The organism is Bacillus sp. JFL15 (genome assembly GCF_001184225.1).
Lineage (GTDB): Bacteria > Bacillota > Bacilli > Bacillales > Bacillaceae > Bacillus > Bacillus siamensis.
On record NZ_KQ236689.1, the window covers coordinates 1,681,577 to 1,736,992 of the forward strand.

General features: G+C 44.9%; 69 protein-coding genes, 1 rRNA gene, 1 pseudogene and 4 other annotated features (1 of these 75 running past the window's edge). All 71 genes and pseudogenes read left to right on the forward strand.

Going from position 1 to position 55,416, the window contains the following annotated elements; all coding sequences use genetic code 11:
- Positions 1-132 precede the first annotated feature (132 nt).
- Positions 133-480, forward strand: a sequence feature (23S ribosomal RNA rRNA prediction is too short).
- Between the two features lie 9 nt (positions 481-489).
- Positions 490-1,358: a sequence feature (23S ribosomal RNA rRNA prediction is too short), on the forward strand.
- Between the two features lie 63 nt (positions 1,359-1,421).
- A 5S ribosomal RNA gene (rrf, locus tag AD710_RS08455) occupies positions 1,422-1,537 on the forward strand.
- Between the two features lie 226 nt (positions 1,538-1,763).
- A complete protein-coding gene (gene ctsR, locus AD710_RS08460; protein WP_016935919.1) occupies positions 1,764-2,228 on the forward strand; it encodes a transcriptional regulator CtsR in 465 nt (154 codons plus the stop codon).
- Positions 2,229-2,241: 13 nt separating this feature from the next.
- A complete protein-coding gene (locus AD710_RS08465; protein WP_016935918.1) occupies positions 2,242-2,799 on the forward strand; it encodes a protein-arginine kinase activator protein McsA in 558 nt (185 codons plus the stop codon).
- Positions 2,799-3,890, forward strand: a complete 1,092-nt coding sequence (locus AD710_RS08470; protein WP_016935917.1) for a protein-arginine kinase McsB — start codon at positions 2,799-2,801, stop codon at positions 3,888-3,890. Before AD710_RS08465 ends, AD710_RS08470 begins: the two co-directional genes overlap by 1 nt.
- Complete coding sequence (clpC, locus tag AD710_RS08475; RefSeq protein WP_016935916.1) at positions 3,887-6,322, forward strand: ATP-dependent protease ATP-binding subunit ClpC; 2,436 nt, start codon at positions 3,887-3,889, stop codon at positions 6,320-6,322. Before AD710_RS08470 ends, clpC begins: the two co-directional genes overlap by 4 nt.
- Before the next feature lie 93 nt (positions 6,323-6,415).
- Complete coding sequence (radA, locus tag AD710_RS08480) at positions 6,416-7,795, forward strand: DNA repair protein RadA (protein ID WP_016935915.1); 1,380 nt, start codon at positions 6,416-6,418, stop codon at positions 7,793-7,795.
- A gap of 3 nt (positions 7,796-7,798) precedes the next feature.
- A complete protein-coding gene (disA, locus tag AD710_RS08485) occupies positions 7,799-8,881 on the forward strand; it encodes a DNA integrity scanning diadenylate cyclase DisA (RefSeq protein WP_003156401.1) in 1,083 nt (360 codons plus the stop codon).
- A 113-nt stretch (positions 8,882-8,994) separates the two neighbouring features.
- Complete coding sequence (locus AD710_RS08490; RefSeq protein ID WP_045927008.1) at positions 8,995-10,095, forward strand: PIN/TRAM domain-containing protein; 1,101 nt, start codon at positions 8,995-8,997, stop codon at positions 10,093-10,095.
- Positions 10,096-10,108: 13 nt separating this feature from the next.
- Positions 10,109-10,807: a 2-C-methyl-D-erythritol 4-phosphate cytidylyltransferase gene (gene ispD / locus AD710_RS08495; RefSeq protein ID WP_049628790.1), complete on the forward strand. Its 699-nt coding sequence runs from the start codon at positions 10,109-10,111 to the stop codon at positions 10,805-10,807.
- Positions 10,800-11,276 (forward strand): 2-C-methyl-D-erythritol 2,4-cyclodiphosphate synthase, encoded by a 477-nt coding sequence (gene ispF, locus AD710_RS08500; RefSeq protein WP_016935912.1) that lies wholly within the window; start codon positions 10,800-10,802, stop codon positions 11,274-11,276. The genes ispD and ispF overlap by 8 nt, the downstream gene beginning before the upstream one ends.
- 91 nt (positions 11,277-11,367) lie before the next feature.
- A complete protein-coding gene (gltX, locus tag AD710_RS08505; RefSeq protein WP_049627779.1) occupies positions 11,368-12,819 on the forward strand; it encodes a glutamate--tRNA ligase in 1,452 nt (483 codons plus the stop codon).
- Between the two features lie 2 nt (positions 12,820-12,821).
- Positions 12,822-13,054, forward strand: a binding site (T-box leader).
- A gap of 74 nt (positions 13,055-13,128) precedes the next feature.
- Positions 13,129-13,782 carry a serine O-acetyltransferase gene (gene cysE, locus AD710_RS08510; protein WP_007410393.1) on the forward strand — a complete coding sequence of 218 codons (654 nt, stop codon included), beginning with the start codon at positions 13,129-13,131 and terminating at the stop codon, positions 13,780-13,782.
- Positions 13,779-15,179: a cysteine--tRNA ligase gene (cysS, locus tag AD710_RS08515; protein WP_049627780.1), complete on the forward strand. Its 1,401-nt coding sequence runs from the start codon at positions 13,779-13,781 to the stop codon at positions 15,177-15,179. Before cysE ends, cysS begins: the two co-directional genes overlap by 4 nt.
- A gap of 4 nt (positions 15,180-15,183) precedes the next feature.
- Complete coding sequence (locus AD710_RS08520) at positions 15,184-15,615, forward strand: Mini-ribonuclease 3 (RefSeq protein WP_016935909.1); 432 nt, start codon at positions 15,184-15,186, stop codon at positions 15,613-15,615.
- Positions 15,599-16,348 (forward strand): 23S rRNA (guanosine(2251)-2'-O)-methyltransferase RlmB, encoded by a 750-nt coding sequence (rlmB, locus tag AD710_RS08525; protein ID WP_016935908.1) that lies wholly within the window; start codon positions 15,599-15,601, stop codon positions 16,346-16,348. Before AD710_RS08520 ends, rlmB begins: the two co-directional genes overlap by 17 nt.
- Positions 16,349-16,354: 6 nt before the next feature.
- Positions 16,355-16,867, forward strand: a complete 513-nt coding sequence (gene rae1 / locus AD710_RS08530) for a ribosome-dependent mRNA decay endonuclease Rae1/YacP (RefSeq protein WP_013350802.1) — start codon at positions 16,355-16,357, stop codon at positions 16,865-16,867.
- Between the two features lie 62 nt (positions 16,868-16,929).
- Positions 16,930-17,586, forward strand: coding sequence for an RNA polymerase sporulation sigma factor SigH (gene sigH / locus AD710_RS08535; protein WP_003156415.1), 657 nt, complete (start codon positions 16,930-16,932; stop codon positions 17,584-17,586).
- An 88-nt stretch (positions 17,587-17,674) separates the two neighbouring features.
- The gene (gene rpmG / locus AD710_RS08540; RefSeq protein WP_003156421.1) at positions 17,675-17,824 is read left to right on the forward strand and encodes a 50S ribosomal protein L33; all 150 of its coding nucleotides are present in this window, start codon (positions 17,675-17,677) and stop codon (positions 17,822-17,824) included.
- A gap of 32 nt (positions 17,825-17,856) precedes the next feature.
- The gene (secE, locus tag AD710_RS08545; RefSeq protein WP_003156422.1) at positions 17,857-18,036 is read left to right on the forward strand and encodes a preprotein translocase subunit SecE; all 180 of its coding nucleotides are present in this window, start codon (positions 17,857-17,859) and stop codon (positions 18,034-18,036) included.
- Between the two features lie 164 nt (positions 18,037-18,200).
- Positions 18,201-18,734 carry a transcription termination/antitermination protein NusG gene (gene nusG / locus AD710_RS08550; protein ID WP_003156423.1) on the forward strand — a complete coding sequence of 178 codons (534 nt, stop codon included), beginning with the start codon at positions 18,201-18,203 and terminating at the stop codon, positions 18,732-18,734.
- A 167-nt stretch (positions 18,735-18,901) separates the two neighbouring features.
- Complete coding sequence (rplK, locus tag AD710_RS08555) at positions 18,902-19,327, forward strand: 50S ribosomal protein L11 (protein ID WP_003156430.1); 426 nt, start codon at positions 18,902-18,904, stop codon at positions 19,325-19,327.
- 94 nt (positions 19,328-19,421) lie between these two features.
- Complete coding sequence (gene rplA, locus AD710_RS08560) at positions 19,422-20,120, forward strand: 50S ribosomal protein L1 (RefSeq protein ID WP_016935907.1); 699 nt, start codon at positions 19,422-19,424, stop codon at positions 20,118-20,120.
- A 48-nt stretch (positions 20,121-20,168) separates the two neighbouring features.
- Positions 20,169-20,311 (forward strand) — a sequence feature (ribosomal protein L10 leader region).
- 63 nt (positions 20,312-20,374) lie between these two features.
- Complete coding sequence (gene rplJ / locus AD710_RS08565; RefSeq protein ID WP_003156433.1) at positions 20,375-20,875, forward strand: 50S ribosomal protein L10; 501 nt, start codon at positions 20,375-20,377, stop codon at positions 20,873-20,875.
- A gap of 41 nt (positions 20,876-20,916) precedes the next feature.
- Positions 20,917-21,288: a 50S ribosomal protein L7/L12 gene (gene rplL, locus AD710_RS08570; RefSeq protein WP_003156436.1), complete on the forward strand. Its 372-nt coding sequence runs from the start codon at positions 20,917-20,919 to the stop codon at positions 21,286-21,288.
- 91 nt (positions 21,289-21,379) lie between these two features.
- Positions 21,380-21,985 (forward strand): class I SAM-dependent methyltransferase, encoded by a 606-nt coding sequence (locus AD710_RS08575; RefSeq protein ID WP_049627781.1) that lies wholly within the window; start codon positions 21,380-21,382, stop codon positions 21,983-21,985.
- Between the two features lie 243 nt (positions 21,986-22,228).
- Positions 22,229-25,810: a DNA-directed RNA polymerase subunit beta gene (rpoB, locus tag AD710_RS08580; RefSeq protein ID WP_003156440.1), complete on the forward strand. Its 3,582-nt coding sequence runs from the start codon at positions 22,229-22,231 to the stop codon at positions 25,808-25,810.
- A gap of 62 nt (positions 25,811-25,872) precedes the next feature.
- Entirely contained in the window at positions 25,873-29,472 is a 3,600-nt protein-coding gene (rpoC, locus tag AD710_RS08585) for a DNA-directed RNA polymerase subunit beta' (protein ID WP_016935905.1), read from the forward strand.
- Positions 29,473-29,640: 168 nt separating this feature from the next.
- Positions 29,641-29,889, forward strand: a complete 249-nt coding sequence (locus AD710_RS08590; RefSeq protein ID WP_016935904.1) for a 50S ribosomal protein L7ae-like protein — start codon at positions 29,641-29,643, stop codon at positions 29,887-29,889.
- A 115-nt stretch (positions 29,890-30,004) separates the two neighbouring features.
- Positions 30,005-30,421, forward strand: a complete 417-nt coding sequence (gene rpsL / locus AD710_RS08595) for a 30S ribosomal protein S12 (RefSeq protein WP_003156445.1) — start codon at positions 30,005-30,007, stop codon at positions 30,419-30,421.
- 39 nt (positions 30,422-30,460) lie between these two features.
- Positions 30,461-30,931, forward strand: coding sequence for a 30S ribosomal protein S7 (gene rpsG / locus AD710_RS08600; protein WP_003156447.1), 471 nt, complete (start codon positions 30,461-30,463; stop codon positions 30,929-30,931).
- Between the two features lie 52 nt (positions 30,932-30,983).
- On the forward strand, positions 30,984-33,062 hold the full coding sequence (fusA, locus tag AD710_RS08605; RefSeq protein ID WP_016935903.1) for an elongation factor G: 2,079 nt from the start codon (positions 30,984-30,986) through the stop codon (positions 33,060-33,062).
- Between the two features lie 119 nt (positions 33,063-33,181).
- Positions 33,182-34,372: an elongation factor Tu gene (gene tuf, locus AD710_RS08610; protein ID WP_003156451.1), complete on the forward strand. Its 1,191-nt coding sequence runs from the start codon at positions 33,182-33,184 to the stop codon at positions 34,370-34,372.
- Between the two features lie 103 nt (positions 34,373-34,475).
- Positions 34,476-35,441, forward strand: a complete 966-nt coding sequence (locus AD710_RS08615; protein WP_049627782.1) for an alpha/beta fold hydrolase — start codon at positions 34,476-34,478, stop codon at positions 35,439-35,441.
- A gap of 248 nt (positions 35,442-35,689) precedes the next feature.
- The gene (gene rpsJ, locus AD710_RS08620; protein ID WP_003156464.1) at positions 35,690-35,998 is read left to right on the forward strand and encodes a 30S ribosomal protein S10; all 309 of its coding nucleotides are present in this window, start codon (positions 35,690-35,692) and stop codon (positions 35,996-35,998) included.
- Positions 35,999-36,037: 39 nt separating this feature from the next.
- Positions 36,038-36,667, forward strand: coding sequence for a 50S ribosomal protein L3 (gene rplC, locus AD710_RS08625; RefSeq protein ID WP_007410402.1), 630 nt, complete (start codon positions 36,038-36,040; stop codon positions 36,665-36,667).
- A 27-nt stretch (positions 36,668-36,694) separates the two neighbouring features.
- Entirely contained in the window at positions 36,695-37,318 is a 624-nt protein-coding gene (gene rplD, locus AD710_RS08630) for a 50S ribosomal protein L4 (RefSeq protein ID WP_007615239.1), read from the forward strand.
- Entirely contained in the window at positions 37,318-37,605 is a 288-nt protein-coding gene (rplW, locus tag AD710_RS08635; RefSeq protein ID WP_003156467.1) for a 50S ribosomal protein L23, read from the forward strand. Before rplD ends, rplW begins: the two co-directional genes overlap by 1 nt.
- Positions 37,606-37,636: 31 nt before the next feature.
- Complete coding sequence (rplB, locus tag AD710_RS08640) at positions 37,637-38,470, forward strand: 50S ribosomal protein L2 (protein WP_003156470.1); 834 nt, start codon at positions 37,637-37,639, stop codon at positions 38,468-38,470.
- Positions 38,471-38,527: 57 nt separating this feature from the next.
- Positions 38,528-38,806 (forward strand): 30S ribosomal protein S19, encoded by a 279-nt coding sequence (rpsS, locus tag AD710_RS08645; protein ID WP_003156472.1) that lies wholly within the window; start codon positions 38,528-38,530, stop codon positions 38,804-38,806.
- Positions 38,807-38,822: 16 nt separating this feature from the next.
- Positions 38,823-39,164, forward strand: a complete 342-nt coding sequence (rplV, locus tag AD710_RS08650; protein WP_003156475.1) for a 50S ribosomal protein L22 — start codon at positions 38,823-38,825, stop codon at positions 39,162-39,164.
- A 3-nt stretch (positions 39,165-39,167) separates the two neighbouring features.
- Complete coding sequence (rpsC, locus tag AD710_RS08655) at positions 39,168-39,824, forward strand: 30S ribosomal protein S3 (RefSeq protein WP_003156476.1); 657 nt, start codon at positions 39,168-39,170, stop codon at positions 39,822-39,824.
- A 1-nt stretch (position 39,825) separates the two neighbouring features.
- The gene (gene rplP, locus AD710_RS08660; protein ID WP_003156478.1) at positions 39,826-40,260 is read left to right on the forward strand and encodes a 50S ribosomal protein L16; all 435 of its coding nucleotides are present in this window, start codon (positions 39,826-39,828) and stop codon (positions 40,258-40,260) included.
- Positions 40,250-40,450, forward strand: coding sequence for a 50S ribosomal protein L29 (gene rpmC, locus AD710_RS08665; RefSeq protein WP_003156482.1), 201 nt, complete (start codon positions 40,250-40,252; stop codon positions 40,448-40,450). Before rplP ends, rpmC begins: the two co-directional genes overlap by 11 nt.
- A 22-nt stretch (positions 40,451-40,472) precedes the next feature.
- Positions 40,473-40,736: a 30S ribosomal protein S17 gene (gene rpsQ, locus AD710_RS08670; RefSeq protein ID WP_016935900.1), complete on the forward strand. Its 264-nt coding sequence runs from the start codon at positions 40,473-40,475 to the stop codon at positions 40,734-40,736.
- Between the two features lie 40 nt (positions 40,737-40,776).
- A complete protein-coding gene (gene rplN / locus AD710_RS08675; protein ID WP_007410404.1) occupies positions 40,777-41,145 on the forward strand; it encodes a 50S ribosomal protein L14 in 369 nt (122 codons plus the stop codon).
- 36 nt (positions 41,146-41,181) lie between these two features.
- The gene (rplX, locus tag AD710_RS08680) at positions 41,182-41,493 is read left to right on the forward strand and encodes a 50S ribosomal protein L24 (protein WP_014469620.1); all 312 of its coding nucleotides are present in this window, start codon (positions 41,182-41,184) and stop codon (positions 41,491-41,493) included.
- 26 nt (positions 41,494-41,519) lie between these two features.
- Positions 41,520-42,059 (forward strand): 50S ribosomal protein L5, encoded by a 540-nt coding sequence (rplE, locus tag AD710_RS08685; protein ID WP_003156487.1) that lies wholly within the window; start codon positions 41,520-41,522, stop codon positions 42,057-42,059.
- A 22-nt stretch (positions 42,060-42,081) separates the two neighbouring features.
- Positions 42,082-42,267 carry a 30S ribosomal protein S14 gene (gene rpsN / locus AD710_RS19065; protein ID WP_003156488.1) on the forward strand — a complete coding sequence of 62 codons (186 nt, stop codon included), beginning with the start codon at positions 42,082-42,084 and terminating at the stop codon, positions 42,265-42,267.
- 31 nt (positions 42,268-42,298) lie between these two features.
- Entirely contained in the window at positions 42,299-42,697 is a 399-nt protein-coding gene (gene rpsH, locus AD710_RS08690) for a 30S ribosomal protein S8 (protein WP_003156489.1), read from the forward strand.
- Positions 42,698-42,727: 30 nt separating this feature from the next.
- Entirely contained in the window at positions 42,728-43,267 is a 540-nt protein-coding gene (gene rplF / locus AD710_RS08695; protein WP_016935899.1) for a 50S ribosomal protein L6, read from the forward strand.
- Positions 43,268-43,300: 33 nt separating this feature from the next.
- Positions 43,301-43,663, forward strand: coding sequence for a 50S ribosomal protein L18 (gene rplR / locus AD710_RS08700; protein ID WP_013350816.1), 363 nt, complete (start codon positions 43,301-43,303; stop codon positions 43,661-43,663).
- Positions 43,664-43,687: 24 nt separating this feature from the next.
- Complete coding sequence (gene rpsE / locus AD710_RS08705) at positions 43,688-44,188, forward strand: 30S ribosomal protein S5 (RefSeq protein ID WP_003328273.1); 501 nt, start codon at positions 43,688-43,690, stop codon at positions 44,186-44,188.
- A 13-nt stretch (positions 44,189-44,201) separates the two neighbouring features.
- The gene (gene rpmD, locus AD710_RS08710; protein WP_003156497.1) at positions 44,202-44,381 is read left to right on the forward strand and encodes a 50S ribosomal protein L30; all 180 of its coding nucleotides are present in this window, start codon (positions 44,202-44,204) and stop codon (positions 44,379-44,381) included.
- A gap of 30 nt (positions 44,382-44,411) precedes the next feature.
- The gene (rplO, locus tag AD710_RS08715) at positions 44,412-44,852 is read left to right on the forward strand and encodes a 50S ribosomal protein L15 (protein WP_049627783.1); all 441 of its coding nucleotides are present in this window, start codon (positions 44,412-44,414) and stop codon (positions 44,850-44,852) included.
- A gap of 1 nt (position 44,853) precedes the next feature.
- The gene (gene secY / locus AD710_RS08720) at positions 44,854-46,149 is read left to right on the forward strand and encodes a preprotein translocase subunit SecY (RefSeq protein ID WP_016935898.1); all 1,296 of its coding nucleotides are present in this window, start codon (positions 44,854-44,856) and stop codon (positions 46,147-46,149) included.
- A gap of 51 nt (positions 46,150-46,200) precedes the next feature.
- The gene (locus AD710_RS08725; protein WP_045927001.1) at positions 46,201-46,854 is read left to right on the forward strand and encodes an adenylate kinase; all 654 of its coding nucleotides are present in this window, start codon (positions 46,201-46,203) and stop codon (positions 46,852-46,854) included.
- A complete protein-coding gene (gene map / locus AD710_RS08730) occupies positions 46,851-47,597 on the forward strand; it encodes a type I methionyl aminopeptidase (protein WP_003156505.1) in 747 nt (248 codons plus the stop codon). The genes AD710_RS08725 and map overlap by 4 nt, the downstream gene beginning before the upstream one ends.
- 64 nt (positions 47,598-47,661) lie before the next feature.
- Positions 47,662-47,944, forward strand: a pseudogene (locus tag AD710_RS19990) (KOW domain-containing RNA-binding protein).
- On the forward strand, positions 47,922-48,140 hold the full coding sequence (infA, locus tag AD710_RS08735) for a translation initiation factor IF-1 (RefSeq protein ID WP_003156508.1): 219 nt from the start codon (positions 47,922-47,924) through the stop codon (positions 48,138-48,140). Before AD710_RS19990 ends, infA begins: the two are co-directional and overlap by 23 nt.
- A gap of 33 nt (positions 48,141-48,173) precedes the next feature.
- Entirely contained in the window at positions 48,174-48,287 is a 114-nt protein-coding gene (gene rpmJ, locus AD710_RS08740; protein WP_003156543.1) for a 50S ribosomal protein L36, read from the forward strand.
- A 22-nt stretch (positions 48,288-48,309) separates the two neighbouring features.
- Positions 48,310-48,675 (forward strand): 30S ribosomal protein S13, encoded by a 366-nt coding sequence (rpsM, locus tag AD710_RS08745; RefSeq protein ID WP_003156545.1) that lies wholly within the window; start codon positions 48,310-48,312, stop codon positions 48,673-48,675.
- Between the two features lie 20 nt (positions 48,676-48,695).
- Positions 48,696-49,091 (forward strand): 30S ribosomal protein S11, encoded by a 396-nt coding sequence (gene rpsK / locus AD710_RS08750; RefSeq protein WP_007410409.1) that lies wholly within the window; start codon positions 48,696-48,698, stop codon positions 49,089-49,091.
- A gap of 176 nt (positions 49,092-49,267) precedes the next feature.
- A complete protein-coding gene (locus AD710_RS08755) occupies positions 49,268-50,212 on the forward strand; it encodes a DNA-directed RNA polymerase subunit alpha (protein WP_003156549.1) in 945 nt (314 codons plus the stop codon).
- A 77-nt stretch (positions 50,213-50,289) separates the two neighbouring features.
- On the forward strand, positions 50,290-50,652 hold the full coding sequence (rplQ, locus tag AD710_RS08760) for a 50S ribosomal protein L17 (protein WP_003156550.1): 363 nt from the start codon (positions 50,290-50,292) through the stop codon (positions 50,650-50,652).
- Between the two features lie 131 nt (positions 50,653-50,783).
- Positions 50,784-51,629 (forward strand): energy-coupling factor ABC transporter ATP-binding protein, encoded by an 846-nt coding sequence (locus AD710_RS08765; protein WP_049627784.1) that lies wholly within the window; start codon positions 50,784-50,786, stop codon positions 51,627-51,629.
- Positions 51,605-52,474, forward strand: coding sequence for an energy-coupling factor ABC transporter ATP-binding protein (locus tag AD710_RS08770; RefSeq protein WP_049627785.1), 870 nt, complete (start codon positions 51,605-51,607; stop codon positions 52,472-52,474). The genes AD710_RS08765 and AD710_RS08770 overlap by 25 nt, the downstream gene beginning before the upstream one ends.
- Positions 52,471-53,268 (forward strand): energy-coupling factor transporter transmembrane component T family protein, encoded by a 798-nt coding sequence (locus tag AD710_RS08775; protein WP_016935894.1) that lies wholly within the window; start codon positions 52,471-52,473, stop codon positions 53,266-53,268. Before AD710_RS08770 ends, AD710_RS08775 begins: the two co-directional genes overlap by 4 nt.
- 12 nt (positions 53,269-53,280) lie before the next feature.
- Positions 53,281-54,024 carry a tRNA pseudouridine(38-40) synthase TruA gene (gene truA / locus AD710_RS08780; protein WP_049627786.1) on the forward strand — a complete coding sequence of 248 codons (744 nt, stop codon included), beginning with the start codon at positions 53,281-53,283 and terminating at the stop codon, positions 54,022-54,024.
- A 159-nt stretch (positions 54,025-54,183) separates the two neighbouring features.
- A complete protein-coding gene (rplM, locus tag AD710_RS08785; protein WP_003156556.1) occupies positions 54,184-54,621 on the forward strand; it encodes a 50S ribosomal protein L13 in 438 nt (145 codons plus the stop codon).
- Positions 54,622-54,641: 20 nt separating this feature from the next.
- On the forward strand, positions 54,642-55,034 hold the full coding sequence (rpsI, locus tag AD710_RS08790) for a 30S ribosomal protein S9 (RefSeq protein WP_003225846.1): 393 nt from the start codon (positions 54,642-54,644) through the stop codon (positions 55,032-55,034).
- A gap of 138 nt (positions 55,035-55,172) precedes the next feature.
- Positions 55,173-55,416: the beginning of a class I SAM-dependent methyltransferase gene (locus AD710_RS08795; protein ID WP_047477890.1), read on the forward strand. Its footprint extends 524 nt past the window's final position; only the first 244 of its 768 coding nucleotides appear in the window; its start codon is at positions 55,173-55,175; its stop codon lies beyond the right edge, outside the window.

Below are 55,416 nucleotides of genomic sequence, written 5' to 3' on the forward strand. Positions count from 1 at the left end.
CTGAGCTGTGATGGCGAGCGAATTATAGTAGCGAAGTTCCTGATTCCACACTGCCAAGAAAAGCCTCTAGCGAGGTGAGAGGTGCCCGTACCGCAAACCGACACAGGTAGGCGAGGAGAGAATCCTAAGGTGATCGAGAGAACTCTCGTTAAGGAACTCGGCAAAATGACCCCGTAACTTCGGGAGAAGGGGTGCTCTGTTAGGGTGCAAGCCCGAGAGAGCCGCAGTGAATAGGCCCAGGCGACTGTTTAGCAAAAACACAGGTCTCTGCGAAGCCGTAAGGCGAAGTATAGGGGCTGACGCCTGCCCGGTGCTGGAAGGTTAAGAGGAGCGCTTAGCGTAAGCGAAGGTGCGAATTGAAGCCCCAGTAAACGGCGGCCGTAACTATAACGGTCCTAAGGTAGCGAAATTCCTTGTCGGGTAAGTTCCGACCCGCACGAAAGGCGCAACGATCTGGGCACTGTCTCAACGAGAGACTCGGTGAAATTATAGTACCTGTGAAGATGCAGGTTACCCGCGACAGGACGGAAAGACCCCGTGGAGCTTTACTGCAGCCTGATATTGAATGTTGGTACAGCTTGTACAGGATAGGTAGGAGCCTTGGAAACCGGAGCGCCAGCTTCGGTGGAGGCATCGGTGGGATACTACCCTGGCTGTATTGACCTTCTAACCCGCCGCCCTTATCGGGCGGGGAGACAGTGTCAGGTGGGCAGTTTGACTGGGGCGGTCGCCTCCTAAAAGGTAACGGAGGCGCCCAAAGGTTCCCTCAGAATGGTTGGAAATCATTCGCAGAGTGTAAAGGCACAAGGGAGCTTGACTGCGAGACCTACAAGTCGAGCAGGGACGAAAGTCGGGCTTAGTGATCCGGTGGTTCCGCATGGAAGGGCCATCGCTCAACGGATAAAAGCTACCCCGGGGATAACAGGCTTATCTCCCCCAAGAGTCCACATCGACGGGGAGGTTTGGCACCTCGATGTCGGCTCATCGCATCCTGGGGCTGTAGTCGGTCCCAAGGGTTGGGCTGTTCGCCCATTAAAGCGGTACGCGAGCTGGGTTCAGAACGTCGTGAGACAGTTCGGTCCCTATCCGTCGCGGGCGCAGGAAATTTGAGAGGAGCTGTCCTTAGTACGAGAGGACCGGGATGGACGCACCGCTGGTGTACCAGTTGTTCTGCCAAGGGCATCGCTGGGTAGCTATGTGCGGACGGGATAAGTGCTGAAAGCATCTAAGCATGAAGCCCCCCTCAAGATGAGATTTCCCATTCCGCAAGGAAGTAAGATCCCTGAAAGATGATCAGGTTGATAGGTCTGAGGTGGAAGTGTGGCGACACATGGAGCTGACAGATACTAATCGATCGAGGACTTAACCATTTTTGAATGTATGCTTACTGTTATCTAGTTTTGAGAGAACACTCTCAATGGTTTGGTGGCGATAGCGAAGAGGTCACACCCGTTCCCATGCCGAACACGGAAGTTAAGCTCTTCAGCGCCGATGGTAGTCGGGGGTTTCCCCCTGTGAGAGTAGGACGCCGCCAAGCAATCATACGGTAAAGACAGCTCATCATGAGCTGTCTTTTTTGTGTTTTTCTGCATACGTTATATAATATGAGAAAAGTAACGATATACCTTTTTGTAAAAGCAGGTTTTATGCTTGTGTAAAGTGGAAATAATAGAGATAGAGCGATACAGTTGAAAAATTTTGTGAAACACCTTATAGTAAGATTAAAGTCAAATATAGTCAAAGTCAATAAAGGAGGGGGTTGAGTGGGACATAATATTTCTGACATCATTGAACAGTACTTAAAACAAGTATTAGATCAAAATGGCAAAGAAATTTTAGAGATCAAACGCAGTGAAATTGCTGATAAATTTCAGTGTGTTCCTTCCCAAATAAATTATGTCATCAACACCAGATTCACAAGCGAAAGAGGATATATTGTTGAAAGTAAACGGGGAGGCGGCGGTTATATTCGTATTATCAAAGTTAAAATGAATAACGAAGTCGTCCTCATCAATAATATTATTTCGCAGATTCATACCCACTTGTCCCAGGCAGCCTCTGATGACATTATTCTCAGACTGTTAGAGGACGGGGTTATTTCGGAAAGAGAAGCCAAAATGATGGTGAGTGTAATGGATCGTTCAGTTCTATATATTGATTTGCCTGAACGGGATGAACTAAGAGCCAGAATGATGAAGGCGATGCTCACATCTTTAAAACTAAAGTAAGCGGGTGAAAAGATTGATTTGTCAAGAGTGCAATGAGAGACCGGCCACTTTTCACTTTACGAAAGTTGTTAATGGAGAAAAGCAAGAAGTTCATATTTGTGAACAATGTGCAAAAGAAAATAGTGATTCATACGGTATAAGTGGAAACCAAGGGTTCTCGATTCATAATTTATTATCAGGACTGCTGAATATGGAGTCTTCATTTCAAAACACGGGTTCTCAAATGTTCGGCTATTCAGAGCAAGGCACGGCCTGTAAGAAATGCGGCATGACGTTTCAGCAACTGAGAAAAACAGGGCGGTTCGGCTGTGCGGAGTGTTACGATACATTTCACAGCCAAATTACGCCGATCTTGCGAAAAGTCCACAGCGGGAATACGGTGCATGCCGGAAAAATTCCGAAACGTATAGGCGGAAACCTGCATGTAAGACGGCAAATGGAAATGTTAAAAAAGGAACTTGAATCTTTAATACACCAGGAAGAGTTTGAAAAGGCGGCGCAGGTCAGGGATCAGATCCGGTCATTAGAGCAGAAATTAAAAGGCACAGACAGTGAGGAGGAACAAGGGTAATGTCGCTCAAGCATTTTATTCAGGACGCATTAAGCAATTGGATGAAGCAAAAGGGACCTGAAAGTGACATTGTACTCAGCAGCCGTATACGATTGGCCAGAAACTTTGAAAATATAAAGTTTCCTGCCCGGTATACGAATGAAGAAGCCTCATCCATTATTCAGCAATTCGAAGATCATTTTTCAGGGAAAGAACTGCCTGATATCGGTCAATTTCATTTAATCAGAATGAGTGAAGCTCAGCCTTTGGAAAAACGGGTGCTGATGGAAAAGCATCTGATCAGCCCGAATTTAACGGAATCACCGTTTGGCGGCTGTCTGCTTTCTGAAAATGAAGAAGTCAGCATTATGTTAAATGAAGAAGATCATATCAGAATTCAATGTCTCTTCCCCGGCTTCCAGCTTCTCAACGCCATAAAAGCGGCAAACCAGGTTGATGACTGGATTGAGGAGAAAGTGGATTACGCTTTTGGGGAGAAGAGAGGATACTTAACAAGCTGTCCTACAAATGTAGGGACGGGACTAAGGGCTTCGGTCATGATGCATTTGCCGGGTCTTGTACTAACTAGGCAATTGAATCGAATTATACCGGCAATTAACCAATTAGGTTTAGTTGTTAGAGGAATTTACGGGGAAGGCAGCGAAGCATTAGGAAATATCTTTCAAATTTCAAATCAAATCACACTTGGAAAATCAGAACAGGATATCGTCGATGATTTGAACAGTGTGGCTGCCCAGCTGATTGAGCAGGAACGCTCAGCCCGAGAAGCGCTTTATCAAACCTCGAAAATTGAATTAGAGGACCGGGTATTCAGATCTTACGGAGTTTTATCCAACTGCCGAATGATTGAATCGAAGGAAACGGCGAAATGCCTTTCTGACGTTCGGCTGGGGATAGACCTGGGGATCATTAAAGGGCTATCAAGCAATATACTTAATGAACTGATGATTTTGACACAGCCCGGTTTTCTCCAGCAATATTCGGGCGGCGCATTACGGCCGAACGAAAGAGACGTGAGAAGAGCGGCTCTTATCAGGGAAAGGCTGCATTTAGAAATGAGTGCAAATAGACAGGAGGATGATTCGATATGATGTTTGGAAGATTTACAGAGCGGGCTCAAAAGGTATTGGCACTGGCACAGGAAGAAGCACTGCGCTTAGGCCATACAAATATCGGAACTGAACATATATTATTGGGGTTAGTCCGTGAAGGTGAAGGGATAGCATTTAAAGCTTTAGAAGCGCTTGGCCTCAATTCAGATAAAATGCAGAAAGAAGTGGAAAGTTTGATTGGCCGAGGGCAGGAAAGCACCACCTCTGTCCCTCATTACACGCCTAGAGCCAAAAAGGTAATAGAACTATCAATGGATGAAGCCAGAAAGCTCGGTCATTCTTATGTAGGAACAGAGCATATACTTCTTGGGCTGATTCGTGAAGGTGAGGGAGTCGCCGCGAGAGTACTGAATAATCTGGGTGTCAGTCTCAATAAGGCGAGACAGCAGGTTCTGCAGCTTCTCGGAAGCAATGAGACAGGGGCATCCGGAGCGGGAACAAATAGCAGCGCAAACACGCCGACGCTTGACAGTCTAGCGCGTGATTTAACCGCGATTGCGAGGGAAGACAGCCTTGATCCGGTTATCGGCCGAAGCAAAGAAATTCAGCGTGTTATTGAGGTATTAAGCCGCAGAACAAAGAATAATCCCGTTCTTATTGGAGAACCGGGTGTAGGTAAAACTGCGATTGCTGAAGGTCTCGCACAGCAGATCATCAATAATGAAGTGCCGGAAATTTTACGTGATAAACGCGTAATGACATTAGACATGGGAACGGTTGTAGCAGGCACGAAATACCGCGGAGAATTTGAAGACCGTTTGAAAAAAGTAATGGATGAAATACGTCAGGCCGGCAATATCATTTTATTCATTGACGAATTGCACACACTGATCGGAGCTGGAGGAGCAGAAGGCGCGATTGACGCGTCGAATATTTTAAAACCTTCACTCGCTCGCGGTGAGCTTCAGTGTATCGGTGCGACAACGCTTGATGAATACCGCAAATATATCGAAAAAGACGCAGCTTTGGAGCGCCGCTTCCAGCCGATTCAGGTGGATGAGCCGTCAGTCGATGAAAGCATTCAGATCTTAAAAGGTCTCCGTGACCGCTATGAAGCGCATCACCGCGTATCTATTACCGATGAAGCAATCGAAGCGGCGGTTAAATTGTCTGACCGTTATATTTCTGACCGCTTCCTTCCGGATAAAGCGATCGATTTAATTGACGAAGCCGGTTCAAAAGTGCGTCTCCGTTCCTTCACAACGCCTCCGAACTTAAAAGAGCTTGAGCAGAAACTCGATGAAGTTCGCAAGGAAAAAGACGCTGCCGTTCAAAGCCAGGAGTTTGAAAAAGCGGCTTCTCTTCGTGATACGGAGCAGCGCTTGAGAGAACAGGTGGAAGATACGAAAAAAACGTGGAAAGAAAAACAAGGCCAGGAGAACTCCGAAGTTTCTGTAGAGGATATCGCAATGGTGGTATCCAGCTGGACCGGGGTGCCTGTATCTAAAATTGCGCAAACGGAAACAGATAAGCTTCTCAATATGGAAAGCATTCTGCACTCCCGCGTCATTGGCCAGGATGAAGCCGTTGTAGCCGTTGCGAAGGCTGTCAGACGTGCAAGAGCCGGTTTGAAGGATCCGAAACGTCCGATCGGTTCATTCATCTTCTTAGGCCCAACAGGCGTAGGGAAGACAGAGCTGGCAAGAGCGCTGGCGGAATCTATTTTCGGTGATGAAGAAGCGATGATCAGAGTGGATATGTCCGAATATATGGAGAAACATTCGACTTCGCGTCTTGTCGGTTCTCCTCCGGGATATGTCGGTTATGATGAAGGCGGCCAGCTGACGGAAAAAGTGAGAAGAAAACCTTACTCTGTCGTACTGCTTGATGAAATTGAAAAAGCGCATCCTGATGTGTTTAACATTCTCCTGCAAGTGCTTGAAGACGGACGCTTGACTGATTCAAAAGGACGCACTGTTGATTTCCGCAACACGATTCTGATTATGACGTCAAACGTCGGAGCGAGCGAGCTGAAACGCAACAAATATGTGGGCTTCAATGTGCAGGATGAATCACAAAACCATAAAGACATGAAAGACAAAGTCATGGGAGAGCTGAAGCGTGCCTTCAGACCTGAATTTATCAACCGGATTGACGAAATTATTGTCTTCCACTCTCTTGAGAAAAAACATCTTACAGACATCGTGTCGCTTATGTCTGACCAGTTAACAAAACGTCTGAAAGAACAAGATCTCTCTATAGAGCTGACGGATGCTGCAAAAGCAAAAGTAGCAGACGAGGGCGTCGATTTGGAATACGGCGCACGTCCGTTAAGAAGAGCGATTCAAAAGCATGTGGAGGACCGGTTATCAGAAGAGCTTCTCAGAGGCAATATTGATAAAGGCCAGCACATCGTTCTTGATGTTGAAGACGGCGAATTTGTCGTAAAAACAACTGCTAAAACGAACTAATATAGTGACAAACATGAGGCATACGTAAGCAAGTGTATGCCTCACTTTGTTATATAGAGAAATATTTGATAAGGAAGAGGTCTTACAGCATATATGGCTAAATCAAAAACAAAATTCATCTGCCACTCATGCGGTTATGAATCCGCAAAATGGATGGGGAAATGCCCAGGTTGCGGGGCTTGGAATACAATGGTGGAAGAAACCATCAAAAAAGCGCCGGCGAATCGGCGGGCGGCTTTCTCCCACTCCGTTCAAACCGTCCAGAAACCATCACCCATTACATCAATTGAAACATCAGAAGAACCCCGTGTTCAAACCAAGCTCGAAGAATTTAACAGAGTGCTTGGCGGCGGCGTTGTGAAGGGCTCGTTAGTATTAATCGGCGGCGACCCCGGCATCGGGAAGTCAACGCTCCTTCTTCAAGTATCCGCACAATTAGCAGACACGGCCGGCAGCGTGCTTTACATTTCCGGGGAAGAATCCGTGAAGCAAACGAAGCTGCGCGCTGACAGGCTTGGAATCAACAGCCAATTGTTACATGTTTTATCTGAAACCGATATGGAGTATATTTCGTCTGCTATACAAGAGATGAAACCCGCATTTGTTGTCGTAGACTCCATTCAGACCGTTTACCAAAGTGACATTACCTCAGCTCCCGGCAGTGTATCACAAGTAAGAGAGTGTACGGCTGAATTGATGAAAATCGCGAAAACAAACGGCATTCCGATTTTTATCGTCGGCCACGTCACAAAAGAAGGATCGATTGCTGGGCCAAGATTGCTTGAGCATATGGTCGATACCGTTCTATACTTTGAAGGAGAGCGGCACCATACATTCCGTATTTTGCGGGCTGTAAAAAACCGTTTCGGCTCAACAAATGAAATGGGCATCTTTGAAATGCGGGAAGAGGGGCTTACAGAAGTGCTGAACCCTTCGGAAATTTTCTTGGAAGAGCGTTCTGCCGGGGCTTCGGGTTCGAGTATCGTTGCGTCAATGGAAGGAACGAGACCGATCCTGGTTGAAATTCAGGCGCTCATATCACCGACCAGCTTTGGAAACCCGCGCCGCATGGCTACAGGGATTGACCACAATAGGGTGTCGTTAATCATGGCTGTGCTTGAGAAGCGGGTGGGGCTATTGCTTCAAAATCAAGATGCGTACTTAAAAGTCGCCGGCGGGGTCAAACTGGATGAACCGGCGATTGATTTGGCAGTAGCCGTCAGCATTGCTTCAAGCTTCAGAGATACACCGCCGAATCCTGCAGATTGCTTTATCGGTGAAGTGGGTCTGACAGGAGAAGTCCGCAGGGTGTCAAGAATCGAACAGCGCGTAAAAGAAGCGGCGAAACTCGGCTTCAAGCGTATGGTCATACCTGAGGCGAATGCAGGCGGATGGACAATACCAAAAGGGATTGAGGTTGTCGGAGTAGCAAATGTTGCAGAAGCGCTTCGTACTTCATTAGGAGGATCATAATAGATGGAAAAAGAGAAAAAAGGGGCGAAACAAGAGCTTGACCTGTCTGCAATTCTGCAGTTCGTTGCACCGGGCACGCCGCTCAGAGCCGGGATAGAGAATGTACTTCGGGCAAATACAGGCGGCCTGATTGTTGTCGGATACAATGATAAGGTAAAGCAAGTCGTGGATGGCGGTTTTCATATTAATACATCATTTGCGCCCGCTCACCTATACGAGCTGGCCAAAATGGACGGTGCCATTATTTTAAGCGATTCCGGCCAGAAAATTCTTTATGCGAATACACAGCTTATGCCGGAAGCGACCATTTCTTCTTCAGAAACGGGAATGAGGCACCGTACGGCGGAACGGGTGGCGAAGCAGACCGGCTGTCTCGTCATCGCCATTTCTGAACGCAGAAATGTCATTACGTTATACCAGGACAGCATGAAATACACACTGAAGGACATAGGATTTATTTTAACAAAAGCAAACCAGGCGATTCAAACGCTTGAGAAGTATAAAACCATTTTAGACAAAACGATTACGGCTTTAAACGCTTTAGAGTTTGAGGAGCTCGTGACATTCAGTGACGTGCTGTCCGTCATGCACCGCTATGAAATGGTGCTCCGTATAAAAAATGAAATCAACATGTATATTAAAGAACTCGGAACGGAAGGCCACTTAATCCGTCTGCAGGTGATTGAGCTGATTACGGATATGGAAGAAGAAGCGGCTCTTTTCATCAAAGACTATGTGAAAGAAAAAATCAAAGATCCGTTCGTGCTGTTAAAAGAGCTTCAGGATATGTCCAGCTATGATCTGCTTGATGATTCCATTCTGTTTAAGCTGCTTGGATATCCCGCTTCTACCAACCTTGATGATTATGTGCTGCCGAGAGGGTACAGACTGCTGAATAAAATTCCGCGTCTGCCGATGCCGATTGTTGAAAATGTGGTTGAGGCGTTCGGATTTTTGCCAAGCATAACGGAAGCCACTGTTGAAGAGCTGGATGATGTTGAAGGCATCGGCGAGGTGCGCGCCCAAAAAATCAAAAAAGGTTTAAAACGTCTTCAAGAAAAACACTATATAGATAGACAGCTTTAAGTATCGCTTAAACCTGTCAGAATCCGGGTATATTATTGTTAGTTTTTGTTTATTCTGATATTTGTAGGCTTTGACAGCCTGCTGAAAAATGTTACTTAAAAGGAGGTGGAGGTATGTTAAAACGAATAGTTCAGGCGTTCTTCATTATTGTGGGCGGCGTTGTCGGTATCTTTTTAATACCTGAATTGTTTGTACTGTCAAATATACAGGACATACCTTTAATAACAAACGCATATACGTCTGCTGCAATTGGTGCTATTATCTTTTTTCTCATCAGTATATGGACGACAGAATATGTGATTAATTGGGTGAAATGGATTGAAGATTCTTTGCTGAGAGCTCCGGTGCCGGATCTGTTATTCGGAAGTCTCGGATTGGTTTTTGGACTTATCATCGCATATCTCATTGTAAACGTGATTCCGCTGGACAATATTCCGTACCGTATATTCAGCACCATCATCCCGGTCTTTTTGGCTTTCTTTCTCGGTTATCTGGGCTTCCAGGTCGGATTTAAGAAAAAGGATGAACTGATCAGTCTGTTCTCCATTTCTGCAAGAATGCAGAAGAAAAAAGGAAGTGCCGATGAGGAGCAGGAGGAACAGGAGAAAAGGCTGAAAATCTTGGATACAAGTGTTATTATTGATGGGAGAATTGCAGATATTTGTCAGACGGGCTTTTTAGAAGGCGTCATTGTCATTCCTCAATTTGTGCTTGAGGAATTACAGCATATCGCTGATTCTTCAGATGTTTTAAAACGCAACAGAGGACGCCGCGGACTGGATATTTTGAATCGCATTCAAAAGGAACTGGATATTACGGTTGAAATTTATGAAGGCGACTTCGAAGACATTCAAGAGGTTGACAGCAAGCTTGTCAAACTTGCGAAGCTGACATCCGGTGTCGTTGTGACGAATGATTTTAATTTAAATAAAGTATGTGAGCTTCAGAAGGTTGCGGTACTGAATATTAATGACCTTGCAAACGCGGTGAAGCCGGTTGTGCTCCCGGGTGAAGAAATGAATGTGCAGGTGATTAAGGACGGGAAAGAGCATAATCAAGGTGTGGCTTACTTGGATGACGGAACAATGATCGTTGTGGAAGAAGGCCGCAATTATATAGGGAAACATATTGATGTGCTCGTAACCAGCGTGCTGCAGACAGCGGCGGGGCGAATGATTTTTGCCAAGCCTAAGCTGCTTGAGAAGGCTCTTTAAGAGGGAGTTAATGATGGAGTATGTCGTAGTCATTCCGGCTGCCGGACAAGGGAAACGGATGAAAGCCGGGAAAAATAAGCTGTTCATCGGCTTAAAGGGTGCGCCTGTTATTATACACACACTGCGGGTTTTTGAAAGCCACGCGCCTTGTCAGAAAATAATCCTGGTGATAAACGAGAGTGAACGGGAAGATTTTCACCAGCTGCTTGCCCAGTTTCCGGTTAAAGCGGAAATTGAGCTTGTCACCGGCGGAGCGGAGCGTCAGCATAGTGTATACGAAGGATTGAAAGTGATTGATGAGGAGTCTGTCGTCCTTGTTCATGACGGGGCGCGCCCGTTTGTCACGCATCAGCATATCGATAAACTCGTTGAAACAGCAGAAGAGACGGGAGCGGCTGTCCTGGCTGTTCCTGTGAAAGATACGATAAAGCGGGCGGAAGGCTCCCGGGTTGCGGAGACCTTTGACCGTTCAAGCTTGTGGGCCGTTCAAACGCCGCAGGCTTTTCGTCTTTCTTTATTGAAAAAGGCGCATAGGGAAGCGGAAAACAAAGGCTTCTTAGGTACGGATGACGCCAGTCTCGTCGAGCGTCTTGATGGATATCAGGTGAGTATCGTTGAAGGCAGCTATACCAATATTAAGCTGACAACGCCGGATGATCTGATATCAGCGGAAGCAATCATGAAAGCGGAAAGTGGGAATCATAATGTTTAGAATCGGACAAGGATTTGACGTGCATCAACTAACGGAAGGCCGTCCTCTTATCATCGGCGGAATTGAAATTCCTTATGAAAAAGGGCTGCTCGGGCATTCCGATGCGGATGTATTGCTGCACACGGTTGCAGATGCGTGCCTCGGAGCGGTGGGTGAAGGAGATATCGGCAAGCATTTCCCGGATACTGATCCGGAATTCAAGGATGCGGATTCTTTTAAGCTGCTTCAGCATGTCTGGAACATTGTCAAAGAAAAAGGATACGTACTCGGAAATATAGACTGCACGATTATTGCGCAAAAGCCGAAAATGGCGCCGCATATTGATGCGATGAGAAAACGAATAGCGGAAGGCCTTGAGGCAGACGTCTCTCAAGTAAATGTAAAAGCAACAACGACAGAAAAGCTCGGGTTTACCGGAAGAGCCGAAGGAATTGCCGCTCAGGCTACCGTTCTGATCCAAAAAGCCTGATCATTATTTTGATGCCCGGTCTATTTGGTGGTAGAATAGATACATATATTCGGCTAGAGGCTACAGACGAGATGAAAGGAAGTATTTGAACATGGGAAATGAAGTACGCGTCCGCTATGCACCGAGTCCGACCGGACATTTGCATATCGGTAACGCCAGAACGGCGCTTTTTAACTATTTATTTGCCCGCAGCCAAGGCGGAAAGTTTATTATCCGGATTGAGGATACGGACAAAAAGCGAAATATTGAAGGCGGAGAGCAAAGCCAGCTTAACTATCTGAAATGGCTCGGCATAGACTGGGATGAAAGTGTGGATGTCGGCGGAGAATACGGCCCGTACCGCCAGTCTGAACGGAATGACATTTACAAAGAGTACTATGAAGCGCTGCTTGAAAAAGGGCTTGCTTATAAATGTTTCTGTACGGAAGAAGAACTTGAGAAAGAACGTGAAGAGCAGATCGCCCGCGGGGAAATGCCGCGCTATTCAGGCAAACACAGAAACCTGACTCAGGAAGAGCAGGAGCAGTTTTTAGCCGAAGGAAGACAGCCGAGCATCCGTTTCCGCGTGCCGGAAGGGAAAATCATCACCTTTAACGATATCGTAAAGGGCGAGATTTCTTTTGAATCAGACGGTATCGGCGACTTCGTCATCGTTAAAAAAGACGGTACACCGACGTATAACTTTGCCGTCGCAATTGACGATTACCTAATGAAAATGACGCACGTGCTCCGCGGTGAGGACCATATTTCAAATACACCGAAACAAATCATGATTTTCCAGGCGTTCGGCTGGGATATTCCTGAATTCGGACATATGACGCTTATCGTGAACGAAAGCCGCAAAAAATTAAGTAAACGTGATGAATCAATTATCCAGTTTATTGAGCAGTATGATGAGCTGGGTTACCTGCCTGAAGCGCTGTTTAACTTTATCGGACTTCTCGGCTGGTCTCCTGTCGGTGAAGAAGAGCTCTTCACAAGAGAACAATTTATTGAAATTTTTGATGTGAATCGTTTATCTAAGTCACCGGCTCTGTTTGATATGCATAAACTGAAATGGGTCAACAACCAATATGTCAAAGCGCTGGATCTTGATCAAGTTGTTGAACTGACTCTGCCTCACCTGCAAAAAGCAGGAAAAGTCGGCACTGAGCTTTCTGCCGAAGAGCGGGAATGGGTGCGTAAGTTAATCTCTCTTTACCATGAGCAATTGAGCTACGGTGCTGAAATTGTCGAGCTGACTGATTTGTTCTTTAAGGATGAGATCGAGTATAATCAAGAGGCAAAAGCCGTTCTGGCGGAAGAACAGGTGCCTGAAGTGCTCAGCGCATTTGCTGCGAAGCTTGAAGAGCTTGAAGAATTCACGCCAGAGCAGATCAAAGCCTCAATTAAAGCCGTTCAGAAAGAAACAGGCCATAAAGGCAAAAAGTTGTTCATGCCGATTCGTGTAGCAGTTACCGGCCAGACGCACGGTCCGGAGCTTCCGCAGGCTATTGAGCTGATCGGCAGAGAAACAGCCGTAAAACGCCTGAAAAGCATTTAAATATACGATTGTTGACAGGGAAGAGTATAAAACAATGACCATTACAGAAAGAATCTTCATCGGCTGAGAGAGATTCATGCGTTATGTTTTAGAAGTGCGCCCTTAAGACCTTTGAAGAACATTTCTGCGGAAATCAGTATTTAAAGGCGGCCGCCGCCGTTACCGGCTTTAAAGTTGGGAAAACACGTTTTGTTTTTCAAACAGAGTGGAACCGCGCGGTAAAAGCGTCTCTGTCATGTTTACATGCAGAGGCGCTTTTTTTATAGGCGGAAAAACAGACTGGAGCGGGGAGAGAATGGGGGGAAGCATGTGTTTTTTAAAATGCTAAAAGAAGACATAGATACAGTGTTCGATCAAGATCCGGCAGCAAGAAGCTATTTTGAAGTTGTTTTAACTTATTCTGGTTTACATGCTATATGGGCGCATCGGATTGCACATGCTTTATATAAACGGAGATTTTTCTTCCTTGCGCGCCTGATATCACAGATTGCCCGTTTCTTTACCGGAATCGAAATCCATCCCGGCGCGACCATCGGGAGAAGGTTTTTCATTGATCACGGTATGGGGGTCGTCATAGGGGAAACATGTGAAATCGGCAATAACGTGACGGTATTCCAAGGTGTCACTCTCGGGGGAACGGGAAAAGAAAAGGGAAAGCGGCATCCGACCATTAAAGATGATGCTTTAATTGCAACGGGGGCGAAGGTGCTCGGCTCTATAACAGTCGGGCAAGGCTCTAAAGTAGGGGCCGGCTCCGTTGTGCTGCGTGATGTTCCCGACTTTTCAACCGTTGTCGGCATACCTGGAAAAGTCGTCATTCAGAACGGAAGAAAGATCAAACGCGATCTCAATCACCAAGACTTGCCCGATCCGGTTGCTGACCGGTTAAGAGCATTGGAGCAGCAGATTTTTGAGCTGCAGGCTGAACTGGAAGATAAAAAAGAAAGGATCAACCAAAAATGACCATTACACTTTATAATACATTGACACGGAAAAAGGAAACATTCGCTCCTCTTGAGGAAGGAAAAGTAAAAATGTACGTGTGCGGACCGACTGTATACAACTATATTCATATCGGAAACGCCCGTCCGGCGATTGTGTATGATACCGTACGCAACTATTTGGAGTATAAGGGATACGATGTTCAATACGTATCGAATTTCACAGATGTTGATGACAAATTGATTAAGGCGGCCAATGAGCTCGGCGAGGACGTTCCGACCGTTTCTGAGCGGTTTATTAAAGCTTATTTTGAAGATGTGGGCGCCCTCGGATGCCGGAAAGCGGATCTTCACCCTCGAGTCATGGAGAACATGGACGCCATTATTGAATTTGTCAGCGAGCTGATTAAAAAAGGCTACGCTTATGAATCGGAAGGCGACGTCTATTTCAAAACAAGAGCCTTCGAAGGCTACGGCAAGCTTTCACAGCAATCAATTGATGAACTCAGATCGGGCGCTCGTATCCGTGTCGGTGAGAAGAAAGAGGATGCGCTGGACTTTGCTCTTTGGAAAGCCGCCAAAGACGGAGAAATTTCATGGGATAGCCCTTGGGGAAAAGGCCGCCCGGGCTGGCACATTGAATGCTCCGCAATGGTGAAAAAATATTTGGGTGACGAAATCGATATTCATGCCGGCGGTCAGGACCTGACATTCCCGCACCATGAGAACGAAATCGCCCAATCTGAAGCATTAACAGGCAAGACATTCGCAAAATACTGGCTTCACAACGGTTACATCAATATAGATAATGAAAAAATGTCAAAATCGCTCGGCAACTTTGTTTTGGTGCACGATATTATTAAGCAGTATGATCCGCAGCTTTTGAGATTTTTCATGCTGTCCGTTCATTACCGCCACCCGATCAACTATTCGGAAGAGCTGCTTGAGAAAACAAAAAACGCGTTTAACCGCCTAAAGACGGCCTACAGCAATTTAAACCATCGTTTGATTAGCAGCACGAATCTGACTGACAATGATAATGAATGGCTCGCTAAAATCGAAGAGCACCGCGCTGCATTTGAAGAAGCGATGGATGATGATTTTAATACGGCGAATGCGATTTCCGTTTGGTTTGATTTGGCGAAGCTTGCCAACTACTATATGCAGGAGGACAATACGGCGGATCACGTCATTAAAGCCTTCATCAGCATGTTTGACCGAATCGGATCCGTTCTCGGACTTACGCTCGGCGAAGAAGAGCTTGTCGATGAAGAGATTGAAGAATTGATCGAGAAGAGAAATGAAGCCCGCCGCAATCGCGATTTTGCTTTGTCAGACCAAATTCGCGATCAGCTGAAAAGCATGAATATCATTCTTGAAGATACGGCTCAGGGAACTCGCTGGAAGCGGGGAGAGTAAGCGGATGCTTCAATTTGAACAAATCAAAGATTCAAAGCAGTTAAACGGTCTTGCGCTCGCTTATATGGGTGATGCCATTTTTGAAATATATGTCCGGCATCACCTGCTTAAGCAGGGCCATACGAAACCGAATGACCTTCATAAGAAGGCGAGCCGGATCGTATCGGCAAAATCACAGGCAGACATTTTGTTCCGCCTTCAGGAAGAATCCTTTTTCACGGAGGAAGAGGAAGCCGTGGTGAGAAGGGGAAGAAACGCAAAATCAGGGACGACGCCTAAAAACACAGATGTACAGACGTACCGCCATAGTACAGCTTTTGAGGCTTTGCTCGGATATCTTTTTCTTGAGAAAAGAGAAGAAAGACTGAATCAGCTGATTACAGAAGCTATACAAGTCGGGACGTCAGGGAGGAAAACAAATGAGTCAGCAACATGATTACGTCATAGGAAAAAATGCGGTAATTGAGACGTTAAAGTCGGATCGCAAACTCTATAAGTTATGGATGGCGGAAAACACAGTAAAAGGACAGGCGCAGCAAGTTATGGAGCTTGCTAAAAAGCGCGGCGTCACCATTCAATTTGTGCCGAGAAAAAAACTCGATCAGATGGTGGAGGGGCAGCATCAGGGAGTTGTCGCTCAGGTGGCGGCATATGAATATGCACAATTAGACGAATTGTATAAAAGAGCGGAACAGAGAAACGAACAGCCTTTCTTTCTCATATTGGACGAGCTGGAAGACCCTCATAATCTCGGTTCCATCATGAGAACGGCTGACGCTGTCGGCGCGCACGGCATCGTGATTCCGAAACGCAGAGCGGTCGGACTGACTTCAACAGTCGCAAAAGCATCGACCGGTGCTATTGAACATATTCCCGTCGTGAAGGTGACCAATCTTGCCCGGACACTTGATGAAATGAAGGAGCGGGGCATTTGGGTCGTGGGAACGGATGCATCCGCCCGGGAAGACTACCGCTCTATGGACGGCAACATGCCTTTGGCGCTCGTTATCGGAAGCGAAGGCAAAGGAATGGGCCGTCTTGTGAAAGAGAAATGTGATTTTCTCATTAAACTTCCGATGGCCGGAAAAGTCACGTCTCTGAATGCATCGGTAGCGGCCGGTCTTCTGATGTATGAAGTCTACCGGAAACGCAATCCTTTAGGGGAATAAAGACAAATGGACATCCTATTAGTAGACGGATACAACATGATAGGAGCTTGGCCGCAGCTAAAGGATTTAAAAGCGAACAGTTTTGAAGAAGCGAGAGATGTGCTGATTCAGAAGATGGCGGAGTATCAGTCGTACACGGGAATTAAAGTCATTGTGGTGTTTGACGCACATCTGGTAAAAGGCATAGAGAAAAAACACACGAATCACAGAGTTGAAGTGATTTTCACACGGGAGAATGAAACGGCGGATGAGCGGATTGAGAAGCTTGCACAGGCGCTGAATAATATTGCGACACAGATTCATGTCGCAACCTCTGATTACACGGAGCAGTGGGCGATTTTCGGACAAGGGGCTCTACGTAAATCCGCCCGGGAGCTGCTGAGGGAAGTGGATGCGATAGAACGCCGGATTCAAAGACGGGTTTCAAAGATCACTTCCGAAAAACCCCCGGGTAAAATCGAGCTGTCCGAAGAGGTTTTGAAAACGTTTGAAAAGTGGCGGCGCGGCGGCCTGGATTAGGTTGACGCTTTTTCGCCCATTAATGTATAATATTTCTATCTACGTGCGCCGGGGGGATCGCAGTGAATCTACAGAACAGCAAGGGAAAATTCAACAAAGTGCAGTTTTGCCAGTTGGAGGACGAGCAGGTCATTGAAAAGGTTCATGTTGGGGATAGTGATGCGTTAGATTACTTGATTACGAAGTACCGTAATTTTGTACGGGCGAAAGCCAGGTCTTATTTTTTAATAGGGGCCGACAGAGAAGATATTGTACAGGAAGGGATGATAGGCTTATATAAGTCTATCCGAGACTTTAGGGAGGACAAGCTTACTTCATTCAAAGCTTTTGCAGAATTATGCATTACCCGCCAGATTATTACCGCAATAAAGACAGCTACCCGTCAGAAACACATTCCTTTAAATTCTTATGTTTCTTTAGACAAGCCAATTTTTGATGAAGAATCAGACAGAACACTGCTTGATGTCATTTCAGGCGCAAAAACGTTAAACCCTGAAGAAATGATTATTAATCAGGAAGAATTCGATGATATTGAGATGAAAATGGGAGAACTGCTGAGCGATCTGGAGAGAAAGGTGCTTGTTTTGTACTTGGACGGAAGAAGTTACCAAGAAATTTCAGATGACTTAAACCGACACGTAAAATCAATTGATAATGCCCTGCAGCGCGTGAAGCGCAAGCTTGAGAAGTATTTAGAAATAAGAGAAATCAGCCTGTAGCGGGTTTCTATGTCATATTGACAGAATTTTTCTGACTGTGCTATTTTATTAAGATAAATGATGTCTATTTAGGAAAAGGTGTATCGACATGAGAAAAAAGATTACGCTGGCATGCAAAACATGCGGAAATCGTAATTATACGACAATGAAAAGCTCTGCATCAGCGGCTGAGCGGTTAGAAGTTAAGAAGTACTGCAGCACTTGCAATTCACATACAGCTCATTTAGAAACAAAATAGTGTTCGCTTTTTAAATTGTGGAGGTCTTTTACATGCGCATGATGAGTTTCTTTAAAGATGTTGGGAAAGAAATGAAAAAGGTTAGCTGGCCTAAAGGCAAAGAGTTAACGCGCTATACGATCACGGTGATTTCAACGGTTATCTTTTTTGTTATCTTTTTTGCCCTCCTTGATACAGGAATTTCTCAATTAATTCGTTTAATAGTTGAATAATGATCAGCAATACGTGCTATAATAGATCATAATATCGTTTGCCAAAACCCGTTCAGCGGGTTTTTTATTGTGTTGAAAAAAGGATTCATAGGCTCTGAGCCTATTTTTTGTTTTACACTTCATTTTTAAATGCGGGGAGGGAAGGACTGCAGAGTCCTGATAGAATGGAAAAGAATTGGTATGTTGTTCATACGTATTCCGGTTATGAAAACAAAGTAAAAGCAAACCTTGAAAAACGTGTGGAATCAATGGGAATGCAGGATAAAATTTTCCGCGTGGTCGTTCCTGAAGAAGAAGAGACTGATATTAAGAACGGCAAGAAAAAAGTAGTCAAAAAGAAAGTGTTCCCGGGTTATGTGCTTGTTGAAATCGTCATGACTGATGATTCTTGGTATGTGGTCCGCAACACGCCGGGCGTTACCGGTTTCGTCGGATCAGCCGGTTCAGGCTCAAAGCCGACTCCGCTTCTTCCTGGCGAAGCGGAAACCATTTTAAAACGGATGGGCATGGATGAGCGGAAAACCGACATTGATTTTGAATTGAATGAGACAGTCAAAGTCATAGACGGGCCATTCGCCAACTTTACAGGATCAATTGAAGAGATTGATTATGATAAGAGCAAAGTGAAGGTATTCGTTAACATGTTCGGCCGTGAAACGCCGGTTGAACTGGAATTTACCCAGATCGACAAATTGTAATGTGAAAAAACTTGAAATTGCTATATATTAATGATAATATAGCAAAGGTACGTCTTGGACTAATCCAAGGCAGCTAGCTTGATATTTCGTCATTCATATAAAGAATGAAACCTTGAGTGGGAGGGTTTACCCTATTACCACATCACGGACTTAAGGAGGTGTGTCTCGTGGCTAAAAAAGTAGTAAAAGTTGTAAAATTGCAAATTCCTGCTGGAAAAGCTAACCCAGCGCCGCCAGTTGGACCTGCACTAGGTCAAGCCGGTGTAAATATCATGGGATTCTGTAAGGAGTTTAACGCTCGTACAGCTGACCAAGCTGGTTTAATCATTCCTGTTGAAATTTCGGTTTACGAAGACCGTTCATTTACATTTATTACAAAAACTCCGCCTGCTGCAGTATTGCTTAAAAAAGCAGCTGGAATTGAGTCTGGTTCTGGTGAACCAAACCGTAATAAAGTGGCAACCGTTAAGCGCGATAAGGTTCGCGAAATCGCTGAAACGAAAATGCCTGACTTAAACGCAGCAGACGTTGAAGCGGCAATGCGCATGGTTGAAGGTACTGCCCGCAGTATGGGTATCGTTATCGAGGATTAATTTGTTTCTTGTCGGGTTGCGAGTTTTCACAAGTTCGCAACCCTTATTCGTGGGAGGTTATTCCGCTATAACCACATAAGGAGGAAATTTTAAAATGGCTAAAAAAGGTAAAAAGTACGTTGAAGCTGCGAAGCTTGTAGACCGTGCAAAAGCTTACGACGTCGCTGAAGCAGTGGCGCTTACTAAAAAAACAAACACAGCTAAATTCGACGCTACAGTTGAAGTTGCTTTCCGTTTAGGGGTTGACACTCGTAAAAACGATCAGCAAATCCGCGGAGCAGTCGTTCTTCCTAACGGAACTGGTAAAACTCAGCGCGTTCTCGTTTTCGCAAAAGGCGAAAAAGCGAAAGAAGCTGAAGCTGCTGGTGCAGATTTCGTTGGCGATACTGACTACATCAACAAAATTCAACAAGGCTGGTTCGATTTCGATGTAATCGTAGCTACACCTGACATGATGGGTGAGGTTGGTAAAATCGGCCGTGTACTTGGACCAAAAGGTTTAATGCCAAACCCTAAAACTGGTACAGTTACTTTCGAAGTTGAAAAAGCAATCGGCGAAATCAAAGCTGGTAAAGTTGAATACCGTGCTGATAAAGCTGGCAACATCCATGTTCCTATCGGTAAAGTTTCTTTCGAGGATGAAAAACTTGTTGAGAACTTCACAACAATGTACGATACAATCCTGAAAGCTAAACCTGCTGCAGCTAAAGGCGTTTACGTGAAAAACGTTGCTGTAACATCTACTATGGGACCTGGTGTCAAAGTAGACGCTTCAACTTTCAACGTAAAATAATATTTGACTTTAGATCAGCATTCTGATATGATTCAAAATGTTGTAAAATATAATATGTCATTTATACCGTAGACAGCAGGGGCCGCTGAGGCTTAATATCCTGCCGAGGTGTATATATATCACAGCTATTACGTTACGTATGCTTGTATATACAGCCTCCATGTCCACATGGAGGCTTTTTATATGAAATCGTCGTCACAGTCGTGATCACCTAGCGGTATAAGTGTTACACAAAATCTACAGGAGGTGTAACCATGAGCAGCGCAATTGATACAAAAAAAGTTGTTGTTGAAGAGATTGCTTCTAAACTGAAAGAAAGCAAATCAACGATCATCGTTGACTACCGCGGACTTAACGTTTCTGAAGTAACTGAACTCCGTAAACAGCTTCGCGAAGCTAACGTAGAGTTCAAAGTGTACAAAAACACGATGACTCGCCGTGCGGTTGAACAAGCTGAACTTGATGGTTTGAATGATGTCTTAACTGGACCGAATGCGATCGCATTCAGTACTGAAGATGTTGTCGCTCCGGCGAAAGTTCTTAACGAGTTCGCGAAAAACCACGAAGCTCTGGAAATCAAAGCGGGCGTTATCGAAGGTAAAGTATCTTCTGTTGAAGAAGTGAAAGCTCTTGCTGAACTTCCTTCACGCGATGGCTTACTTTCTATGTTGCTTAGCGTACTTCAAGCTCCAGTTCGCAACCTTGCACTTGCAGCTAAAGCAGTTGCAGATCAAAAGGAAGAACAAGGCGCTTAATCTGATTTTACCCTAAAATAAAACAAATGGAGGAATTTCAAATGGCTTTAAATATCGAAGAAATCATTGCTTCCGTTAAAGAAGCAACTGTACTTGAATTGAACGACCTAGTAAAAGCAATCGAAGAAGAATTTGGCGTAACTGCTGCTGCTCCTGTAGCTGTAGCTGGCGGAGCTGCTGCTGGCGGCGCTGCTGAAGAGCAAAGCGAATTCGACCTTATCCTTGCTGGTGCAGGTTCTCAGAAAATCAAAGTTATCAAAGTTGTTCGTGAAATCACTGGTCTTGGCTTGAAAGAAGCTAAAGAACTTGTTGACAACACTCCAAAACCACTTAAAGAAGGTATTGCGAAAGAAGAAGCTGAAGAGCTTAAAGCTAAACTTGAAGAAGTTGGCGCTTCTGTAGAAGTTAAGTAATCTTCACTTGCCTGTAGGGGAAGCTCGCTTTTATGAGGCGGGCTTTTTCTTTGCTTTTCTTTAAGCGCCATTAAAAAAGGAGGTTCTAATAATGAGTGAACACTATTATTCAGAAAAACCTTCAGTCAAAAGCGATAAACAGACATGGTCATTTACACTGCGGAACAGATCTTATACATTCACAAGTGACAGCGGCGTTTTCTCAAAAAAGGAAGTTGATTTCGGTTCGCGTGTCTTAATTGAAGCGTTTGAAGAGCCTGAGGTTGATGGTGACTTCCTGGATGCAGGCTGCGGCTACGGCCCGATCGGTCTGTCGCTCGCCGGTGAATTTACAGACCGGACCGTGCACATGATTGACGTGAATGAAAGAGCCGTAGAGCTGTCAAATGAAAATGCAGAAAAAAACGGAATAAAAAACGTTCAGATTTATCAGAGTGATTTATTTTCAAATATTGATTCTGCTCAAACATTTGCTTCTATTATTACAAACCCCCCAATCCGCGCCGGAAAAAAAGTTGTCCATGCCATTTTTGAAAAAAGCGCTGAGCATTTAAGGGCTTCAGGTGAGTTGTGGATCGTTATACAGAAAAAACAGGGCGGGCCTTCTGCCATTGAAAAACTGAAGGAGCTTTTTGACGAAGTTTCCGTCGTTCAAAAAAAGAAAGGCTATTATATCATAAAAGCAAAAAAAGTTTGACTTGAATTTTCAGCTATGTTAATATTGTAAAATGCCAATGTATATATTTTGCATGATATGCTGAATAATCATAGTGCATGTATAAATTATACAAACATGGAAATGCTAATAAAATCGGTATTTGTTTTTGGATGTGGTTTTCTTAATTAGAAACCCTTTTTTCTTTTGTCTTGTAAAAGTATTTCTTCATCGTAAGGAATGCTTATTACACATATAATACGCATGATTTGAGGGGTGAATCAGTTGACAGGTCAACTAGTTCAGTATGGACGACACCGCCAGCGCAGAAGCTATGCTCGCATTAGCGAAGTGTTAGAATTACCAAATCTCATTGAAATTCAAACCTCTTCTTATCAGTGGTTTCTTGATGAGGGTCTTAGAGAGATGTTTCAAGACATATCACCAATTGAGGATTTCACTGGTAACCTCTCTCTTGAGTTCATTGACTACAGTTTAGGAGATCCTAAGTATCCCGTTGAAGAGTCAAAAGAACGTGATGTGACTTACTCAGCTCCGCTAAGAGTGAAGGTTCGTTTAATTAACAAAGAAACTGGAGAGGTAAAAGACCAGGATGTCTTCATGGGTGATTTCCCTATTATGACAGATACCGGTACTTTTATCATCAACGGTGCAGAACGTGTTATCGTATCTCAGCTTGTTCGGTCTCCAAGTGTATATTTCAGTGGTAAAGTAGACAAAAACGGTAAGAAAGGTTTTACCGCGACTGTCATTCCAAACCGTGGCGCATGGTTAGAATACGAAACTGATGCGAAAGATGTTGTGTATGTCCGCATTGATCGCACACGTAAGTTGCCGGTTACGGTTCTTTTGCGTGCTCTCGGCTTCGGTTCCGATCAAGAGATTCTCGATCTCATTGGTGAGAACGAATATCTCCGCAATACACTGGATAAGGACAACACTGAAAACAGTGACAAAGCGCTTCTTGAAATCTATGAGCGCCTTCGTCCGGGAGAGCCGCCTACAGTAGAAAACGCAAAAAGTTTGCTGGATTCCCGTTTCTTTGATCCTAAGCGATACGACCTTGCGAATGTAGGACGCTATAAAATTAATAAAAAGCTTCATATCAAGAACCGTCTGTTTAACCAGCGCCTTGCAGAAACACTGGTGGATCCTGAAACAGGTGAAATCCTCGCTGAAAAAGGGCAGATTCTTGACAGAAGAACACTTGATAAAGTACTGCCATACTTAGAAAATGGAATCGGCTTCAGAAAACTTTATCCTAACGGCGGCGTTGTCGAGGATGAAGTGATGCTTCAATCCATTAAAATCTATGCTCCTACTGATGCAGAAGGAGAGCAGACGATCAATGTGATCGGCAATGCTTACATTGAAGAGGCGATTAAAAACATTACGCCTGCTGATATTATTTCTTCTATCAGCTACTTCTTCAACCTGCTGCACGGAGTGGGCGACACTGATGATATCGACCATCTCGGAAACCGCCGCCTGCGTTCTGTAGGTGAGCTCCTGCAAAACCAATTCCGTATCGGTTTAAGCCGGATGGAACGTGTCGTACGTGAAAGAATGTCTATTCAAGACACAAATACAATCACGCCGCAGCAGCTGATTAACATCAGACCTGTTATTGCGTCTATTAAAGAGTTCTTCGGAAGCTCACAGCTTTCTCAATTCATGGATCAGACGAACCCGCTTGCTGAATTGACGCACAAACGCCGTCTGTCAGCTCTCGGACCGGGCGGTTTGACGCGTGAGCGTGCAGGTATGGAAGTACGTGACGTTCACTACTCTCACTATGGCCGTATGTGTCCGATTGAAACGCCTGAGGGCCCGAACATCGGTTTGATCAACTCATTGTCATCATTTGCGAAAGTAAACCGCTTTGGTTTCATTGAGACGCCATACCGCCGCGTTGATCCTGAAACAGGAAAAGTAACGCCTAGAATCGACTACCTGACTGCTGATGAAGAGGATAACTATGTCGTAGCCCAAGCGAACGCTAAGCTGAGCGATGACGGTTCTTTCTTGGATGACAGCATCGTAGCCCGTTTCAGAGGGGAAAACACCGTTGTAGCCCGCAACCGCGTGGATTACATGGACGTATCTCCTAAACAGGTTGTATCTGCTGCGACAGCATGTATTCCGTTCTTGGAAAACGATGACTCGAACCGTGCCCTTATGGGAGCGAACATGCAGCGTCAGGCTGTGCCTTTGATGCAGCCGGAAGCTCCGATCGTCGGAACGGGTATGGAATACGTATCCGGTAAAGACTCCGGTGCAGCCGTTATTTGTAAACACCCTGGTATCGTTGAACGGGTGGAAGCGAAAAACGTATGGGTGCGCCGCTATGAAGAAATTGACGGCCAAAAAGTAAAAGGCAACCTGGATAAGTACAGCTTGCTGAAATTTGTCCGCTCCAACCAAGGTACGTGCTACAACCAGCGTCCGATCGTCAGTGTCGGCGATGAAGTAGTAAAAGGAGAAATCCTTGCTGACGGCCCTTCAATGGAGCTTGGTGAACTTGCTCTCGGCCGCAACGTAATGGTCGGCTTCATGACATGGGATGGCTACAACTATGAGGATGCCATCATCATGAGTGAACGCCTTGTGAAAGATGATGTATACACATCAATTCACATTGAAGAATATGAATCAGAAGCACGTGATACAAAGCTTGGACCGGAAGAGATCACCCGCGATATTCCAAACGTAGGGGAAGACGCGCTTCGCAACCTCGATGACCGCGGAATTATCCGTATCGGCGCGGAAGTCAACGACGGAGACCTTCTCGTGGGTAAAGTAACGCCTAAAGGCGTAACTGAGCTTACGGCTGAAGAACGCCTTCTGCACGCAATCTTTGGAGAAAAAGCGCGTGAAGTCCGTGATACTTCCCTCCGTGTGCCTCATGGCGGCGGCGGAATTATCCACGACGTAAAAGTCTTCAACCGTGAAGACGGAGACGAACTTCCTCCGGGAGTGAACCAGCTTGTACGCGTATATATCGTTCAGAAACGTAAGATTTCTGAAGGTGATAAAATGGCCGGACGTCACGGAAACAAAGGGGTTATCTCGAAGATTCTTCCTGAAGAAGATATGCCTTACCTTCCTGACGGCACGCCGATCGATATCATGCTTAACCCGCTGGGTGTACCATCACGTATGAATATCGGTCAGGTATTAGAACTTCACATGGGTATGGCTGCCCGCTACCTCGGCATTCACATCGCGTCACCTGTATTTGACGGCGCGCGTGAAGAAGATGTGTGGGAAACACTTGAAGAAGCAGGTATGTCAAGAGACGCTAAAACAGTTCTTTATGACGGCCGTACGGGAGAACCGTTCGACAACCGTGTATCTGTCGGAATCATGTACATGATCAAACTGGCACACATGGTTGATGATAAACTTCATGCCCGTTCTACAGGTCCTTACTCACTTGTTACGCAGCAGCCTCTCGGCGGTAAAGCCCAATTCGGCGGACAGCGTTTCGGTGAGATGGAGGTTTGGGCGCTTGAAGCTTACGGCGCAGCTTACACGCTTCAAGAAATCCTGACTGTGAAGTCCGATGACGTGGTCGGACGTGTGAAAACATATGAAGCCATCGTCAAAGGCGACAATGTTCCAGAGCCTGGTGTTCCGGAATCATTCAAAGTATTGATCAAAGAGCTTCAAAGCTTAGGTATGGACGTGAAAATCCTTTCAGGCGATGAAGAAGAAATAGAAATGAGAGATCTAGAAGACGAGGAAGATGCGAAACAAGCTGACGGCCTTGCATTATCAGGTGATGAAGCGCCGGAAGAAACAGCATCTCCAGACGTTGAACGTGACGCAGTAACGAAAGAATAGTCTGTGATTGATAAAGGCAAGTGACATCGGTTAATCCGAAGATAAAAAGGGAGGTAGGCCCCTTGCTAGATGTGAACAATTTTGAGTATATGAACATCGGTCTTGCTTCACCGGATAAAATCCGTTCATGGTCTTTTGGTGAAGTGAAAAAGCCTGAAACGATAAACTATCGTACATTGAAACCTGAAAAGGACGGCCTGTTCTGCGAACGCATTTTCGGACCGACTAAGGACTGGGAATGTCATTGCGGCAAGTACAAGCGGGTTCGTTATAAAGGCGTAGTTTGTGACCGTTGCGGAGTTGAAGTAACGCGGGCTAAAGTCCGTCGTGAGAGAATGGGGCATATTGAACTGGCTGCCCCGGTTTCTCACATTTGGTATTTCAAAGGTATTCCGAGCCGTATGGGTCTTGTATTGGATATGTCACCGCGTGCGCTGGAAGAAGTCATCTACTTTGCTTCTTACGTCGTAACTGACCCGGCCAATACACCGCTCGAAAAGAAACAGCTTTTATCCGAAAAGGAATACCGTGCGTATCTGGATAAGTACGGAAACAAATTCCAAGCCTCTATGGGTGCGGAAGCCATTAATAAACTTCTGCAGGACATCGACCTTGTCAAAGAAGTTGATATGTTAAAAGAAGAGCTGAAAACTTCTCAAGGCCAGCGCCGCACACGTGCGATCAAACGCCTTGAAGTGCTTGAAGCCTTCCGTAATTCAGGAAACAAGCCGTCTTGGATGATTCTCGACGTGCTTCCGGTTATTCCGCCTGAATTAAGACCGATGGTTCAGCTTGACGGCGGACGTTTCGCAACGTCTGACCTGAATGACCTTTACCGTCGTGTCATCAACCGTAACAACCGTTTGAAACGCCTTTTGGACCTTGGTGCGCCAAGCATCATCGTTCAGAACGAAAAACGTATGCTTCAAGAGGCTGTCGATGCTTTAATTGACAACGGCCGCCGCGGACGTCCTGTAACAGGTCCTGGTAACAGACCGTTAAAATCTCTTTCTCACATGCTGAAAGGGAAACAAGGACGTTTCCGTCAGAACCTTCTTGGTAAACGTGTAGACTACTCAGGACGTTCCGTTATCGTCGTAGGTCCGCATCTGAAAATGTATCAGTGCGGATTGCCGAAGGAAATGGCGCTTGAGCTCTTCAAGCCATTCGTTATGAAAGAGCTTGTTGAAAAAGGTCTCGCTCACAACATCAAGAGCGCAAAACGCAAAATCGAACGCGTGCAGCCAGAAGTATGGGATGTACTTGAATCTGTCATTAAGGAGCATCCGGTCTTACTGAACCGTGCCCCTACGCTTCACAGATTAGGTATCCAGGCTTTCGAACCTACGCTTGTTGAAGGACGCGCCATCCGTCTTCACCCGTTAGTATGTACAGCTTATAACGCTGACTTTGACGGTGACCAAATGGCGGTTCACGTACCTTTATCAGCTGAGGCTCAAGCTGAGGCCCGCATTCTGATGCTTGCGGCCCAAAACATCTTGAACCCTAAAGATGGTAAACCGGTTGTTACGCCGTCTCAGGATATGGTATTAGGAAACTACTACCTGACACTTGAGCGCGCCGGAGCAGTCGGCGAGGGTATGGTCTTCAAAAATACGGACGAAGCGCTTCTTGCTTATCAAAACGGTTATGTCCACCTTCATACGAGAGTAGCTGTTGCAGCGAACTCCCTGAAGAATGTGACATTTACGGATGAGCAGCGTTCAAAACTGTTAATTACAACAGTCGGTAAGTTGGTCTTCAATGAAATTCTTCCTGAGTCATTCCCTTACATGAATGAACCTACGAAGAGCAACATTGAAGAGAAAACACCTGACCGTTTCTTCTTAGATAAAGGTGCTGACGTAAAAGCTGTGATTGCAGAGCAGCCGATCAACGCACCGTTTAAAAAAGGTATTTTGGGTAAAATCATCGCGGAAATCTTTAAACGATTCCATATCACGGAAACGTCTAAGATGCTTGACCGTATGAAAAACCTCGGTTTCAGATATTCAACGAAAGCTGGTATCACGGTAGGGGTTTCTGATATCGTCGTTCTCGATGATAAGCAGGAAATCCTCGAAGAAGCACAAAGCAAAGTTGATAATGTCTTGAAACAGTTCAGACGCGGTTTAATCACCGAAGAAGAACGATATGAAAGAGTCATTTCAATTTGGAGTTCAGCGAAAGATGTTATCCAAGGCAAACTGATGAAATCATTAGACGAAGTCAACCCGATCTACATGATGAGTGACTCAGGAGCCCGTGGTAACGCATCTAACTTTACGCAGCTTGCGGGTATGCGCGGTCTGATGGCCAACCCGGCTGGACGAATCATTGAATTGCCTATCAAATCAAGTTTCCGTGAAGGTCTGACGGTATTGGAGTACTTTATCTCCACTCACGGTGCGCGTAAAGGTCTTGCCGATACCGCCCTGAAAACAGCTGACTCAGGTTACCTTACACGCCGTCTTGTTGATGTTGCGCAGGATGTTATCATTCGTGAAACAGATTGCGGAACTGACCGCGGTATTCTTGCAAAACCGCTTAAAGAAGGTACGGAAATCATCGAGCGTCTGGAAGAGCGTCTGATCGGACGTTTCGCCAGAAAACAGATCAAACATCCTGAAACGGGTGCTGTGCTCATTAACGAAAACGAATTGATCGATGAAGATAAAGCGCTGGAAATCGTTGAAGCCGGAATCGAAGAAGTGTGGATCCGTTCTGCGTTCACATGTAACACTCCTCATGGTGTATGTAAACGATGCTACGGACGAAACCTTGCAACCGGAACTGATGTTGAAGTCGGCGAAGCAGTAGGTATTATCGCTGCCCAATCTATCGGTGAGCCTGGAACACAGTTAACAATGCGTACGTTCCACACAGGCGGGGTTGCCGGAGACGATATCACACAAGGTCTTCCGCGTATCCAAGAGCTTTTCGAAGCGCGTAATCCTAAAGGTCAAGCGACGATTTCTGAGATTGACGGTACAATTGCCGAAATCAATGAAGTCCGCGACAAACAGCAGGAAATTGTTGTTCAAGGCGCTGTTGAGACACGTTCATACACAGCACCTTACAACTCACGCCTGAAAGTGGCTGAGGGTGATCAGATTACCCGCGGTCAAGTGCTGACAGAAGGTTCTATCGATCCGAAAGAACTTCTTAAAGTCACTGACCTGACAACGGTTCAAGAATATCTTCTGCACGAAGTTCAGAAGGTTTACCGTATGCAGGGGGTTGAAATCGGCGATAAACACGTAGAAGTAATGGTTCGCCAGATGCTTCGCAAAGTCCGTGTGATCGATGCCGGAGATACTGATGTTCTTCCTGGCACATTGCTTGATATTCACCAATTCACAGAAGCGAACAAAAAAGTGCTGCTTGAAGGCAACCGGCCTGCTACAGGGCGTCCTGTCCTTCTCGGTATCACGAAAGCTTCACTCGAGACAGATTCATTCTTGTCTGCCGCATCATTCCAAGAAACAACACGCGTTCTTACGGATGCTGCGATTAAAGGCAAGCGCGATGAGCTTCTCGGCCTGAAAGAAAATGTTATCATCGGTAAACTGGTTCCGGCCGGTACCGGTATGATGAATTACAGAAAAGTAAAACCTGTTTCAAACGTTCAGCCTTCGGAAGATATGGTTCCGGCTGAATAATAGAAACTGCTGCAGGAAAGGCTGTTTCGACAGCTTTTCCTCAGTATTACAATTATTCTGGCGGCGGACTGCACTAAAAAATGTCATACGATGTTGACATCCGTTCCGCGGAGTGATAATATAACCAAGGTGCTCGAAATAAAACCTGTTACTTTGGAGGATATGTTTATGTCTTATGATAAAGTATCACAGGCCAAATCAATTATTATTGGTACGAAGCAAACAGTGAAAGCTCTGAAACGAGGTTCAGTAAAGGAAGTCGTCGTGGCAAAAGACGCGGATACAGTTCTTACGGCTGGCGTTATCCAGCTTGCAAAGAACCGAGATATCGACGTCAGTATGGTAGATTCCATGAAAAAGCTCGGCAAAGCCTGCGGAATTGAAGTGGGAGCAGCAGCTGTTGCCATTATGTTATAGCGTACTTTTTGTTTTTATATAAGATTTCGATCTTGTGTAAAGACATTGTTTTTTGCCTAATGATGAACCACCTGGGTATGTGGGTTATAAAACGTAATGAAGGGAGGAACACAACATGCCTACAATTAATCAGCTAATTCGCAAGGGACGCGTGAGCAAAGTTGAAAACTCTAAGTCACCTGCACTAAACAAAGGATACAACAGCTTTAAAAAAGAGCACACTAACGTATCTTCTCCACAAAAACGCGGGGTATGTACTCGTGTGGGTACAATGACACCGAAAAAACCGAACTCAGCACTTCGTAAATATGCTCGTGTTCGTTTGACTAACGGAATCGAGGTTACTGCCTACATTCCTGGTATCGGCCACAACCTGCAAGAGCACAGCGTTGTACTGATCCGCGGCGGACGTGTAAAAGACTTACCGGGGGTGCGCTACCACATCGTTCGTGGTGCGCTTGATACTGCCGGAGTTGAAAACCGTGCGCAAGGCCGTTCTAAGTACGGTACGAAACGCCCTAAAGCAAAGTAATTAAATAAATCATTAAAACTATGAAGGGAGGATATTCAGATGCCACGTAAAGGTCCTGTAGCAAAAAGAGATGTTTTACCTGATCCGCTTTACAACTCTAAGCTGGTATCCCGCCTGATCAACAAAATGATGATCGACGGTAAAAAAGGTAAATCTCAAACAATCCTATACAAGTCATTCGATATCATTAAAGAACGCACTGGCAATGATGCAATGGAGGTTTTCGAACAAGCATTGAAAAACATCATGCCTGTACTTGAAGTAAAAGCACGCCGTGTAGGTGGAGCTAACTACCAAGTGCCTGTAGAAGTTCGTCCAGAACGTCGTACAACTCTTGGTCTTCGCTGGTTGGTTAACTATGCGCGTCTTCGCGGAGAAAAAACAATGGAAGAGCGCCTGGCTAACGAAATTCTTGATGCAGCTAACAACACTGGTGCTGCCGTTAAGAAACGTGAAGACACTCACAAGATGGCAGAAGCGAACAAAGCATTTGCTCACTACCGCTGGTAGGATTCATATAATCAAAATAATAATTCCCTAATAAGGAAGGAGAAATTACCCAATGGCAAGAGAGTTCTCCTTAGAAAAAACTCGTAATATCGGGATCATGGCTCACATCGATGCCGGTAAAACGACGACTACAGAACGGATCTTGTTCTACACAGGCCGTATCCACAAAATTGGCGAAACTCACGAAGGTGCTTCGCAAATGGACTGGATGGAGCAGGAACAAGAACGCGGTATCACAATCACTTCTGCAGCAACAACTGCACAGTGGAAAGGTTACCGTGTAAACATCATCGATACACCGGGACACGTGGACTTCACAGTTGAAGTTGAACGTTCACTCCGTGTACTTGATGGTGCGGTTGCTGTACTTGATGCTCAATCAGGTGTTGAGCCTCAGACAGAAACTGTATGGCGCCAAGCAACAACTTACGGAGTGCCGCGTGTTGTATTTGTCAACAAAATGGACAAAATCGGCGCAGACTTCCTTTACTCTGTAGGAACTTTAAGAGACCGTCTTCAAGCTAACGCTCACGCAATTCAATTGCCGATCGGTGCTGAAGACAACTTCGAAGGTATCATCGACTTAGTAGAAAACGTTGCGTATTTCTACGAAGATGACCTTGGAACTCGTTCAGATGCGAAAGAAATCCCTGAAGAGTACAAAGAACAAGCTGAAGAGCTTCGCAACAGCCTGATTGAAGCTGTAGCTGAGCTTGATGAAGAGCTTATGGAAAAGTACCTTGAAGGTGAAGAAATCACTATCCCTGAACTGAAAGCTGCAATCCGTAAAGGTACACTGAATGTTGAATTCTACCCTGTACTTGTTGGTTCTGCTTTCAAAAACAAAGGTGTTCAGCTTGTACTTGATGCTGTTCTTGACTACCTTCCTGCGCCAACTGATGTTGCTGCAATCAAAGGTGTACGTCCTGATACAGATGAAGAGATCGTTCGTCATTCTTCTGATGAAGAGCCATTCTCTGCACTTGCATTTAAAGTTATGACTGACCCTTATGTCGGTAAGCTGACGTTCTTCCGCGTATATTCCGGTACACTTGATTCCGGTTCATATGTAAAGAACTCTACAAAAGGCAAGCGTGAGCGCGTAGGACGTATCCTTCAAATGCACGCTAACAGCCGTGAAGAGATCTCTACTGTTTACGCTGGAGACATCGCAGCTGCTGTAGGTCTAAAAGATACTTCTACTGGAGATACTCTTTGTGATGAGAAGGATCTTGTAATCCTTGAATCCATGGAATTCCCAGAGCCAGTTATCGACGTAGCGATTGAGCCTAAATCAAAAGCTGACCAAGATAAAATGGGTATCGCTTTAGCAAAACTTGCTGAAGAAGATCCTACATTCCGTACACAAACAAACCCTGAAACGGGTCAAACAATCATCTCTGGTATGGGTGAGCTTCACCTTGATATCATTGTTGATCGTATGAAGCGTGAGTTCAAAGTTGAAGCTAACGTTGGTGCTCCTCAAGTTGCGTACCGTGAGACATTCCGTAGCGGTGCAAAAGTTGAAGGTAAATTCGTACGTCAATCAGGCGGACGCGGTCAGTTCGGTCACGTTTGGATCGAATTTGAACCGAACGAAGAAGGCGCAGGCTTTGAATTCGAAAACGCAATCGTCGGTGGTGTTGTTCCTCGTGAATACATCCCAGCCGTACAAGCAGGTCTCGAAGACTCTCTTGAAAATGGTGTCCTAGCAGGATTCCCGCTAATCGACATCAAGGCGAAACTTTTTGATGGATCTTACCATGATGTTGACTCAAACGAAATGGCGTTTAAAGTCGCTGCTTCTATGGCATTGAAAAATGCAGTCAGCAAATGTAACCCAGTTCTTCTTGAACCAGTCATGAAAGTTGAAGTGGTTATTCCTGAAGAATACATGGGAGACATCATGGGCGATATTACTTCTCGCCGCGGACGCGTAGAAGGTATGGAAGCGCGCGGTAACGCTCAAGTTGTGCGTGCGATGGTACCTCTTGCTGAAATGTTCGGTTACGCTACTGCCCTTCGTTCTAACACGCAAGGTCGCGGTACGTTCACTATGTTCATGGATCACTACGAAGAAGTGCCGAAGAGCATTGCTGAAGAAATTATCAAAAAAAATAAAGGCGAATAATTGATTTTGCCACTTAACTCAAGTATAACTACTATTGTAAGATGAGGAAGTGAAAGCTTGCTTTCACTTTCTATCACTCTATACATCACTAATTAAAAGCTCTTAAGGAGGATTTTAGAATGGCTAAAGAAAAATTCGACCGTTCCAAATCACATGCCAATATCGGTACAATTGGACACGTTGACCATGGTAAAACAACATTAACTGCTGCTATCTCAACAGTACTTCATAAGAAATCTGGTAAAGGTACAGCTATGGCGTACGATCAAATTGATGGTGCTCCAGAAGAACGTGAGCGCGGTATCACAATCTCTACTGCACACGTTGAGTACGAAACTGACACTCGTCACTATGCACACGTTGACTGCCCAGGACACGCTGACTATGTTAAAAACATGATCACTGGTGCTGCGCAAATGGACGGAGCTATCCTTGTAGTATCTGCTGCTGATGGCCCAATGCCACAAACTCGTGAGCACATCCTTCTTTCTAAAAACGTTGGTGTACCATACATCGTTGTATTCCTTAACAAATGTGACATGGTAGACGACGAAGAGCTTCTTGAGCTTGTTGAAATGGAAGTTCGCGATCTTCTTAGCGAATACGACTTCCCTGGTGACGATGTACCAGTTGTTAAAGGTTCTGCTCTTAAAGCTCTTGAAGGCGACGCTGAGTACGAAGAAAAAATTCTTGAACTTATGGCTGCAGTTGACGAGTACATCCCAACTCCAGAACGCGACACTGAAAAACCATTCATGATGCCAGTTGAGGACGTATTCTCAATCACTGGTCGTGGTACAGTTGCTACTGGCCGTGTAGAACGCGGACAAGTTAAAGTCGGTGACGAAGTTGAAATCATCGGTCTTCAAGAAGAAAACAGCAAAACAACTGTTACAGGTGTTGAAATGTTCCGTAAGCTTCTTGATTACGCTGAAGCTGGAGACAACATCGGTGCACTTCTTCGCGGTGTAGCTCGTGAAGACATCCAACGTGGGCAAGTACTTGCTAAACCAGGTACAATCACTCCACACAGCAAATTCAAAGCTGAAGTTTACGTTCTTTCTAAAGAAGAGGGTGGACGTCATACTCCATTCTTCTCTAACTACCGTCCTCAGTTCTACTTCCGTACAACTGACGTAACTGGTATCATCAATCTTCCAGAAGGCGTAGAAATGGTTATGCCTGGAGATAACACTGAAATGATCGTTGAACTTATCTCTACAATCGCTATCGAAGAAGGAACTCGTTTCTCTATTCGTGAAGGCGGACGTACAGTTGGTTCAGGCGTTGTTTCTACAATCACTGAGTAATCGACTCGTTCATACATGCGGGGTCCCTTATGGGGCCTCGTTTTTTTGTTTCCCGGGTGATTCAATGTATAATAGGGATTATACAAAATTTAGGAGCAGAGCGATGAATGATAACTTCAAGACAAACAAACGGATTTCAATGCTTCAGCAATTGCTGATTAACGACAGCGAACAGACCATTATGATTAATGGCGACGACAGGGATAATCCGCTGCTCCTGTTTTTGCACGGCGGCCCCGGCACCCCTCAAATCGGCTATGCGAGAAAATACCAAAACAAGCTGGAGAAGCATTTCACTGTTGTGAACTGGGATCAGAGAGGGGCGGGACTCTCGTATTCAAAAGATATTCCGGAATCATCTATGACTTTGGATCAGCTGACGGCCGACACCATTCATTTGACCGAACGTTTATGTAAGCAATTCGGCAGGCAAAAAGTATATATCGCAGGCTATTCGTGGGGATCAGTTTTGGCGCTTCACGTTCTTCAAAAGAGATCTGATTTGTATTATGCGTATATCGGTATCAGTCAAGTGGTTAATATCCAAAAGGAGGAAGCAGAAGCTTACCGGCAGCTGACAGCATGGAGCAGGGAGCGTAAACACCGCCTGATGCAAAAGACACTGGAATTTATCGGTGCCCCTCCATGGAACGGACAGCTGCAGCGGTCGCTGTTTCTGCTTTGTATCGAGATGAAGGGAGGAGGCTTCACCCACAATCCGATCGGCGCTCTCAAAGCAGGCGGACGAATGCTGTTTGGGGAACCGTACGGTGTGAGAGGGAGCTTTTTGGCAGCGCGGGGACAAATGTTCAGCCTGAAACATCTTTGGGAAGATCTCATTTTCTTTGATGCCGGGGAATCAGTTTCTTCTATTGAAATACCATGCTGTTTTATGTCAGGCAAATTCGATTTGACGGTTCCGGGAACGACATCTTACGAATATTATCAGAAGGTTGAAGCGCCGTATAAAGAATGGCACTGGTTTGAAAACTCAGCCCATTCGCCTCACTTGGAGGAGCCTGACCGCTTTGCCGAAGTTCTCAGCCGGTTCGCATCTTTCCATCTCTGAAAGAAAACAGGCATATCCTTGATTAATCAAGACATCACCTGTATAATAATCAAAGTGTGAAAACCACAAGGTTCTTCAAATAAACCTTGCAACATACGTCTATTTTCTGTATAATAGTGTATGTTGGTCTTTGACTGCGATGAAGTGAGAGGTTGCTGACACACCCGGCCGCTTTGCCATGGCAAGGTGATCAGGTTTTTCTCACGGAGAACTGTCTAACGTGATGTAGGCGAAAAGGAGGGAAAATAATGGCAAAACAAAAAATTCGTATTCGTTTAAAAGCATATGATCATAGAATCCTTGATCAATCTGCAGAGAAGATTGTTGAAACGGCAAAACGTTCTGGTGCCAGCGTATCTGGTCCGATTCCGTTGCCAACTGAAAAATCAGTTTACACAATCCTTCGTGCGGTGCACAAATACAAAGATTCTCGTGAGCAATTTGAAATGCGTACACATAAACGTTTAATCGACATTGTGAACCCAACACCACAAACTGTTGATGCTCTCATGCGATTAGACTTACCATCTGGTGTCGATATCGAAATCAAACTTTAATTCAAAAATATAGAATGATCTTAATAGGAGGTGTGACGAATGACCAAAGGAATCTTAGGAAGAAAAATTGGTATGACGCAAGTATTCGCAGAGAACGGTGATCTTATCCCGGTAACTGTTATTGAAGCAGCTCCAAACGTTGTTCTTCAAAAGAAAACAGCTGAAAACGATGGCTATGAAGCGATCCAGCTTGGTTTTGACGATAAGCGTGAAAAGCTTTCAAACAAACCGGAAAAAGGACACGTTGCAAAAGCGGAAACTGCTCCTAAGCGCTTCGTTAAAGAATTACGCGGCGTGGATATGGATGCGTATGAAATTGGTCAGGAAGTCAAGGTTGAAATTTTCTCTGCAGGAGAAATCGTAGATGTAACAGGAGTATCTAAAGGTAAAGGTTTCCAAGGTGCAATCAAGCGCCACGGACAATCTCGCGGACCTATGTCTCACGGTTCACGCTACCACCGTCGTCCTGGTTCAATGGGACCTGTAGATCCTAACCGTGTATTCAAAGGTAAACTATTACCTGGACGCATGGGCGGAGATCAAATCACTGTCCAAAACCTTGAAATCGTAAAAGTTGATGCTGAGCGCAATCTTCTTTTGATTAAAGGTAACGTACCTGGTGCGAGAAAAACTTTAATCACTGTAAAAAGTGCTGTTAAATCTAAATAAGTCTCTTAGGAAAGGAGGAAATTGATCATGCCAAAAGTAGCATTATACAACCAAAACGGTTCTACTGCTGGTGATATCGAATTAAACGCTTCTGTATTTGGAATTGAGCCAAATGAGAGCGTAGTATTCGACGCTATTCTTATGCAAAGAGCTTCCTTACGTCAAGGATCTCACAAAGTAAAAAATCGTTCTGAAGTACGCGGCGGAGGTCGCAAACCATGGCGTCAAAAAGGTACAGGTCGTGCCCGTCAAGGTTCAATCCGTTCACCGCAATGGCGCGGAGGTGGTGTCGTATTCGGCCCAACACCACGCAGCTATTCTTACAAATTACCTAAAAAAGTTCGCCGCTTGGCAATCAAATCAGTATTGTCTTCTAAAGTGAACGACAACAACATTATTGTTCTTGAAGATCTTACTCTTGATACGGTTAAAACAAAAGAAATGGCAGCTATCCTTAAAGGATTGTCTGTTGAGAAAAAAGCTTTAATCGTAACTGCGGATGCAAACGAAGCAGTATCTCTTTCTGCACGCAACATCCCTGGAGTTACAGTTGTTCAAGCTAACGGAATCAACGTGTTAGACGTTGTCAACCACGAGAAGCTTCTGATTACAAAAGCTGCGGTTGAAAAAGTAGAGGAGGTGCTTGCATAATGAAAGATCCTCGTGATGTTCTTAAGCGCCCCGTCATTACTGAACGTTCTGCTGATTTAATGACTGAAAAGAAATATACTTTTGAAGTTGATGTAAGAGCTAATAAAACAGAAGTGAAAGATGCAGTTGAAAGTATCTTTGGAGTGAAAGTTGACAAAGTCAACATCATGAACTACAAAGGGAAATCAAAACGTGTCGGCCGCTATACTGGTATGACTAGCCGTCGCAGAAAAGCGATCGTAAAACTTACTGCAGACAGCAAAGAAATCGAAATTTTTGAAGCTTAATTATCTGTAAAAAGAAGGAGGGAAATTCAAAATGGCGATTAAAAAGTATAAACCGACCTCTAACGGACGTCGTGGCATGACAACTTCAGATTTTGCTGAAATCACGACTGACCAGCCGGAAAAATCCTTGCTTGCTCCCCTTCACAAAAAAGGCGGACGTAACAACCAAGGTAAATTGACTGTACGTCACCAAGGTGGCGGACACAAACGCCAATACCGTGTTATCGACTTCAAACGCGATAAAGATGGTATACCTGGACGCGTTGCTACAGTTGAATACGATCCAAACCGTTCAGCTAACATCGCACTAATCAACTATGTAGACGGAGAAAAACGTTACATTCTTGCACCAAAAGGAATTCAAGTAGGTACTGAAATCATGTCCGGCCCTGAAGCTGACATCAAAGTAGGTAACGCACTTCCACTTATCAACATCCCTGTTGGTACTGTTGTGCATAACATTGAATTAAAACCTGGTAAAGGCGGACAGCTTGTACGTTCAGCTGGTACATCTGCTCAGGTTCTTGGTAAAGAAGGCAAATACGTTCTTGTACGTCTTAACTCTGGTGAAGTTCGCATGATCCTTTCTGCTTGCCGTGCTTCTATCGGTCAAGTAGGTAACGAGCAGCACGAACTTATCAACGTTGGTAAAGCAGGACGCTCTCGCTGGAAAGGCATCCGCCCTACAGTCCGCGGTTCTGTAATGAACCCTAACGATCACCCGCACGGTGGTGGTGAAGGTCGCGCGCCAATCGGACGTAAATCACCAATGTCTCCTTGGGGCAAACCGACTCTTGGATTCAAGACACGTAAGAAAAAGAACAAATCTGATAAATTTATCGTACGTCGTCGTAAAAATAAATAACGGGGTTGTCTACGGTTCATTTCGGACCGTAGTGCAATCACGAAGGGAGGTTCCAAAATGGCTCGCAGCTTGAAAAAAGGACCATTTGTCGATGGACACTTGATGACAAAAATCGAGAAATTAAATGAAACGGACAAGAAACAAGTTGTAAAAACTTGGTCTCGCCGTTCAACTATTTTCCCACAATTTATCGGTCACACAATCGCAGTATATGACGGACGTAAACACGTGCCTGTATTCATTTCTGAAGACATGGTAGGCCACAAGTTGGGCGAATTCGCACCGACTCGTACTTACAAAGGCCACGCCAGTGACGATAAAAAAACAAGACGCTAAGAGAGGAGGCTTTTAAATGCAAGCTAAAGCTGTTGCAAGAACAGTCCGTATTGCTCCTCGTAAAGCACGTCTAGTAATGGACCTGATTCGAGGTAAGCAAGTAGGCGAAGCAGTATCTATCTTGAACCTAACTCCGAGAGCTGCTTCTCCAATCATCGAAAAAGTTTTAAAATCTGCTATCGCAAATGCTGAGCACAACTACGAGATGGACGCAAACAATCTGGTTATTTCTCAGGCATTTGTTGACGAAGGCCCAACGTTAAAAAGATTCCGCCCGCGTGCTATGGGACGTGCGAGCCAAATCAACAAACGTACGAGCCACATTACAATCGTTGTATCAGAAAAGAAGGAGGGATAAGTAGTGGGTCAAAAGGTAAATCCAGTCGGTCTTCGTATCGGAGTCATTCGTGATTGGGAATCTAAGTGGTACGCTGGTAAAGATTACGCTGACTTCCTGCACGAAGATTTAAAAATTCGTGAATTCATTAGCAAACGCCTTTCTGACGCTTCTGTTTCTAAAGTAGAAATCGAGCGCGCAGCAAACCGCGTTAACATTACGATCCACACTGCTAAGCCTGGTATGGTAATCGGTAAAGGCGGATCTGAAGTTGAAGCACTTCGTAAAGCCCTTAACAGCCTAACTGGCAAGCGTGTACACATTAACATTCTTGAAATCAAAAGAGCAGATCTTGATGCTCAGCTTGTAGCTGACAACATCGCTCGTCAACTAGAAAACCGTATTTCTTTCCGCCGTGCGCAGAAACAACAAATCCAACGCACTATGCGTGCTGGAGCACAAGGTGTGAAAACAATGGTTTCCGGCCGTCTTGGCGGAGCTGACATCGCTCGTTCTGAATACTACAGTGAAGGAACTGTTCCATTGCACACTTTACGTGCTGACATCGACTATGCAACATCTGAAGCTGACACAACTTACGGTAAGCTCGGTGTAAAAGTCTGGATCTATCGTGGAGAGGTTCTTCCTACTAAGAAGAAAACTGAGGAAGGAGGAAAATAATATGTTATTACCAAAACGCGTTAAATATCGCAGAGAGCATCGCGGAAAAATGCGCGGTCGCGCTAAAGGCGGTACTGAAGTACATTTTGGTGAGTACGGTATCCAGGCTCTTGAAGCTTCTTGGATCACGAACCGCCAAATCGAAGCTGCACGTATTGCGATGACTCGTTACATGAAACGTGGCGGTAAAGTTTGGATTAAAATTTTCCCTTCAAAACCTTACACTGCTAAACCGCTTGAGGTACGGATGGGTTCCGGTAAAGGGGCTCCTGAAGGCTGGGTAGCTGTTGTAAAACCGGGCAAAGTTTTATTTGAGATTTCTGGTGTGTCTGAAGAGGTAGCTCGTGAAGCGCTTCGTCTTGCATCTCACAAATTGCCAATTAAAACGAAGTTCGTAAAACGTGAAGAAATTGGTGGTGAATCAAATGAAAGCTAATGAAATTCGTGACCTTACCACTGCTGAAATTGAACAAAAAGTAAAGTCTCTTAAAGAAGAACTTTTCAATCTTCGCTTTCAATTAGCGACAGGACAACTTGAAAATACTGCTCGCATTCGTGAAGTGCGCAAAGCTATCGCGCGCATGAAAACTGTGATTCGTGAAAGAGAAATTGCTGCTAACAAATAATCACTGAGGGGAGGTCGTGAGCATGAGCGAACGTAACCAACGCAAGGTTTACCAAGGCCGTGTTGTTTCTGACAAAATGGATAAAACCATCACTGTTGTTGTTGAAACATACAAAAAGGATCCTATTTACGGTAAACGCGTAAAATACTCAAAGAAATTAAAAGCACATGATGAAAATAATCAAGCTAAAATCGGAGACATCGTGAAGATCATGGAAACTCGTCCATTATCTGCAACTAAACGTTTTCGTCTAGTAGAAGTTGTCGAAGAAGCTGTTATTATCTAATAAAGTTCGGAATTCTTTTTCCGAAGGGAGGTAACAAATAATGATTCAACAAGAGACTCGTTTAAAAGTTGCTGACAACTCCGGTGCGCGTGAGGTACTTACTATTAAAGTTCTTGGCGGTTCTGGACGTAAAACGGCTAACATTGGTGATGTAATTGTTTGCACGGTTAAACAAGCAACACCAGGAGGCGTTGTCAAAAAAGGTGAAGTCGTAAGAGCTGTTATCGTTCGCACAAAAAGCGGAGCACGCAGAACTGACGGATCATACATCAGCTTCGATGAGAATGCATGTGTTATCATCCGTGACGACAAGAGCCCGCGTGGAACTCGTATCTTCGGACCGGTTGCTCGTGAATTACGTGAAAACAACTTCATGAAAATTGTTTCTCTGGCTCCAGAAGTTATCTAATGAAATAAATGCCTTACTCAAGGAGGTGCGATCAGGATGCATGTGAAAAAAGGCGATAAAGTTATGGTTATCTCTGGTAAAGATAAAGGCAAACAAGGTACGATCCTTGCTGCTTTCCCTAAAAAGGACCGCGTTCTAGTTGAGGGCGTAAACATGGTGAAGAAACACTCTAAACCGACTCAAACTAACCCTCAAGGCGGTATTTCTAATCAAGAGGCGCCAATTCATGTATCAAACGTTATGCCGCTCGATCCTAAAACAGGTGAAGTGACTCGCGTAGGATACAAAGTGGAAGATGGCAAAAAAGTTCGTATTGCTAAAAAATCTGGGCAAGTTTTAGATAAATAGTAATTAAAGGAAGGGAGGTCTATCTCATGAACCGCCTTAAAGAAAAGTACAATAAAGAAATTTCACCTGCTTTAATGACGAAGTTCAACTACGACTCTGTTATGCAGGTGCCAAAAATCGAAAAAATCGTAATCAACATGGGTGTTGGTGATGCTGTTCAAAATGCGAAAGCAATTGACAGTGCTGTTGAAGAATTAACGTTTATCGCAGGTCAAAAACCTGTCGTTACTCGTGCGAAGAAATCAATTGCTGGATTCCGTCTTCGTGAGGGAATGCCTATCGGTGCGAAAGTAACTCTTCGCGGAGAGCGCATGTATGATTTCCTTGATAAACTTATTTCTGTATCTTTACCGCGTGTACGTGACTTCCGCGGGATTTCTAAGAAATCTTTCGACGGTCGCGGAAACTACACTCTTGGTATCAAAGAACAGTTAATCTTCCCTGAAATTGACTACGATAAAGTAACAAAGGTTCGCGGAATGGACATCGTTATCGTAACGACTGCTAACTCTGACGAAGAGGCTCGTGAGCTATTAACTCAAGTAGGTATGCCGTTCCAGAAATAATCAATGAAAGGGAGGCGAAATCGTGGCTAAAAAGTCAATGATTGCGAAACAACAACGTACACCAAAGTTTAAAGTGCAAGAGTACACTCGCTGTGAACGCTGCGGACGTCCGCACTCAGTCATTCGTAAATTTAAACTTTGCCGTATTTGTTTCCGTGAGCTTGCATATAAAGGACAAATTCCTGGCGTGAAAAAAGCCAGCTGGTAATCCCCAAGAATGGGAAGGAGGTAATTATATAATGGTTATGACAGATCCAATTGCAGATATGCTGACTCGTATTCGCAATGCAAACATGGTACGTCATGAGAAGCTTGAAATTCCTGCTTCTAAATTGAAAAGAGAAATTGCTGACATTTTAAAGCGTGAAGGTTTCATTCGTGACGTTGAGTTCGTAGAAGACAGCAAACAAGGTATCATCCGCGTTTTCTTGAAATACGGACAAAACAACGAGCGCGTTATCACTGGTCTTAAAAGAATCAGCAAACCAGGTTTGCGTGTATACGCTAAATCAAATGAAGTACCTCGCGTACTTAACGGTCTTGGAATCGCGATTATTTCTACATCACAAGGTGTTTTAACGGACAAAGAAGCCCGTGCAAAACAAGCTGGTGGAGAAGTTCTAGCATACGTTTGGTAAGAAGTTTAACAAGAATGGAGGTGTTTTAGTATGTCTCGTGTAGGTAAAAAACTGCTTGAGATTCCTTCTGGAGTTACAGTAACGCTGAACGAAGGCAACACTGTATCTGTAAAAGGACCAAAAGGAGAATTAACTCGTACTTTCCATCCTGATATGGAAATCAAAATTGAGGACAACGTGCTTACAGTCACTCGTCCATCTGATCATAAAGAGCACCGTGCATTGCATGGTACGACTCGCAGTCTGCTTGGAAACATGGTTGAAGGCGTATCTAAAGGATTTGAAAGAGGTTTGGAATTAGTCGGTGTCGGTTATCGTGCGGCTAAATCCGGTAACAAACTTGTTTTAAACGTTGGATACTCTCACCCTGTTGAGATGGTTCCTGAAGAGGGCATCGAAATCGAAGTTCCTTCTCAAACGAAAGTAGTTGTAAAGGGTACAGACAAAGAGCGTGTAGGAGCTACTGCTGCTAACATCCGCGCTGTACGTTCTCCAGAGCCTTACAAAGGTAAAGGAATCCGCTACGAAGGTGAAGTTGTTCGCCGTAAAGAAGGTAAATCTGCTAAGTAAGACCGCTTAAAGTGAAGAAAGGAGTGACCAAGGATGATTACGAAAACTAGCAAAAATGCTGCTCGTCAAAAAAGACATGCTCGTGTTCGTGCTAAACTTTCAGGCACAGCTGAAAGACCTCGTCTGAATGTGTTCCGTTCAAACAAACACATTTATGCTCAAATCATCGATGATGTAAATGGCGTTACACTTGTTAGTGCCTCTACTCTCGACAAAGATTTGAACGTGGAAAGCACTGGTGACAGCGCTGCTGCTGCTAAAGTCGGTGAACTCGTTGCGAAACGCGCTTCTGAGAAAGGTGTTTCTGACGTAGTATTTGACCGCGGCGGATACTTATACCATGGACGTGTAAAAGCTCTGGCCGATGCAGCTCGTGAAGCCGGACTGAAATTTTAATAAAAAAAGGAGGGACACATGATTATGCGTCGTATTGACCCAAGCAAATTAGAGTTAGAAGAACGCTTAGTTACGGTTAACCGCGTAGCGAAAGTTGTTAAAGGTGGTCGTCGTTTCCGTTTCGCAGCTCTAGTCGTTGTCGGTGACAAAAACGGTCACGTAGGTTTCGGTACTGGTAAAGCACAAGAAGTACCTGAAGCAATCCGCAAAGCTGTTGAAGATGCGAAAAAGAATTTGATTGAAGTACCAATGGTTGGAACTACGATTCCACACGAAATCATCGGACGTTTCGGTGCAGGCAATATCTTGTTGAAACCTGCTTCTGAAGGTACTGGAGTTATCGCTGGAGGCCCTGTACGTGCGGTACTTGAGCTTGCTGGCGTTGCTGATATCCTTTCTAAGTCTTTAGGTTCTAACACACCGATCAACATGATCCGTGCAACACTTCAAGGTTTAAGTGAGCTTAAACGTGCCGAAGATGTTGCGAAGCTTCGTGGAAAATCTGTAGAAGAACTGTTAGGATAAGGAGGGAACATTAATGGCTAAATTAGAAATTACCCTCAAACGCAGTGTAATCGGTCGCCCGGAAGATCAGCGCGTTACTGTCAGAACACTTGGTTTAAAGAAAACGAACCAAACTGTCGTTCATGAAGATAACGCTGCGATCCGCGGTATGATTAATAAAGTATCTCATCTAGTTTCTGTTAAAGAACAATAAAAATAAATTATAGGCTAAGGAGGTGTCCTAATGAAACTTCATGAATTAAAGCCTTCAGAAGGTTCACGCAAAGTGCGCAATCGCGTAGGTCGTGGTATTGGTTCTGGTAACGGTAAAACAGCTGGTAAAGGTCACAAAGGTCAAAACGCTCGTTCCGGCGGCGGTGTGCGCCCTGGATTCGAGGGGGGACAAATGCCTTTATTCCAACGTCTTCCTAAGCGTGGTTTTACAAACATCAACCGCAAGGAATACGCTATTGTGAACATAGACAAATTGAACGGTTTTGCGGAAGGAACGGAAGTCACTCCTGAACTTCTTCTTGAGACTGGTGTTATTAGCAAACTAAATGCAGGAGTAAAGATTCTTGGCAACGGTAAATTAGAGAAAAAATTAACTGTAAAAGCCAATAAATTCTCTGCTTCTGCGAAAGAAGCTGTTGAAGCTGCTGGCGGTACAGCTGAGGTGATCTAACTTGTTTAAGACAATCTCCAACTTTATGCGTGTGAGTGATATTCGGAATAAAATCATTTTTACATTACTCATGCTTATCGTCTTTCGCATAGGTGCGTTTATCCCTGTGCCATATGTTAATGCTCAGGCGTTGCAGACACAAAGTTCGATGGGGGTTTTTGATCTCCTTAATACATTTGGCGGCGGTGCGCTTTATCAGTTCTCCATCTTTGCGATGGGAATTACGCCTTACATCACTGCTTCGATCATCATTCAGCTGCTTCAGATGGATGTTGTGCCGAAGTTTACCGAGTGGTCTAAGCAAGGTGAAGTCGGCCGCCGTAAATTAGCTCAGTTCACGAGATATTCTACGATTGTGCTTGGTTTTATCCAGGCATTAGGTATGTCTTATGGGTTTAACAACCTGGCAAATGGTATGCTGATTGAGAAATCCGGCATATCGACATATCTGATTATTGCTTTAGTACTCACTGGAGGAACTGCTTTTTTAATGTGGCTGGGAGAACAAATTACTTCCAATGGAGTAGGAAACGGAATTTCGATCATCATCTTCGCGGGGATTGTGGCTAGTATTCCGAAAACTGTTGGGCAGATTTATGAGACTCAATTTGTCGGCAGCAGCGATCAGCTGTTTATTCATATTGTGAAAATCGCCTTACTGGTGATTGCGATTTTGGCCGTAATTGTTGGTGTTATTTTCATTCAGCAGGCCGTGCGCAAAATTGCGATTCAATATGCAAAAGGGCAAGGTCGTTCACCTGCTGGCGGAGGCCAGTCAACTCACCTCCCGCTTAAAGTGAATCCGGCAGGGGTTATTCCGGTAATCTTTGCGGTTGCGTTTCTTATAACGCCGCGTACTATCGCGTCATTTTTCGGAACAAACGATGTGACAAAGTGGATTCAAGCCAACTTTGACAATACACATCCGGTGGGCATGACGGTTTATGTCGCATTAATTATCGCCTTTACGTACTTCTATGCTTTTGTGCAGGTAAACCCTGAACAAATGGCAGATAACCTTAAAAAACAGGGTGGCTATATCCCGGGGGTTCGTCCAGGGAAAATGACTCAAGATAGAATTACGAGCATTTTGTATCGACTTACGTTTGTGGGTTCTATATTCTTAGCCGTGATTTCCATTCTTCCTATCTTTTTCATTCAATTCGCTGGATTGCCTCAAAGTGCACAGATTGGCGGAACATCTTTGTTAATTGTCGTGGGGGTAGCCTTGGAGACAATGAAGCAGCTGGAGAGCCAGTTAGTGAAACGTAATTACCGAGGATTTATGAAAAATTAGAGGACTGGTTTTAACCATTCCTCTAAATAAGAGAGGACGGGGGAAATCCGAATGAACTTAGTCTTAATGGGACTTCCTGGAGCCGGTAAAGGCACACAGGGAGAACGAATTGTTGAGGATTATGGGATACCTCATATCTCAACGGGAGATATGTTCCGTGCTGCTATGAAAGAAGAAACACCACTCGGACTCGAAGCAAAGTCTTATATCGATAAAGGCGAGCTCGTACCGGACGAAGTCACAATCGGCATTGTCAAAGAAAGACTCGGCAAAGATGATTGTGAAAGAGGTTTTCTTCTGGACGGATTTCCGCGAACAGTCGCTCAGGCTGAAGCTCTTGAAAACATTCTTGAGGAATACGGCAAGCCGATTGATTATGTCATCAACATTAAAGTAGACAAAGACTCTTTAATGGAACGTTTGACTGGACGCAGAATTTGCAGTGTTTGCGGCACAACCTATCATTTGGTTTTCAATCCGCCGAAAACGCCGGGTGTTTGTGATAAAGACGGAGGAGACCTTTATCAACGGGCAGATGATAATGAGGAAACCGTCTCAAAACGGCTTGAGGTCAACATGAAGCAGACTCAGCCTTTACTGGATTTTTATTCCGGGAAAGGATATCTTGTCAACGTCAATGGCCAGCAGGACATTAATGACGTGTACAAAGATGTGAAAGAGCTTCTTGGAGGATTGAGCAAATGATTATCTGTAAGACCCCTCGTGAGCTTAGCATCATGCGGGAAGCAGGGCGAATCGTGGCTTTGACTCATGAAGAGATGAAAAAGCACATTAAACCAGGAATCTCGACAAAAGAATTGGATCAAATTGCCGAACGTTTTATTGAGAAGCAGGGTGCAATCCCATCTTTTAAGGGGTATAATGGGTTTCGCGGGAGCATTTGTGTATCAGTTAATGAAGAACTCGTTCACGGAATTCCCGGTAAAAGGGTTTTGCGTGACGGTGACATTATCAGCATTGATATCGGTGCTAAATTAAATGGTTATCATGGTGACTCTGCTTGGACATATCCGGTAGGAAACATCAGTGATGATGATAAACGACTGCTGGAAGTGACAGAGGAGTCTTTATATAAAGGCTTGAAGGAAGCAAAACCAGGTGAACGTTTGTCGAATATTTCCCACGCAATACAAACGTATGTCGAAAATGAGCAGTTTTCAGTTGTTAGGGAGTATGTCGGACATGGTGTTGGTCAAGACTTGCATGAGGATCCGCAAATTCCTCATTACGGTCCGCCAAACAAAGGACCTAGGCTGAAGCCTGGTATGGTTCTCGCTATAGAACCGATGGTTAACGCTGGCAGCCGGTATGTGAAAACATTGGCTGATAACTGGACGGTTGTAACGGTAGATGGGAAAAAGTGTGCTCATTTTGAACATACGATTGCGATTACGGAAACGGGTTTTGATATACTGACAAAAGTCTAGATGATGAAATGAATTCCGTGACACATGTTTTTCATTCCGCACCTGGGCAGATTGTAGGTTTACAATTGGTCGGAGGAAAAACCGGCTAGCTGCTGTTATCGGAATGACGATTCATCATCATGTACTAAAGCAGACGGAGAAAAGCGTACATTTCATTCTCCTTAGAAAAAGAATATCAATCATTCACCCTTTATGATTGCGTATCTCCGGAAGTTCAGAACAGTATAAACGAAACAGGGCGTGTGACAAACGGATAACTGAGATTTTCTCTTTTGAAATTTGTCAGAGAGCAAGTTACTGATTTGAAGAAGGGAGAACACTTGAATGGCGAAAGACGATGTAATTGAAGTGGAAGGTACGATAGTCGAAACTCTGCCAAACGCGATGTTCAAAGTTGAACTCGAAAATGGCCATACGGTTTTGGCTCACGTATCTGGTAAAATCCGCATGCACTTCATTCGCATTTTACCTGGAGACAAAGTTACGGTAGAATTATCTCCATATGACTTAACTCGTGGCAGGATTACGTACCGTTACAAATAAAGCACTCCGGAAACTGAAGGAGGTTGGAAACACATGAAAGTGAGACCATCAGTTAAACCAATCTGCGAGAAATGTAAAGTTATTCGCAGAAAAGGAAAAGTAATGGTGATCTGTGAAAATCCAAAGCATAAACAAAAACAAGGATAATTAATAAGGAGGTGCCCAGAGAATGGCTCGTATTGCTGGTGTAGATATCCCACGTGACAAACGTGTTGTTATTTCTTTAACATATGTCTTCGGAATTGGCCGCACAACGGCTCAGCAAGTCTTGAAAGAGGCTGGTGTTTCTGAAGATACTCGTGTGCGTGATCTTACTGAAGAAGAACTTGGTAAAATCCGTGATGTTATTGACAAACTGAAAGTAGAAGGTGACCTTCGCCGTGAAGTTTCTCTTAACATCAAGCGTCTGATCGAAATCGGAAGCTACCGCGGAATCCGCCATCGCAGAGGTTTGCCTGTTCGCGGACAAAACTCTAAAAACAATGCGCGTACTCGTAAAGGTCCGCGTCGTACTGTAGCTAACAAGAAAAAATAAGTAAGGGAGGTACCTAAACAATGGCTGCTGCTCGTAAACAAAACACGCGTAAACGTCGCGTGAAAAAGAATATTGAGTCAGGAATCGCTCATATTCGTTCAACTTTCAATAACACGATCGTTACGATCACTGATACTCATGGTAATGCTCTTTCTTGGTCAAGTGCCGGAGCTCTAGGATTCAGAGGTTCTCGTAAATCTACTCCTTTTGCTGCGCAAATGGCTGCTGAAACAGCTGCTAAAGGTTCAATCGAACACGGACTTAAAACTCTTGAAGTAACTGTTAAAGGACCAGGTTCTGGCCGTGAAGCTGCAATCCGCGCTTTACAAGCTGCCGGACTTGAAGTTACAGCTATCAGAGACGTAACTCCTGTTCCTCATAATGGATGCCGTCCACCAAAACGTCGCCGCGTGTAATTTGTTTGTATAGATTTTGTGTCCCTGTCAATAATGGGTTATGATACAGTTATTTATGAAACGAATGCACCGACTCGTTGCCTGAGCACATACGGGACTAAACAATGGGGAATTTCGGATGGAATCTCATATGATTCTATTCGAGGTTTCGACGTTTTGAAGGAGGGTTTTAAGTAATGATCGAGATTGAAAAACCAAAAATCGAAACGGTTGAAATCAGCGACGATGCCAAATTTGGTAAGTTTGTCGTAGAGCCGCTTGAGCGTGGATATGGTACAACTCTGGGTAACTCCTTACGTCGTATCCTCTTATCCTCACTCCCTGGTGCCGCTGTAACATCGATCCAGATAGATGGTGTACTGCACGAATTCTCGACAATCGAAGGCGTTGTGGAAGATGTTACAACGATAATCTTGCACATTAAAAAGCTTGCATTGAAAATCTACTCTGATGAAGAGAAGACGCTCGAAATTGATGTACAGGGTGAAGGAACTGTCACAGCAGCTGATATTACACACGACAGCGATGTTGAAATCCTTAATCCGGATCTTCATATCGCGACTCTTGGTGAGAATGCGAGTTTCCGAGTTCGCCTTACTGCACAAAGAGGACGTGGGTATACACCTGCTGATTCGAACAAAAGAGACGATCAGCCAATCGGCGTGATTCCGATCGATTCAATCTTTACGCCAGTTTCTCGTTTATCTTATCAGGTAGAAAACACTCGTGTAGGCCAGGTTGCAAACTATGACAAACTTACACTTGATGTTTGGACTGACGGAAGCACTGGACCGAAGGAAGCAATTGCTCTCGGTTCTAAGATTTTAACTGAACACCTTAATATATTCGTTGGTTTAACTGACGAAGCTCAGCATGCTGAAATCATGGTTGAAAAAGAAGAGGATCAAAAAGAAAAAGTTCTTGAAATGACGATTGAGGAACTTGATCTTTCTGTCCGTTCTTACAACTGCTTGAAGCGTGCGGGCATTAACACGGTTCAAGAACTTGCGAACAAGACGGAAGAAGATATGATGAAAGTTCGCAACCTGGGACGCAAATCACTTGAAGAAGTGAAAGCGAAACTAGAAGAACTTGGACTCGGCCTTCGCAAAGACGATTGATCTAGTTTCCATGTGAACTAGGATTTTCGTGTGTTTTTTATTTAGAAACAGCATTCCATTAAAGGAGGGGACATCACATGTCATACAGAAAACTAGGACGTACGAGTTCACAGCGTAAAGCTATGCTTCGTGATCTTACAACAGATTTGATCATCAACGAAAGAATTGAAACAACTGAAACACGTGCGAAAGAACTTCGCTCTGTTGTTGAAAAGATGATCACTCTTGGTAAGCGCGGTGACTTGCATGCTCGTCGTCAAGCTGCTGCATACATTCGCAACGAGGTTGCAAATGAAGAAAATAACCAAGATGCACTTCAAAAATTATTCTCTGACATTGCAACTCGTTACGAGGAGCGCCAAGGCGGATACACACGTATTATGAAGCTTGGTCCTCGCCGTGGTGACGGTGCACCAATGGCAATCATCGAATTGGTTTAATCACATATTTTTGTGTATCTAAAGAAGGGCGGGACAGTTTCTAACTGGATCTATGCCCTTTTTTTAGATACCAGAACTTTTTATTATGAGACAGAAAAGCAGAGCTATAGCTGAGAGGAGGCCAGGCACCCGTGGATCAAAAACAGCTTATATCCGTAAAAGACATCCTATTTCGATACCGCAAAGATGCAGAAAGACCGGCGCTGGACGGTGTGAGTCTGGAGGTATACGAAGGAGAATGGCTTGCTATCGTAGGCCACAATGGTTCAGGGAAGTCGACTTTGGCCAGAGCGCTGAACGGACTGATTTTGCCTGAGGCCGGAGATATTGAAGTCGGCGGCATCAAACTGACTGAAGATACCGTGTGGGATGTGCGAAAAAAAATAGGGATGGTCTTTCAGAATCCCGATAACCAATTTGTCGGAACAACGGTTCGCGATGATGTGGCTTTTGGTTTAGAAAACAATGGGGTTCCGCGCGAAGAAATGATCGAGAGAGTAGATTGGGCTGTCAAACAAGTCAATATGCAGGATTTTCTTGATCAAGAGCCGCACCATCTCTCCGGAGGTCAAAAACAAAGAGTGGCGATCGCAGGGGTTATTGCTGCGCGTCCTGATATTATGATTTTGGATGAAGCGACATCCATGCTTGACCCAATCGGGAGAGAAGAAGTCCTTGATACTGTCAGACGCTTGAAAGGTCAGGGCACGGCCACCGTCATTTCGATTACACATGACCTGGAAGAAGCCGCAAGGGCGGACAGAATCATTGTAATGAACGGCGGCAGGAAGTATGCAGAAGGCCCGCCTGAAGAGATCTTTAAATTAAATGAAGACTTGGTTCGCATCGGTCTTGATTTGCCTTTCTCATTCCAGCTCAGCCTGCTTTTGAAAGAAAGCGGACTGGCGTTAACGAAAAACCATCTGACTCAGGAAGGGCTGGTGAATGAGCTGTGGACATTAAAATCAAAGATGTAGAACATCGCTATCAAATGAAGACACCGTTTGAACGGCTTGCTCTGTATGATATCAATGCCGTGATAAAAGAGGGCAACTATGTGGCCGTCATCGGACATACAGGGTCGGGCAAATCCACGCTCTTACAGCATTTAAACGGTTTGCTGAGACCTACTAAAGGACAGCTGGAACTCGGCAGCACGATTTTGGCAGCCGGTAAAAAGAATAAAAATCTTAAGACTTTGCGGAAAAAAGTCGGAATCGTTTTCCAATTTCCCGAACATCAGCTGTTTGAGGAGACTGTGCTGAAGGACATCTCATTCGGACCGATGAATTTCGGTGTGAAAAAAGAAGACGCTGAACGAAAGGCGAAAGAGATGCTGGAGCTTGTGGGCCTCCCGGAAGACATTTTGGATCGTTCGCCGTTTGAGCTCAGCGGCGGTCAGATGCGCAGAGTGGCGATTGCCGGCGTTCTCGCGATGGAGCCGGAAGTGCTGGTTTTGGATGAACCGACGGCCGGCCTTGATCCCAGAGGGCGCCAGGACATTATGGACATGTTCTATGCGCTTCATAAGCGCGGGAACCTGACTACCGTTCTCGTCACCCACAGTATGGAGGATGCCGCCCGCTATGCCGACGAGATGATCGTCATGCACAAAGGAACCATTAAAGCGACGGGGAGTCCGCGCGACTTGTTTGCAAAAGGTGAAGAGATGGCCGAAATGGGCCTGGATCTTCCTGAATCGGTGAAGTTTCAGAGACGGCTTGAGGCGGCTCTCGGAGTCAAGTATGAGAAACCCATGCTGACCCTGCAGGATGCCGCCAGCGAAATTAAGGCTTTCTTTCAGGAGGAAAAGGACCAATGATGGACAGCATGATTATCGGAAAGTATGTTCCCGGTTCATCGCTTATCCACCGATTGGACCCGCGAACAAAACTTGTCAGCATCTTTCTTTTTGTATGTATCGTCTTTTTGGCAAACAACGTGCAGACGTACGCTTTGCTCGGTTTATTTACATTCGGGGTGATCGCCTTAACGCGAGTGCCTTTCAGCTTTTTACTGAAGGGGCTTAAGCCGATTATCTGGATTGTGGCGTTTACGTTTTTACTGCACATCTTCATGACGCATGAAGGGTCTGTCATTTTTCAGCTTGGCTGGTTTAAAGTGTATGAGGGCGGACTTGTACAGGGGATTTTTATCTCTCTACGTTTCGTCTACCTCATCTTTATGACGACGCTGTTGACGCTGACGACAACGCCGATTGAAATAACGGATGGAATGGAGCAGCTCTTGAATCCATTTAAAAAGGTGAAGCTGCCCGTACACGAACTCGCGTTGATGATGTCGATTTCGCTGCGCTTTATTCCGACGCTGATGGAGGAGACGGATAAAATCATGAAGGCGCAAATGGCGAGGGGGGCGGATTTTACAAGCGGCCCGGTGAAAGACAGAATCAAAGCTGTTGTTCCGCTGCTTGTTCCGCTGTTTGTCAGCGCCTTTAAACGCGCGGAAGAGCTCGCGGTCGCCATGGAGGCGAGAGGCTACCAGGGCGGTGAGGGGAGAACGAAATACAGAAAGCTTGTCTGGACCGGCAAGGATACCGGAGCTATTCTGCTCATCATCGTATTAGCCGTATTATTGTTTTTCTTAAGAAGTTAGAGGTGCTGCTGAATGAGAATGAAATGTACCATTGCTTATGACGGGCATTTGTTTAACGGATATCAGGCTCAGCCTGGAAAACGGACCGTTCAAAGTGAATTGGAAAAGGCGCTCGCCGTCATCCACAAAACGGACGGCAGGGTGCCTGTCATCTCATCGGGCCGCACTGACAGCGATGTTCATGCTGCCGGGCAGGTCATTCATTTTGATACGCCGCTATCCATTCCGGCTGAAAAATGGCCGTTTGCGCTCAATGCCCTGCTGCCTGATGATATTGCCGTCAAAACAGCAGAGATTGCGGATGATGGGTTCCATGCACGATTTAGCGCAGTCCAAAAGGAATATCGCTACTTTGTATATACGGAGAAACACCCGGACGTATTTAAACGACATTACGCTTACCATTTTGCATATCAGCTTAATGTGCAGAAAATGAGGGAAGCTTCAAGGCACCTTATCGGGACACATGATTTCACAAGTTTTTGCGCGGCTGATACCGCGGTTCAGGATAAAGTCAGAACAGTTTACGAACTGGATTGGACTGAGACCGGAGACGGCCTGCAAATGCGGATCACCGGAAACGGATTTCTGTATAATATGGTCAGAATCATTGCCGGAACGTTATTGGACACAGGAACTGGAAAATTTTCTCCTGATGATGTAAAAGCAATGCTGGAAGCGAAGGATCGCGAAGCCGCGGGGCGCACCGCACCGGGGCACGGGCTGTATTTATGGCGCGTTTGCTATGACAACTAAACCAGGTGTAACATTTTCTTGACAGAGTCTGCATAAAGTTATAAGATATCATATGGTATGTATTTCAACCCCACGATAAGCCCCGGAACTTATTGTGTTGTGAAATAGAACGTAATCAAAGTTTATTGAAAATGACAGATCATTTAGGAGGGAAATTCAATGCGTACAACACCTATGGCTAACGCAAGTACTATTGAACGCAAGTGGTTAGTTGTTGATGCTGCTGGCAAGACTCTAGGACGTCTTTCTACAGAAGTTGCATCTATCCTTCGCGGAAAACACAAACCAACTTATACACCGCACGTTGATACAGGAGATCATGTGATCATCATCAACGCTGAAAAAATCGAGTTAACTGGTAAAAAGTTAACTGATAAAATCTACTACCGTCACACAATGCACCCAGGCGGTCTGAAATCAAGAACTGCTCTTGAAATGCGTACAAACTACCCTGAGAAAATGCTTGAGCTTGCTATCAAAGGCATGCTTCCAAAAGGTTCTCTAGGTCGTCAAATGTTCAAAAAATTGAACGTATACCGTGGTTCTGAGCATCCACATGAAGCACAAAAACCTGAAGTTTACGAACTTCGCGGTTAATTAAAAAGGAGGTTACCAATTTGGCACAGGTTCAATATTACGGTACTGGCCGTCGTAAAAGTTCTGTAGCGCGTGTGCGCTTAGTTCCAGGAGAAGGTCGTATCGTCGTTAATAATCGTGAAATCAGCGAGCACATTCCATCTCCAGCTCTAATCGAAGATATCAAACAACCATTAACTTTAACTGAAACAGCTGGTACTTATGATGTTTTAGTAAACGTACATGGAGGCGGCTTATCTGGTCAAGCTGGAGCAATCCGTCATGGTATCGCTCGTGCTTTGCTTGAAGCAGATCCAGAATACCGTGCAACACTTAAACGTGCTGGTCTTCTGACTCGTGACGCTCGTATGAAAGAACGTAAAAAATACGGTCTTAAAGGCGCTCGTCGTGCACCTCAGTTCTCAAAACGTTAATCGTTTTGGATTGCAAAAACCACAACTTCTTGGTTGTGGTTTTTTTGTATTTTTTTCTCATATCGAAGAGGTTATCCAATGTTTTTCTAGAATTGTTTTGTTATACTCTATTCATTACCAATAAGGAGCGCAGTTATAATGAATCAGTTAGCCATACATAACAGCAAGGCATGGGATAAAAAAGTTGAAACGGGCAATGAATGGACGGTTGCGGTTGATTCCCATACGATTGGTGAAGCGAAAAAAGGCAATTGGAGCATCAGAATGACCCCCGCAAAAGACGTGCCGGAGGATTGGTTCCCATCCATAGACGGTTTGAAGGTTCTTTGTCTCGCTTCAGGAGGAGGACAGCAAGGCCCGGTGCTGGCTGCTGCAGGAGCTG

What these genes read in the sequence shown, in the direction of transcription:
- rplQ (WP_003156550.1), top strand. Translation starts at nt 50,290, where the DNA reads ATGTCATACAGAAAACTAGGACGTACGAGTTCACAGCGTAAAGCTATG.
- rpmD (WP_003156497.1), top strand. Translation starts at nt 44,202, where the DNA reads ATGGCTAAATTAGAAATTACCCTCAAACGCAGTGTAATCGGTCGCCCG.
- rpsG (WP_003156447.1), top strand. Translation starts at nt 30,461, where the DNA reads ATGCCACGTAAAGGTCCTGTAGCAAAAAGAGATGTTTTACCTGATCCG.
- rpsQ (WP_016935900.1), top strand. Translation starts at nt 40,473, where the DNA reads ATGAGCGAACGTAACCAACGCAAGGTTTACCAAGGCCGTGTTGTTTCT.
- truA (WP_049627786.1), top strand. Translation starts at nt 53,281, where the DNA reads ATGAGAATGAAATGTACCATTGCTTATGACGGGCATTTGTTTAACGGA.
- rplJ (WP_003156433.1), top strand. Translation starts at nt 20,375, where the DNA reads ATGAGCAGCGCAATTGATACAAAAAAAGTTGTTGTTGAAGAGATTGCT.
- map (WP_003156505.1), top strand. Translation starts at nt 46,851, where the DNA reads ATGATTATCTGTAAGACCCCTCGTGAGCTTAGCATCATGCGGGAAGCA.
- AD710_RS08590 (WP_016935904.1), top strand. Translation starts at nt 29,641, where the DNA reads ATGTCTTATGATAAAGTATCACAGGCCAAATCAATTATTATTGGTACG.
- secE (WP_003156422.1), top strand. Translation starts at nt 17,857, where the DNA reads ATGCGCATGATGAGTTTCTTTAAAGATGTTGGGAAAGAAATGAAAAAG.
- AD710_RS08470 (WP_016935917.1), top strand. Translation starts at nt 2,799, where the DNA reads ATGTCGCTCAAGCATTTTATTCAGGACGCATTAAGCAATTGGATGAAG.
- rplL (WP_003156436.1), top strand. Translation starts at nt 20,917, where the DNA reads ATGGCTTTAAATATCGAAGAAATCATTGCTTCCGTTAAAGAAGCAACT.
- AD710_RS08520 (WP_016935909.1), top strand. Translation starts at nt 15,184, where the DNA reads ATGCTTCAATTTGAACAAATCAAAGATTCAAAGCAGTTAAACGGTCTT.
- AD710_RS08725 (WP_045927001.1), top strand. Translation starts at nt 46,201, where the DNA reads ATGAACTTAGTCTTAATGGGACTTCCTGGAGCCGGTAAAGGCACACAG.
- rpmC (WP_003156482.1), top strand. Translation starts at nt 40,250, where the DNA reads ATGAAAGCTAATGAAATTCGTGACCTTACCACTGCTGAAATTGAACAA.
- ispD (WP_049628790.1), top strand. Translation starts at nt 10,109, where the DNA reads ATGGAGTATGTCGTAGTCATTCCGGCTGCCGGACAAGGGAAACGGATG.
- rplC (WP_007410402.1), top strand. Translation starts at nt 36,038, where the DNA reads ATGACCAAAGGAATCTTAGGAAGAAAAATTGGTATGACGCAAGTATTC.
- rpsS (WP_003156472.1), top strand. Translation starts at nt 38,528, where the DNA reads ATGGCTCGCAGCTTGAAAAAAGGACCATTTGTCGATGGACACTTGATG.
- rplN (WP_007410404.1), top strand. Translation starts at nt 40,777, where the DNA reads ATGATTCAACAAGAGACTCGTTTAAAAGTTGCTGACAACTCCGGTGCG.
- AD710_RS08490 (WP_045927008.1), top strand. Translation starts at nt 8,995, where the DNA reads ATGTTAAAACGAATAGTTCAGGCGTTCTTCATTATTGTGGGCGGCGTT.
- nusG (WP_003156423.1), top strand. Translation starts at nt 18,201, where the DNA reads ATGGAAAAGAATTGGTATGTTGTTCATACGTATTCCGGTTATGAAAAC.
- ispF (WP_016935912.1), top strand. Translation starts at nt 10,800, where the DNA reads ATGTTTAGAATCGGACAAGGATTTGACGTGCATCAACTAACGGAAGGC.
- rplA (WP_016935907.1), top strand. Translation starts at nt 19,422, where the DNA reads ATGGCTAAAAAAGGTAAAAAGTACGTTGAAGCTGCGAAGCTTGTAGAC.
- rpsL (WP_003156445.1), top strand. Translation starts at nt 30,005, where the DNA reads ATGCCTACAATTAATCAGCTAATTCGCAAGGGACGCGTGAGCAAAGTT.
- rpsJ (WP_003156464.1), top strand. Translation starts at nt 35,690, where the DNA reads ATGGCAAAACAAAAAATTCGTATTCGTTTAAAAGCATATGATCATAGA.
- AD710_RS08575 (WP_049627781.1), top strand. Translation starts at nt 21,380, where the DNA reads ATGAGTGAACACTATTATTCAGAAAAACCTTCAGTCAAAAGCGATAAA.
- gltX (WP_049627779.1), top strand. Translation starts at nt 11,368, where the DNA reads ATGGGAAATGAAGTACGCGTCCGCTATGCACCGAGTCCGACCGGACAT.
- rae1 (WP_013350802.1), top strand. Translation starts at nt 16,355, where the DNA reads ATGGACATCCTATTAGTAGACGGATACAACATGATAGGAGCTTGGCCG.
- rplD (WP_007615239.1), top strand. Translation starts at nt 36,695, where the DNA reads ATGCCAAAAGTAGCATTATACAACCAAAACGGTTCTACTGCTGGTGAT.
- cysS (WP_049627780.1), top strand. Translation starts at nt 13,779, where the DNA reads ATGACCATTACACTTTATAATACATTGACACGGAAAAAGGAAACATTC.
- rpmJ (WP_003156543.1), top strand. Translation starts at nt 48,174, where the DNA reads ATGAAAGTGAGACCATCAGTTAAACCAATCTGCGAGAAATGTAAAGTT.
- rplV (WP_003156475.1), top strand. Translation starts at nt 38,823, where the DNA reads ATGCAAGCTAAAGCTGTTGCAAGAACAGTCCGTATTGCTCCTCGTAAA.
- rplR (WP_013350816.1), top strand. Translation starts at nt 43,301, where the DNA reads ATGATTACGAAAACTAGCAAAAATGCTGCTCGTCAAAAAAGACATGCT.
- rpmG (WP_003156421.1), top strand. Translation starts at nt 17,675, where the DNA reads ATGAGAAAAAAGATTACGCTGGCATGCAAAACATGCGGAAATCGTAAT.
- rplM (WP_003156556.1), top strand. Translation starts at nt 54,184, where the DNA reads ATGCGTACAACACCTATGGCTAACGCAAGTACTATTGAACGCAAGTGG.
- AD710_RS08615 (WP_049627782.1), top strand. Translation starts at nt 34,476, where the DNA reads ATGAATGATAACTTCAAGACAAACAAACGGATTTCAATGCTTCAGCAA.
- rplF (WP_016935899.1), top strand. Translation starts at nt 42,728, where the DNA reads ATGTCTCGTGTAGGTAAAAAACTGCTTGAGATTCCTTCTGGAGTTACA.
- disA (WP_003156401.1), top strand. Translation starts at nt 7,799, where the DNA reads ATGGAAAAAGAGAAAAAAGGGGCGAAACAAGAGCTTGACCTGTCTGCA.
- rplE (WP_003156487.1), top strand. Translation starts at nt 41,520, where the DNA reads ATGAACCGCCTTAAAGAAAAGTACAATAAAGAAATTTCACCTGCTTTA.
- rplO (WP_049627783.1), top strand. Translation starts at nt 44,412, where the DNA reads ATGAAACTTCATGAATTAAAGCCTTCAGAAGGTTCACGCAAAGTGCGC.
- AD710_RS08775 (WP_016935894.1), top strand. Translation starts at nt 52,471, where the DNA reads ATGATGGACAGCATGATTATCGGAAAGTATGTTCCCGGTTCATCGCTT.
- rpsE (WP_003328273.1), top strand. Translation starts at nt 43,688, where the DNA reads ATGCGTCGTATTGACCCAAGCAAATTAGAGTTAGAAGAACGCTTAGTT.
- rplX (WP_014469620.1), top strand. Translation starts at nt 41,182, where the DNA reads ATGCATGTGAAAAAAGGCGATAAAGTTATGGTTATCTCTGGTAAAGAT.
- clpC (WP_016935916.1), top strand. Translation starts at nt 3,887, where the DNA reads ATGATGTTTGGAAGATTTACAGAGCGGGCTCAAAAGGTATTGGCACTG.
- rplP (WP_003156478.1), top strand. Translation starts at nt 39,826, where the DNA reads ATGTTATTACCAAAACGCGTTAAATATCGCAGAGAGCATCGCGGAAAA.
- tuf (WP_003156451.1), top strand. Translation starts at nt 33,182, where the DNA reads ATGGCTAAAGAAAAATTCGACCGTTCCAAATCACATGCCAATATCGGT.
- rpsK (WP_007410409.1), top strand. Translation starts at nt 48,696, where the DNA reads ATGGCTGCTGCTCGTAAACAAAACACGCGTAAACGTCGCGTGAAAAAG.
- radA (WP_016935915.1), top strand. Translation starts at nt 6,416, where the DNA reads ATGGCTAAATCAAAAACAAAATTCATCTGCCACTCATGCGGTTATGAA.
- AD710_RS08755 (WP_003156549.1), top strand. Translation starts at nt 49,268, where the DNA reads ATGATCGAGATTGAAAAACCAAAAATCGAAACGGTTGAAATCAGCGAC.
- rplW (WP_003156467.1), top strand. Translation starts at nt 37,318, where the DNA reads ATGAAAGATCCTCGTGATGTTCTTAAGCGCCCCGTCATTACTGAACGT.
- rplB (WP_003156470.1), top strand. Translation starts at nt 37,637, where the DNA reads ATGGCGATTAAAAAGTATAAACCGACCTCTAACGGACGTCGTGGCATG.
- rlmB (WP_016935908.1), top strand. Translation starts at nt 15,599, where the DNA reads ATGAGTCAGCAACATGATTACGTCATAGGAAAAAATGCGGTAATTGAG.
- rpsM (WP_003156545.1), top strand. Translation starts at nt 48,310, where the DNA reads ATGGCTCGTATTGCTGGTGTAGATATCCCACGTGACAAACGTGTTGTT.
- fusA (WP_016935903.1), top strand. Translation starts at nt 30,984, where the DNA reads ATGGCAAGAGAGTTCTCCTTAGAAAAAACTCGTAATATCGGGATCATG.
- infA (WP_003156508.1), top strand. Translation starts at nt 47,922, where the DNA reads ATGGCGAAAGACGATGTAATTGAAGTGGAAGGTACGATAGTCGAAACT.
- rpsH (WP_003156489.1), top strand. Translation starts at nt 42,299, where the DNA reads ATGGTTATGACAGATCCAATTGCAGATATGCTGACTCGTATTCGCAAT.